38 protein-coding genes, 1 pseudogene and 1 riboswitch are annotated in these 44,225 nt (G+C 71.4%); of the genes and pseudogenes, 30 read left to right on the top strand and 9 right to left on the bottom strand.

Annotated features, from left to right (window positions below):
• A partial coding sequence (locus L0P92_RS15040; RefSeq protein WP_234763203.1) for a helix-turn-helix domain-containing protein occupies positions 1-364 on the bottom strand: 364 nt, incomplete at its 3' end.
• 225 nt (positions 365-589) lie between these two features.
• On the opposite strand from L0P92_RS15040, the gene L0P92_RS15045 reads away from it, so the two are divergent.
• The 5 genes from L0P92_RS15045 (at position 590) to L0P92_RS15065 (ending at position 7,808) form a co-directional block, all read left to right on the top strand.
• A complete protein-coding gene (locus tag L0P92_RS15045; protein WP_234763204.1) occupies positions 590-1,048 on the top strand; it encodes a peptidase inhibitor family I36 protein in 459 nt (152 codons plus the stop codon).
• 136 nt (positions 1,049-1,184) lie between these two features.
• The gene (locus tag L0P92_RS15050) at positions 1,185-3,317 is read left to right on the top strand and encodes a hypothetical protein (protein ID WP_234763205.1); all 2,133 of its coding nucleotides are present in this window, start codon (positions 1,185-1,187) and stop codon (positions 3,315-3,317) included.
• Positions 3,314-4,285: an AAA family ATPase gene (locus L0P92_RS15055; RefSeq protein WP_234763206.1), complete on the top strand. Its 972-nt coding sequence runs from the start codon at positions 3,314-3,316 to the stop codon at positions 4,283-4,285. Before L0P92_RS15050 ends, L0P92_RS15055 begins: the two co-directional genes overlap by 4 nt.
• Positions 4,285-5,454: a DUF58 domain-containing protein gene (locus L0P92_RS15060; RefSeq protein WP_234763207.1), complete on the top strand. Its 1,170-nt coding sequence runs from the start codon at positions 4,285-4,287 to the stop codon at positions 5,452-5,454. Before L0P92_RS15055 ends, L0P92_RS15060 begins: the two co-directional genes overlap by 1 nt.
• Positions 5,451-7,808, top strand: a complete 2,358-nt coding sequence (locus L0P92_RS15065) for a transglutaminase TgpA family protein (RefSeq protein ID WP_234763208.1) — start codon at positions 5,451-5,453, stop codon at positions 7,806-7,808. Before L0P92_RS15060 ends, L0P92_RS15065 begins: the two co-directional genes overlap by 4 nt.
• Before the next feature lie 10 nt (positions 7,809-7,818).
• Here L0P92_RS15065 and L0P92_RS15070 read toward each other — a convergent pair whose 3' ends face one another.
• Entirely contained in the window at positions 7,819-8,727 is a 909-nt protein-coding gene (locus L0P92_RS15070) for a LysR family transcriptional regulator (protein WP_234763209.1), read from the bottom strand.
• 72 nt (positions 8,728-8,799) lie between these two features.
• On the opposite strand from L0P92_RS15070, the gene L0P92_RS15075 reads away from it, so the two are divergent.
• From L0P92_RS15075 to L0P92_RS15100, 6 genes are all read left to right on the top strand, one after another.
• Complete coding sequence (locus tag L0P92_RS15075) at positions 8,800-9,198, top strand: RidA family protein (protein WP_234763210.1); 399 nt, start codon at positions 8,800-8,802, stop codon at positions 9,196-9,198.
• A gap of 61 nt (positions 9,199-9,259) precedes the next feature.
• Positions 9,260-9,445: riboswitch (cobalamin riboswitch) on the top strand.
• Between the two features lie 30 nt (positions 9,446-9,475).
• Complete coding sequence (locus tag L0P92_RS15080) at positions 9,476-10,177, top strand: energy-coupling factor ABC transporter permease (RefSeq protein WP_234763211.1); 702 nt, start codon at positions 9,476-9,478, stop codon at positions 10,175-10,177.
• On the top strand, positions 10,174-10,548 hold the full coding sequence (locus tag L0P92_RS15085; protein WP_234763212.1) for an energy-coupling factor ABC transporter substrate-binding protein: 375 nt from the start codon (positions 10,174-10,176) through the stop codon (positions 10,546-10,548). The genes L0P92_RS15080 and L0P92_RS15085 overlap by 4 nt, the downstream gene beginning before the upstream one ends.
• 6 nt (positions 10,549-10,554) lie before the next feature.
• Positions 10,555-11,304: a cobalt ECF transporter T component CbiQ gene (gene cbiQ / locus L0P92_RS15090; RefSeq protein WP_234763213.1), complete on the top strand. Its 750-nt coding sequence runs from the start codon at positions 10,555-10,557 to the stop codon at positions 11,302-11,304.
• Complete coding sequence (locus L0P92_RS15095; protein WP_234763214.1) at positions 11,301-12,155, top strand: energy-coupling factor ABC transporter ATP-binding protein; 855 nt, start codon at positions 11,301-11,303, stop codon at positions 12,153-12,155. The genes cbiQ and L0P92_RS15095 overlap by 4 nt, the downstream gene beginning before the upstream one ends.
• A gap of 113 nt (positions 12,156-12,268) precedes the next feature.
• Complete coding sequence (locus tag L0P92_RS15100) at positions 12,269-13,765, top strand: APC family permease (RefSeq protein ID WP_234763215.1); 1,497 nt, start codon at positions 12,269-12,271, stop codon at positions 13,763-13,765.
• Positions 13,766-13,793: 28 nt separating this feature from the next.
• Here L0P92_RS15100 and L0P92_RS15105 read toward each other — a convergent pair whose 3' ends face one another.
• The gene (locus L0P92_RS15105) at positions 13,794-14,822 is read right to left on the bottom strand and encodes a heme/hemin ABC transporter substrate-binding protein (protein WP_234763216.1); all 1,029 of its coding nucleotides are present in this window, start codon (positions 14,820-14,822) and stop codon (positions 13,794-13,796) included.
• A gap of 126 nt (positions 14,823-14,948) precedes the next feature.
• Between L0P92_RS15105 and L0P92_RS15110 the strand changes: the two genes are divergently transcribed.
• From L0P92_RS15110 to L0P92_RS45230, 4 genes are read left to right on the top strand one after another with little or no spacing between them, the layout of a single operon-like run.
• Positions 14,949-15,677, top strand: a complete 729-nt coding sequence (locus L0P92_RS15110; protein WP_234763217.1) for a hypothetical protein — start codon at positions 14,949-14,951, stop codon at positions 15,675-15,677.
• 37 nt (positions 15,678-15,714) lie between these two features.
• Positions 15,715-16,665 (top strand): HtaA domain-containing protein, encoded by a 951-nt coding sequence (locus L0P92_RS15115; RefSeq protein WP_234763218.1) that lies wholly within the window; start codon positions 15,715-15,717, stop codon positions 16,663-16,665.
• A gap of 59 nt (positions 16,666-16,724) precedes the next feature.
• The gene (locus L0P92_RS15120) at positions 16,725-17,252 is read left to right on the top strand and encodes a hypothetical protein (protein ID WP_234763219.1); all 528 of its coding nucleotides are present in this window, start codon (positions 16,725-16,727) and stop codon (positions 17,250-17,252) included.
• A gap of 22 nt (positions 17,253-17,274) precedes the next feature.
• Positions 17,275-19,800 carry an immunoglobulin domain-containing protein gene (locus tag L0P92_RS45230; RefSeq protein ID WP_273634038.1) on the top strand — a complete coding sequence of 842 codons (2,526 nt, stop codon included), beginning with the start codon at positions 17,275-17,277 and terminating at the stop codon, positions 19,798-19,800.
• Between the two features lie 13 nt (positions 19,801-19,813).
• Here L0P92_RS45230 and L0P92_RS15130 read toward each other — a convergent pair whose 3' ends face one another.
• From L0P92_RS15130 to L0P92_RS15145, 4 genes are all read right to left on the bottom strand, one after another.
• Positions 19,814-20,542 carry a class I SAM-dependent methyltransferase gene (locus tag L0P92_RS15130; protein ID WP_234763220.1) on the bottom strand — a complete coding sequence of 243 codons (729 nt, stop codon included), beginning with the start codon at positions 20,540-20,542 and terminating at the stop codon, positions 19,814-19,816.
• A gap of 153 nt (positions 20,543-20,695) precedes the next feature.
• Entirely contained in the window at positions 20,696-23,137 is a 2,442-nt protein-coding gene (locus L0P92_RS15135) for an ATP-binding SpoIIE family protein phosphatase (protein WP_234763221.1), read from the bottom strand.
• Between the two features lie 186 nt (positions 23,138-23,323).
• Positions 23,324-25,708, bottom strand: a complete 2,385-nt coding sequence (locus tag L0P92_RS15140) for an MFS transporter (RefSeq protein WP_234763222.1) — start codon at positions 25,706-25,708, stop codon at positions 23,324-23,326.
• A 146-nt stretch (positions 25,709-25,854) separates the two neighbouring features.
• Positions 25,855-26,298: an SRPBCC family protein gene (locus L0P92_RS15145; protein ID WP_234763223.1), complete on the bottom strand. Its 444-nt coding sequence runs from the start codon at positions 26,296-26,298 to the stop codon at positions 25,855-25,857.
• 192 nt (positions 26,299-26,490) lie between these two features.
• On the opposite strand from L0P92_RS15145, the gene L0P92_RS15150 reads away from it, so the two are divergent.
• The 3 genes from L0P92_RS15150 (at position 26,491) to L0P92_RS15160 (ending at position 29,878) form a co-directional block, all read left to right on the top strand.
• A complete protein-coding gene (locus L0P92_RS15150; RefSeq protein ID WP_234763224.1) occupies positions 26,491-27,540 on the top strand; it encodes an Rv2578c family radical SAM protein in 1,050 nt (349 codons plus the stop codon).
• A gap of 172 nt (positions 27,541-27,712) precedes the next feature.
• Positions 27,713-29,290 carry an alpha/beta hydrolase gene (locus L0P92_RS15155; RefSeq protein ID WP_234763225.1) on the top strand — a complete coding sequence of 526 codons (1,578 nt, stop codon included), beginning with the start codon at positions 27,713-27,715 and terminating at the stop codon, positions 29,288-29,290.
• Positions 29,291-29,344: 54 nt separating this feature from the next.
• Positions 29,345-29,878 (top strand): GNAT family N-acetyltransferase, encoded by a 534-nt coding sequence (locus L0P92_RS15160; RefSeq protein ID WP_234763226.1) that lies wholly within the window; start codon positions 29,345-29,347, stop codon positions 29,876-29,878.
• On the opposite strand, the gene L0P92_RS15165 is transcribed toward L0P92_RS15160, so the two are convergent.
• Positions 29,865-30,440 carry an adenylosuccinate lyase gene (locus tag L0P92_RS15165; protein ID WP_234763227.1) on the bottom strand — a complete coding sequence of 192 codons (576 nt, stop codon included), beginning with the start codon at positions 30,438-30,440 and terminating at the stop codon, positions 29,865-29,867. The two genes, L0P92_RS15160 and L0P92_RS15165, sit on opposite strands and share 14 nt — an antisense overlap.
• A 380-nt stretch (positions 30,441-30,820) precedes the next feature.
• Between L0P92_RS15165 and L0P92_RS15170 the strand changes: the two genes are divergently transcribed.
• The 3 genes from L0P92_RS15170 (at position 30,821) to L0P92_RS15180 (ending at position 34,012) form a co-directional block, all read left to right on the top strand.
• Positions 30,821-32,638, top strand: coding sequence for a 3-hydroxyacyl-CoA dehydrogenase family protein (locus L0P92_RS15170; protein WP_234763228.1), 1,818 nt, complete (start codon positions 30,821-30,823; stop codon positions 32,636-32,638).
• A 160-nt stretch (positions 32,639-32,798) separates the two neighbouring features.
• On the top strand, positions 32,799-33,611 hold the full coding sequence (locus L0P92_RS15175; protein ID WP_234763229.1) for a TetR family transcriptional regulator: 813 nt from the start codon (positions 32,799-32,801) through the stop codon (positions 33,609-33,611).
• A gap of 182 nt (positions 33,612-33,793) precedes the next feature.
• Positions 33,794-34,012 (top strand): hypothetical protein, encoded by a 219-nt coding sequence (locus L0P92_RS15180; RefSeq protein WP_062716548.1) that lies wholly within the window; start codon positions 33,794-33,796, stop codon positions 34,010-34,012.
• A 62-nt stretch (positions 34,013-34,074) separates the two neighbouring features.
• Here the strand turns inward: L0P92_RS15180 and L0P92_RS15185 are convergent, their stop codons facing one another.
• Positions 34,075-34,764: an NAD(P)/FAD-dependent oxidoreductase gene (locus L0P92_RS15185; protein ID WP_234763230.1), complete on the bottom strand. Its 690-nt coding sequence runs from the start codon at positions 34,762-34,764 to the stop codon at positions 34,075-34,077.
• Between the two features lie 35 nt (positions 34,765-34,799).
• On the opposite strand from L0P92_RS15185, the pseudogene L0P92_RS45235 reads away from it, so the two are divergent.
• The 9 genes and pseudogenes from L0P92_RS45235 to pssA form a co-directional block, all read left to right on the top strand.
• Positions 34,800-35,378: pseudogene (locus L0P92_RS45235) on the top strand (PucR family transcriptional regulator); the annotation flags it as partial.
• 156 nt (positions 35,379-35,534) lie between these two features.
• Complete coding sequence (locus L0P92_RS45240) at positions 35,535-35,741, top strand: helix-turn-helix domain-containing protein (protein WP_308289723.1); 207 nt, start codon at positions 35,535-35,537, stop codon at positions 35,739-35,741.
• A 443-nt stretch (positions 35,742-36,184) separates the two neighbouring features.
• A complete protein-coding gene (ccrA, locus tag L0P92_RS15195) occupies positions 36,185-37,528 on the top strand; it encodes a crotonyl-CoA carboxylase/reductase (protein ID WP_234763232.1) in 1,344 nt (447 codons plus the stop codon).
• Positions 37,529-37,559: 31 nt separating this feature from the next.
• A complete protein-coding gene (locus L0P92_RS15200; RefSeq protein WP_234763233.1) occupies positions 37,560-39,608 on the top strand; it encodes an ethylmalonyl-CoA mutase in 2,049 nt (682 codons plus the stop codon).
• Complete coding sequence (locus tag L0P92_RS15205; RefSeq protein ID WP_007385825.1) at positions 39,605-40,570, top strand: HpcH/HpaI aldolase/citrate lyase family protein; 966 nt, start codon at positions 39,605-39,607, stop codon at positions 40,568-40,570. The genes L0P92_RS15200 and L0P92_RS15205 overlap by 4 nt, the downstream gene beginning before the upstream one ends.
• A 5-nt stretch (positions 40,571-40,575) precedes the next feature.
• Positions 40,576-41,088: a MaoC family dehydratase gene (locus L0P92_RS15210; RefSeq protein WP_062716551.1), complete on the top strand. Its 513-nt coding sequence runs from the start codon at positions 40,576-40,578 to the stop codon at positions 41,086-41,088.
• Between the two features lie 2 nt (positions 41,089-41,090).
• Entirely contained in the window at positions 41,091-42,296 is a 1,206-nt protein-coding gene (locus L0P92_RS15215; RefSeq protein WP_234763234.1) for an acyl-CoA dehydrogenase family protein, read from the top strand.
• 170 nt (positions 42,297-42,466) lie between these two features.
• Positions 42,467-43,123 (top strand): phosphatidylserine decarboxylase, encoded by a 657-nt coding sequence (locus L0P92_RS15220; protein ID WP_234763235.1) that lies wholly within the window; start codon positions 42,467-42,469, stop codon positions 43,121-43,123.
• A 22-nt stretch (positions 43,124-43,145) separates the two neighbouring features.
• A complete protein-coding gene (gene pssA / locus L0P92_RS15225; RefSeq protein ID WP_186285154.1) occupies positions 43,146-43,964 on the top strand; it encodes a CDP-diacylglycerol--serine O-phosphatidyltransferase in 819 nt (272 codons plus the stop codon).
• Positions 43,965-44,225 lie beyond the last annotated feature (261 nt).

A 44,225-nucleotide genomic window follows, 5' to 3' on the forward strand; every position in this document is an offset into this window, starting at 1 on the left:
GGGCTGGAGCCTGGCCCGGAGCTGGGGCTGGTTCCGGAACGGCGTCTGCGTCCGCTTCCGCGTCCGGGTCCGGGTCCGGGTCGAGGTCCAGGTTCACGCCACGGTCAGGCTCCCGAGCGGCGTCCGCCAGTGCCCAGAGCCGGTGTAATCGGCGCAGTTCCTCCGGTGACGCCCCGCAGGCTGTGGCGAACCGGTGGGCCGACCCGTAGTCCTGCGGGACGTACGAGCCGGAGCAGTACCGGTGCAGGCTGGAGCTGCTGATGCGGGTCCGCCGGGCGAGTGCCCCGTAGCTGAGGCCCGCCCGTTCCTTGAGCGCCCGGAGACAGGCCGCGAACTCCTCGAACTCCACGGGCTGCGATCCCATTTCTCTTCCCCCTCGGCACCTCACGGTGTCGTGCCGCGCCATCGCTCTGTCCCACCGGCGTCCCAGCGGGCCGACTGAAATACAAGGTCACCACGTGTTTCGGCGTCCCAGCATCCCACCGGCCGGTGATCCGTTGCCAGGCGTTCCAGCGCGCTGCCAGCGTCGGCACCGCAACGCCACGCAGCACAACGCAGCACAACGCAACGCAACCAAGGAGAAACCGTCATGAGGACCAAAATCGCATCAGCGCTGGCAACCGTAGGGCTCGCCGCCGCGACGCTGACCGCGCTGCCGGGCGCCGCGCATGCGAATCCCGAGTGGTATTCGACGCCGGCCGCCGCACAGTCGACGCGGGTCCAGGCGGCCCCGGACGGCTTCCTCCACGTGTGGGAGCACGAGAAGAAGGGCGGCCTGCACTGCAAGTGGGAGGGAAACGAGTCCAACTGGGACGACTGCAACGGCATGCGCAACGAGGCGAGTTCCGTCTTCAACAACGGCAGGACGCATGACGTCTGGCTCTACTACCGCCCCAACCAAAAGGGCGCCCACTTCTGCCTCGACAAGGGCGAGTACCTGGAGAACATCGTCCACTACCGCTTCCCCGACAACGGAGGCGCGGAGGGCGGCGACGGCAAGTCCCTGAACGACAACATCGCCTCCCACAAGTGGGTCGCCAACTGCTGAGTCACCGCACCTGACCGCTCGGCCGCCGCTTCCCCTGAAACGGCGGCCGAGTGGCCTGTGTTGCCCCTGACACCTCTGCGTTCCGTCAACTAACCTTCGACCACGCAGAGTTGGCTATCGGCATGGGGGAGCAAGGATGCGGCCGACCGGCAATCACCTCACCGGCTATCTGGCGGTCTGCGCGGTCGGCGCGCTCATCGGCACCTCGCTCGCCGTCGGAGCGGGCGCGTCCGGCACCCGGCCCGAGCTCGCCGACGTCGGCGCCTGGCTGACGGGCGCGAAGGGCGAGATCGTGCACGCGCACGGGCTGACCGGCGAGGTGGACGGCAAGGCCGCGCTGCCGGCCGGGATGGCGGGGCACCCGGTCTCGGTCGCGCAGAACGGAAGGACCACGCTGGTGCTGGACGAGGGGACCGGCCAGGTCGTCCGGATCGACGCCGCGCAGCTGACCGCCGCGCAGTCGGCGGACCACGGCGCGGCGGGGCTTCAGCTGGTCTCCGGCGGCGCGTACGCGTATGTCGTCGACCCCGCGCGGGGCACCGTCCAGCGGATCGACCCGGCGAGGACGACGGCCGAGAGCCCGCCCGTGCCGTTGGAGGGGAAGCCGGGAGCCGCCGTGGTGGACGGGGAGGGCACGCTGTGGGTGCCGCTGCCGGAGTCCGGCACGGTGGTGCCGTTCGTCGAGGGCCTGAAGGGCACGGCCGTCAAGGTGGCCGACGCGGGCCACGATCTGACGCTGACCGTGGCCGACGGCCGCCCCGTCGTGACCGACGGGACCGCCGCCGCGACGAAGGTTCTGTCGGCCACGGGGGTGCGGGGCGCCTTCGACCTCGGCGACGCCTTCGCCGGGGCGGACCCGGCGGACGTCCTGGTGCCCGCGGGCACCGACGGCTCCGCGGTACCGGTGCTGGCCGCCGGCACCGGGGACCTGGTCGTGGTGGACGTCCACAGCAGACACACCATGCGCGTCCGCGTCCCCACGGAAGGCCATGCGCTGGGAGCACCCCAACTGCTCGGCGAGCGGGTCTACATACCCGACGAGTCCACCGGCAGGCTGCTGGTGTACGACACGGCGGCGTCCACGCCCACCGAACCGGTACCGATCAGCGAAGGCCCAGGTGAGCTCGAACTCTTCGTCCAAGACGGCCTGTTGTGGGTGAACGACCCGGACGGTGCCGCCGCCGCGGTGATCGACGCCGACGGCGAGGTCAGGCACATCCGCAAGTACGGGACGGAGGTCCCGTCGGCGCGCGAGCCCGGGGACGAGCCGGTCGAGGACGGCGTCCCGACGGGCGCGCCTGCCGGGCAGGTTCCGCCGCGTGCGGATGTCCCGGGCGCGGCGGCTCCGGGCTCGGGCACCCCCTCCGGGGGTGCCTCCAACGTCCCGTCGGGAGGAACGTCCGGGCCACCCGGACCGACACAGCCGGCACCCGAGCCCGGGGCACCGGGAGCACCGCAGGCGGAGTCCCGGTCGGGCGCCATCCGCATCACCTTCGCCGAGGCGCTGGGCGCGACACCGCAGCGCTATGTCCTCAAGGGCGCGGCACGGGACCAGACCGTCACCCCGGACACGGTCGGCCCCGACGGCCCGTTCGTCTTCGAAGTGAGCGGCGGGTCGTGCGAGAAGCAGTACAGCTTCACGGTCGTCGCGGAGTACGGCGGGGGCAGGCCGGACAAGGAGTCGGCGCGGTCGGCGCTGGCGAGGCCGTGCATCGCGCCGGGGGCGCCGCGGGAGCTCGCCTTCACTCCTGCTCCGGGCGGACACGGCGGCACGGTGACCTGGCAGCCGCCGCAGGACACCGAGGGCTCGGTGAGGTACACGATCAACGGGCCCGGGGGTATGGCGGAGACCAGGGGGCGCAGTCACTCGTACGAGAACCTGCCGAACGGCAGGATCAGCAGCGTGGCGGTGATGGCCACCAACGCCGCCGGATCGGGCGCGGCCGTGTCCGGGTGGATCGACCTGACCCCGCCCCCGCAGAAGATGAACATCGTGAACAACAAGCCGGACGGGGGCAGTGTCGGGATCCGTTCGGAACCCCACAGCACGAACGGCATACGGGTGGGCAGGATCCCTGCCGGCGAGAACCCCGAGGTCACGGTCCACTGCAAGACGAAGGGCGAAGCGATACCGCACGATTCCGAGACAACCGATGTCTGGGCCCGCCACACCTACTACGACCCCGACACCGACAAGAACATCACCGGGTACACGTCCGACCACTGGGTGAACTCCCGCTCCAACCCCGACGTCTGGGAATGTGAATGACCTCTCCCCCCACCGACGGCACGGCCCGCTTGGCCAAGTGCTTCCACGCCCTCGCCGACAACGTCGGGCGCGTCGTCAAAGGCAAGCGCGACACCATCGAACTCGCCCTCACCTGCCTCTTCTCCGAAGGCCACCTCCTCATAGAAGACGTCCCCGGCACCGGCAAGACCACCCTCGCCCGCTGCCTCGCCGCCTCCATCGAGGCCGACTTCGCGCGGGTGCAGTTCACGCCGGACCTGTTGCCCTCCGACATCACCGGCGTCACCGTCTACCGGCAGAACACCGGTGTGTTCGAGTTCCTCCCAGGCCCGGTCTTCGCCAACATCGTGCTGGGCGACGAGATCAACCGCGCCTCCCCCAAGACCCAGTCGGCGCTGCTGGAGGTGATGGAGGAGCGCCGGGTCACCGCGGACGGCACCACGCACCCGGTACCGCGCCCGTTCATGGTGCTGGCGACCCAGAACTCGGTGGACATGGGCGGCACTTACCCGCTGCCGGAAGCCCAGCTCGACCGCTTCCTGATGCGGATCACCGTCGGCTACCCCGATCACGCCTCCGAGGTCGCCGTCCTCAAGGGGGCGGGCACGGACGCCACCCCGGAGTCGCTGACCCCTGTCACCACCGCCAAGGAGATCGCGGAGTTCATCGGGGCCGCCGCCGAGGTGCAGGTGGCCGACGCGCTGTACGACTACGTGGTGCGGGTGGTCGCGGCGACCCGTGCCCTTCCCGACGTACGCCTCGGCGCCTCGCCGCGCGGCTCCGTGGCGCTGCTGCGCGCGGTGCGGGTGCGGGCGGCCTCGCAGTCCCGGCCGTACGCGTTCCCCGAGGATGTGAAGGCGCTGGCCGGGCCGGTCCTCGCGCACCGGCTGATCCTCACGCCGGAGGCCGAACTGAGCGGTCGCAGCGGCACGGACTTGATCGAAGAGGTGCTGGCCACGGTGGAGTTGAACAGCGGGGCGCGCCTCTGATGCTGTCGGGCACCGGGTGGGGCGCGCTGGCCGGGGGCGCCGCACTGACCATCTCCGGCTATGCGCTCGGGTACGGTGAGTTCGCGGCGCTCGGCGCGACCTGTCTGCTCGCGGTCGCGGTCGCCGTCCTGTGGGCGCTGCCCGCACCCCGGCTGGGCGCCGAACGGCGGATCGCGCCGGGCCGGGTGAGCCGGGGCGATCCCGCCGAGGGCGTGGTCGTCCTCACCAACACGGGGGGACGTACGCGGCGGGGTCTGCGGGCCGTCGACCGGTGCGGTGACCGGGACGTGCCCGTCGACGTGCCGGCGCTGCGGCCGGGCGCGGCCCACGAGCTGCGGTACCCGTTGCCGACCGCCCGCCGTGGCCGCGTCCCCATGGGCCCGCTGCGGCTGGAGCGCACCGACCCGCTCGGGCTCGCCCGCCGTATGCGGCCGTACGGCGCCGAGGACACGCTGCTCGTACGGCCCCGGATCTGCTCGCTGCCCGTGCTGCCGTCGGGGCAGGCGCACCATGTGGAGGGGCCGGCCTCCGACGCCGCGGACGACGGCTCGCTGACCTTCCACGCGCTGCGTGAGTACGTGCTCGGCGACGATCTGCGCCGCGTCCACTGGCGGTCGACGGCCCGCACCGGCACGCTGATGGTCCGCCAGATGGTCGACGTCTCGCTGCCGCACACCACGCTCGTCCTCGACGGCCGCCGCCGCGCCTATGCCTCGGAGGACGACTTCGAGCTGGCCGTGGACTGCGCGGCCTCCGTCGCGTACGCGGCCGCCCGCTCCCACTTCCCGGTGCACCTGGTGGGCGAGGCGGGGCCGCTGCTGCACACCGACGGCTCGGGCGACGACGGCGAGGCGCTGCTGGACGCGCTGGCGGTGGTGCGCCGCTCGGACCTGACGTCCGTGGCCGCCGCGTTCGAAGGACGCCTGGGCAGCGGTCAGGGGAACAACGGGACGCTGGTCGTCGTCACCGGCACAGGTGACGCCCGGGGGCTCGGCGCGGTCGACGGGGTACGGGGTCGCTTCGACCGGGTGACGGTGGTGCGCGCCGGCGCCGACGCGCGGAGCACGCGCAACGGATCCGGGTCCGGGCCCGGCTCCGACGTACCGCAGTTGCGGGTCTCCTCGCTGGACGAGCTGCTCGCCGGATGGCGCCGGGAGGCCGTGCGATGAGTGCCACGGCCCCGGTGGCCGTCCGGTCGTTCCAGGGCGACGTGTCCGAACGGAGCCCGGATCCGAGCCCGGACCCGCGGCCGCCCGCACGGACCGGTGGCGTCGCCGGGGACTCCGACCGGGCGCGACGGCTGTGGTCGCTGCTGCCCGTGGCCGCGCTGTCCGGCGCCTCGGGGTACGGGTTCGCCCGGGTCTTCCCGCCGTCCGAGCTGCTCCCGGTGCTCGCGGTGGCCGTGTTGTCCCCGGTCGCCCTGTCGGCGGTGCTGTCGGGCCTGCTCCGCCGTCGCCCGGTCCGCGCGGGACGCGTGGGCCGCCCCACCCTGCCGCTGTGGCCGGCCGCGCTGCTGACCGTGGTCGCCTGGGCCGTCGTCGTCAGCGCGACGCTCTTCCACGAGGTGAGCGACGGTCTGCCCGGCGCGGCCGCACTGCGCGCCGCGTGGTCGGCACTGCTCGACGCCCCGCACGCGCTGCTCTCCACCATCCTGCCCGCCCCCGGCGAGCCCGAGTTGCTGGTGCTGCCGCACGCCGTCGTCTGGGCGGCCACCGCCGTCGCCGCCGAACTCGCCCTGCGCACGCGCGCTCCGCTGCTCCCCGCCCTCCCCGCGGTCCTCGCCTTCGGCTTCCCGCTGGTGCTCGGCGCTGACGGCCCCGGATCCTCGTACCCGGCGGCGGGTGCGCTGGCCGGGGCCGCCGCGCTGCTGGTGCTGGTGCGTTCACGGGTCCGGCTTCCGCTGCGTGCCATGGCACTTCGGCTGCCGGCCGTGGCCGCGCTCGGCGGCGTCGCGGCGCTGCTGGGTCCGCTCCTTCCCGGTCTCGGCTCCCCCTACGACCTGCGGGAGACGGTCACGGCGCCGGCCGAACGGCCGCGGTCCGTCAGCCCGTTGGACCAGGTCTCGGCCTGGCTGCGCAACGGAGACGAGAAGGTCTTCACCGTACGGACCTCGGGCGCGACGCCCGGCAACTACCGGCTGGCCGTCCTCGACCGGTACGACGGGACGACCTGGAGCAGCGGCGCGGGGCTGACCCGTACCGGTGGCCGGGTACCGGAGGAGAAGGGCACCGATCCTGATGAGACGGGGCGGACCAAGACGCTCCAACAGCGGGTCACCGTGCAGTCGTTGCCCGGCATCTGGCTGCCCGCCGCCGACCGTCCCTCGTCCGTGACCGCGCCCGAGGGCACCGCCCTGTCCGTCGACGCGGACAGCGGGGTGCTCTCCACGGGTGCGGCCGTCCCGCGCGGCTTCACCTACAGCGCGACCTCCCGCCTTCCCGAGTACGACGCCGACCGGCTGCGGTACGCGGAGGCCGCCCACGATCCGGCCCGGGTGCGTCTGCCCGCCGTCGACGCGGCCGGGCAACCGATCCCCTCCGTACGGTCCTTCAGGAACATCGCCGTACGGGTCACCCGGGGCAGCACCCACCCGTACGAGCGGGCCGTACGCCTGGCCGACTGGCTGCGCGGGGCCTATCGGCTCGACCCCGGGGCGCTGCCCGGCCACACCTACCGGAGCCTGGAGTTCTTCCTGGCGGACGGCGGACGTGGCACGTCCGAGCAGTTCGCCGCCTCGTTCGCGGTGCTGGCGCGCACCCTGGGCCTGCCCACCCGGGTGGCCGTGGGCTTCCGGCCGGGTACGCGGACGGGTTCCGGCACCTGGCAGGTCCGGGGGCGGGACGTGCTGGCCTGGCCCGAGGTGAAGTTCGCCGGGGTCGGCTGGGTGCCGTTCCATCCGACGCCTGGTGAGGCCGCACAGGGCTCCGGCGCCGCGTCGGCCGCGCAGCCCGAGGAACGTCAGCAGGCGGGCGGGGAGAGCACGAAACCGACGCCGCCGTCGACGCCCCCGCGCACGCCGGCCGAGGCGGCCCCCGCCACCCGGGGTGCGTCCGGCACGGGCATGCCGCCGCTGTGGCTCACCGTCCCGCTCGCGCTGCTCCTGCTCGCCACGGCGTATGTGCTGTACGCGCTGTGGCTGCCGTACAGCAGGCGCAGCAGACGGCGCAACGGCCCGGACGCGCGGCACCGGGTCCTCGGGGCCTGGCAGCAGATCGTCGAACGCCTCACGGAGCTCGGCCTTCCCGCCACGGGAGCGCACACGGCGCAGGAGATCGCCGCGTTCGGCTCGGAGCACGTGGGCGGCACCGTGGGCCGGCGCCTGCCGGAACTGGCCACCCTGGTCAACGAGGTCGAGTACGCGGACCGCAGACCCGACAGCGCGGCCGCCGACGCCGCGTGGGCGGACTGCGACGCGCTGGAGAAAACAGTCCGGCAGCGCGTCCCGCACCGCGTCCGGCTGCTCCGCCTCCTTCGTTCCGCGGCCCCTCGTCGGCGTCGCGGAAGTTGGCCTCCCATACGGTGACCGGCATCGGCTAGACCCTGTCCGGCCGGTCCTGGCCGACCGCTGCCAGCAGGTGTGCGACCAGCGGGTTCGGGTCGTTCTCGCGCCAGGCGACGGCGACCCGTGTGCGCGCGTCGCCCGGCTCGATCCTGCGGAAGGCGACGCCTTTGAGGCGGATACGGCGGATGCTCGCCGGTGCCAGGGAGACGCCCAGGCCGGTCTCCACCAAGGCGCACACGGTCTGCCACTCCACGGCGTGCTGGGCTGTCCGCGGTGTGAAGCCGGCTTCGGCGCACAGGCCGGTAATCCGGTCGCGCAGTTGCGGGCCGACCTCGCGGGGCAGCAGCACGAAGGGTGAGTCCGCCAACTGCGCGAGCCGCACGGTCCGTTGCGCGGCCAGCGGATGGGCGGCGGGCAGCACGGCCACGAACGGCTCGCTGAGGACCGTGCGGAAGCCGAGCTCCGGCTGGTCGGCGGGAGGTTCGCGCAGGAGGCCGATGTCGATGGTCCGGTCGTGCAAGGCGGCGATCTGCGGCGCGGTGGTCATCTCGTGGATGTCCAGGCGCACGCCGGGGAACCGGTGCCGGAAGGTGCGCAGCAGGCCGGGCAGCACGGTCAGGGCCAGGGAGGCGGCGAAGCCGATGCGCAGAGTGCCGGTGCGTCCGCTGCCGACGGCGCGGGCCGCGGCCAGGCCGTCCGTGAGGTCGGTGAGGGCGCGCCGGGCGGCGGGCAGCAGTTCGCGGCCTGCCGGGGTGAGCGTGACGCGTCCTGGTGCGCGGTGGAACAGGGCGTGGCCGACCTTGTCCTCGAGGCGGCGGATCTGCTGGCTCAGCGGTGGCTGGGCGATGCCCAGCCGGGCGGCCGCGTGGCCGAAGTGGAGTTCCTCGGCGAGCACGACGAAGGCGTGCAGCTGTTGCAGGGGCAGTTCAGGACGGTCCATACGCCTAGGGATATCAGACCATGCCTCCTGTCGTATTAGACGTATCGACGCTGGTCACCTAGCGTGCGGCACATGACAGAGCGACGTGCGATCCTCAGCGGCTCGACCTTCGAGGAGCAGATCGGCTATGCCCGTGCCGTGGTCGACGGCGACTGGGTGCATGTGTCCGGGACGACCGGGTTCGACTACACCACGATGACGATCTCCGACGACGTGGTGGAACAGGCGGAGCAGTGCCTGCGCAACATCGGGGCCGCGCTGGCCGAGGCGGGGTGCACCTTCGCGGACGTGGTGCGGGTGCGGTATCTGCTGCCCGACCGGGAGGACTTCGAGCCCTGCTGGCCGGTCCTGCGCCGCCGCTTCGGCGATGTCCGGCCGGCCGCCACGATGCTCATGTGCGGTCTCGCCGACCCCCGTATGAAGATCGAGATAGAGGTGTACGCGCGACGGCCTGCCGCCGGTCGGGCCTAGGGCCTGTCCGCACGCCCCTTCCACGCCCCCGGGCGCGCTTGTCAGCCGCCCGGTCCGGGCACTACTGTCACCACGCCTTGGTGAACGGGAAACCCGGTGTGATGCCGGTGCGGCCCTCGCCACTGTGAATCGGGAAGTCCGGCTCCGGCCCTCACGGGCAGCCACTGGGTTCTTCGGGACCCGGGAAGGCGGAGCACGGGCGGTGGTACCCGTAAGCCAGGAGACCGGCCAGGGCGCGTCAACCATCCACGAGGTGCTGGAGAGGGTCTGCTGAGCCATGCACATAGCCGAGGGTTTCCTGCCTCCGGCGCACGCGGTCGCCTGGGGCGTCGCGTCCGCGCCCTTCGTCGTCCACGGCGTCCGTTCACTCACCCGTGAGGTCAAGGAGCACCCGGAGAGCACACTGCTCCTCGGTGCCTCCGGAGCCTTCACGTTCGTCCTGTCCGCGCTGAAGCTGCCCTCGGTGACGGGCAGTTGCTCGCATCCCACGGGCACCGGTCTGGGCGCCATCCTGTTCCGGCCGCCGATCATGGCGGTGCTGGGCACCATCACCCTGCTCTTCCAGGCGCTGCTGCTCGCGCACGGCGGTCTGACCACGCTCGGCGCCAACGTCTTCTCGATGGCGATCGTCGGCCCCTGGGCCGGGTACGCGATCTACAAGCTGCTGCGGCGGTACGACGTGCCGCTCATGGTCGCCGTCTTCTTCGGTGCCTTCCTCGCCGACCTGTCCACGTACTGCGTGACCAGCGTCCAGCTGGCGCTCGCCTTCCCCGACCCGAGCAGTGGATTCCTGGGCGCGCTCGGCAAGTTCGGTTCCATCTTCGCCGTCACCCAGATCCCTCTCGCGGTGAGCGAGGGACTGCTCACGGTCCTCGTGATGCGGCTGCTGGTGCAGTCCAGCAAGGGCGAACTGACCCGGCTGGGCGTGCTGCTGGCCAAGAAGCAGTCCCGGACCGAGAGCGAGGCGGTGGCCCGATGAGCAGGAACACGAAGATCAACCTGCTGCTGCTGGTCGTCGTGGCCGCCCTCGCCGTGCTGCCGCTGGCCCTCGGCCTCGGCGACCACAAGGAGCAGCCGTTCACGGGCTCCGACGGCGAGGCGGAGACCGCGATCACCGAGATCGAGCCGGACTACGAGCCGTGGTTCTCGCCGCTGTACGAACCGCCGTCCGGTGAGATCGAGTCGGCCCTGTTCTCCCTCCAGGCGGCACTCGGCGCCGGCGTCCTCGCCTACTACTTCGGGCTGCGCCGGGGCCGGCGGCAGGGCGAGGAGCGGGCGCTGGAGCGGCTCGGCGGCGCCAAGAGCGCGGCCGGCCGGGTCGCCGAGGAGTCCCCGGCCGAGAGGTCCTGACCTCTCGTGCTGCCCATCGACGCGGCGGCGCACAGCAGTCGCTGGCGCCGCCGTCACCCCGTGGACAAGGCCGTGCTCGGGTTCGGCCTCACCGTGCTCGCGATCTCGCTGCCGCCCTGGCCGGGTGCCGCACTGGTCCTGGTCACCGCTCTCGCCGTACTGCTGGGTCCGGCGGGCGTGCCGGGGCGGCGGCTGTGGCGGGCCTACCGTGTGCCGCTCGGCTTCTGTGTGACCGGCGCGCTCACCCTGCTCGTCCAGGTCGGCGGGCCGGACGGCTTCGTGTCCCTCGCCGAGGAGGGCCCGCTGCGGGCCGGGGAGTTGCTGCTGCGCACCTCGGCCGCCTCGCTGGGCGTGCTGCTGTTCGCCTTCACCACGCCGATGTCCGATCTGCTGCCCCGTCTGGTGAAGGCGGGGGTGCCCGCGCCCGTCGTCGACGTCGCCCTGGTGACGTACCGCATGAGCTTCCTGCTCCTGGACTCCGTGCGCCGTATCCGGGAGGCCCAGGCGGCGCGGCTCGGGCACACCGACAGGGCCGCGGAGTGGCGGTCACTGGCCGGGCTCGGCGCCACCGCCTTCGTGCGGGCCTTCGACCGGGCCACCCGGCTCCAGGCCGGGCTCGCCGGGCGCGGCTACGACGGCACGCTGCGCGTCCTGGTGCCCGAGGCCCGGGTCTCCGTCCGCTTCACGGCCGCCAGTTGCGGGCTCCTCGCAGCGCTGGCCGCCCTCACCCTCGTACTGGAAAGGGCCCTGCCATGAGCGCGCCCACCGCGCTGGTCGCCCTGCGGGGCGCCTCCTACGCCTACGAGGACGGCCCCGTCGTCCTCAGCGGCCTCGACTTCGACGTCCGTGAGGGGCGCGCGCTGGCGCTGCTCGGCCGCAACGGCAGCGGCAAGACCACGCTGATGCGGCTGCTCAGCGGTGGACTGCGCCCGGACGACGGCCGGTTGACCGTGGCGGGTACGCCGGTCACGTACGACCGCAAGGGCCTGACCCGGCTGCGCACGACCGTGCAGCTGGTGGTGCAGGATCCCGACGACCAGCTGTTCGCCGCGTCCGTCGCCCAGGATGTCTCCTTCGGCCCGCTGAACCTGGGTCTGCCCGACGCCGAGGTGCGGGCGCGGGTGGACGAGGCGCTCACCGCCCTGGACATCACCGCGCTGGCCGACCGGCCCACGCATCTGCTGTCGTACGGGCAGCGCAAGCGCACGGCCATCGCGGGCGCCGTCGCGATGCGGCCCCGTGTGCTGATCCTCGACGAACCGACCGCCGGGCTCGACCCGGACGGCCAGGAGCGTCTCCTCGCCACCCTCGACGGGCTCCGTGCGGGCGGCACCACGGTGGTGATGGCCACGCACGACGTCGACCTGGCCCTGCGCTGGGCGGACGACGCTGCGCTGCTGACCCCGTCCGGCGTACGCACCGGCGCGGCGGCCACGATGCTGGCCCGCACCGATCTCCTCCGGCAGGCCGGGCTGCGGCTGCCCTGGGGTGTCGCGGCGGCCCAGTTGCTGCGCGCGCACGGCCTGCTGGACGACACGGCACCCGGCCCGCGCGACGCGGAGGCACTGGCGGCCCTGGCCACGGCACCGAGCACGGCCGAGGGCTGATCCGTCCGGGCGTTGGGCACACGGGTGATACATCCCGCGAGCGCACGGCAAAGGCGGGGCGGGTTCCGCGGTCCGCTGTTTCATGAGGTCACGTGCGACCGAAGTGAGGCAGCATGGCCGACGCCGGCCCGGACACCCGCCCGCCCGAAGGGCTGAAGGCCAACGCGATCGGGTTCGTCGACGCCCTCGTCATCGGGCTCAACTCCACCTCGCCGGCGTACTCGCTGGCGGCGGCGATCGGCCCGTTGGTGGCGCTCGTCGGGGTCTACGCCCCCGGCGTCATGCTGGCCTCGTTCGTCCCGATGCTGCTGATCGCGTCGGCGTTCTACTACCTCAACCGGGTCGACCAGGACTGCGGGACGACGTTCTCGTGGGTGACCCGGGCGATGGGCCCGTGGGCGGGCTGGCTCGGCGGCTGGGCGATCACGATGACCGGGGTCCTGGTGGTCGGCTCGCTCGCGGACGTCGCGGTGACGTTCGCCCTGCTCGCGTTCGGTCTCGACGGCTGGGTCGACGAGGAGTGGGTGCGCGAGACGCTGACGGTGCTGCTCATCCTGGTGATGACGGCCGTGTGCGTGATCGGCACGGAGGTGTCGGCCAAGGTGCAGAACGCCCTGATCCTCGCTCAGGTCGCCTGTCTGCTGGCGTTCGCCGTGGTGGCGATCGACCGGGTCTACGCCGACACCGGTTCGCTCGGCTCCGTCGATCCGGCGTTCGGCTGGCTGGATCCCTTCGGAGCCGGTGGCGCCGAGCTGACGGCGGGTCTGCTGCTGGGCGTGTTCATCTACTGGGGCTGGGAGTCGGCGGTGAACCTCACCGAGGAGGTCGAGAACTCCGCCACCGCCCCCGGCAAGGCGGCCGTGTGGTCGACGGTCGTCCTGCTGGTGACCTATGTGTCGGTCGCCTACGCGGTCGTGGCCTACGCCGGACCGGCCTACCTGGCCGAGAACGCCGAGGAGGAGGAGTTCGTCTTCGCGCTGCTCGCCGACGAGGCGATGGGCGCCTGGGACTGGGTCGTCCTGCTGGCGGTCTCGACGTCCGGTCTGGCGTCGACGCAGACGACGATCATCCCCGCCTCGCGCACGGCGTTGTCCATGGCACGCCGGCACGCGCTGCCGGCGCACTTCGGGCACATCCACGCCCGGTTCCGCACCCCCGACGTGAGCACCTGGTGGGTCGCGGCCATCGCCATCGCCTGGTACGTCGTGGTGCGTCGGATCAGTGAGAACGCCCTGTTCGACTCGCTGGCCGCGCTGTCGCTGCTGATCTCGTTCTACTACGCGCTCACGGGCGTCGCCTGCGCGGTCTACCACCGCCGTCATCTCACCGAGAGCGCGCGCCACTTCCTGCTCATCGGCCTCGGCCCGCTGGTCGGCGCCGGGCTGCTGCTCTGGCTGCTGGTCGAGTCGATCGGCGACATGTCGGACCCGGCGAACTCCTACAGCGGCGTCTCCTGGTTCGGGCTCGGTCCCCCGCTGGTCATCGGCATCGGCATCACCCTCGCGGGCGTGGTCCTCATGGTCGTGTGGCGCCTGACGGCACCGGCCTTCTGGGCGGAGCGCCCGGCGGTGGCCGACCCCGCCCTCGTGCACGGCGACAAGGAGTCCTGACACCGTCGGTCGACTCGGGTATTCGTTCTCACGCTCGATGGAGGCGGTCCACCAGGATGTCGATCACCAGCGGCGTGCGCGGCCCGTACCCGAGCAGCACCCCGTCCTCCATGTCCACCACCCGACGGTCCATCCCGGCCGGGGTCTCGCCGATCCCGGGGATCTTCACGAGGCCGTCGACGCCGCCGACGGATTCCAGCCCCTTGGTCATCATCAGGATCACGTCCGGCTGCGCCCGCACCAGGGCCTCGCTGGTGATCGGCGTGAACGGCTTGTCCAGGCCGGCCTCCTTGCCCGCGTCCACGGCGCCCGCGGCCTCGACCAGCGAGTCGGCACCCGACCCCTTGCCGCCGATCAGATAGACGGCCGCGCTGCCGCGCAGGTACAGGAAGGCGACCTTGGGCCTGCTGTCCTCGGGCACGGCGGCGCGGGCGGCGGCGAGTTCGTCGGCCATGCGCCGGTTCAGGGCCTTCCCGGCCGCGGGGACGCCGAGGGCCTCGGCGACGCGGGTGGTGCGCGTGGTGACGTCGGCGAGTGCGGTGGCCGGGTCGAGGACGACGACGGGGACGCCGGCGTCGCGGATCTGGTCGATGGCCTCCGCGGGGCCGGTGTCGGTGTCGGCCAGCACGACCGTGGGCCGCAGCGAGAGCACGCTCTCGGCGCTCACGTCGTGCGCCTTGGTGACCTGCGGGAGCTTCTCCGCCTCCGCGAAGGTGGCGGTGATGTCCCGGCCGACCACGCGGTCACCGAGGCCCAGCGTGAACACGATCTCCGCGACACCGCCGTTGAGCGGCAGGATGCGCGAGGCGTCCTCGACCGTCACCTTCCGGCCGTCGGAGGAGTCGACGGTGACCGGCAACTCCGGGACGGGCGGGGCTCCTTCGAGCGGCACGAGGGTGTTCTTCGCGAGCTGCTTCTCGGCCGCCGCGGCCCGTGCGCTCGCGGAGGCCGGTGACGCGTCGGCGGCCGAGGAGCCATCACCCCCGCCGCCGCAGGCACCCGTCAGCAGCGCGAGCGCGAGACCTAGGGCGGCGAGGGGTCTGCGGGATGGACGCATGGGTTTCCTGTCCTCTCTCCTGACACATGATGGAGAGATAGTTTAGGTTAGCCTTACCTTAATTCGCATGGCTGGGGGTATTCCATGGCATGGGCAAGTGGCCTGCACCGAGAGGGAGTTGGACCATTGCTCGTCCTCGCGGGCGTTTCCGCCCTGCTGCTGTCGGCCGCCGTACCGGCCTCGGCGGCCAGCGGCACGGCGACCGGCCCCGAGGGCCAGAAACTCACCGTCTCCAAGTCCTCGGGACTGGCCGCGGACGGCGAGACCGTGACCGTGACCGGCTCCGGCTACAACACCGCCAAGGGCGTCTACGTCGCCTTCTGCGTGGACAACGGCGCCGGGAAGACCCCGACGCCCTGCGTGGGCGGAGTGGACATGTCCGGTGAATCCGGGGCGTCCGCCTGGATCTCCTCCAACCCGCCCTCGTACGGCGAGGGCTTGGCGAAGCCGTACGAAGGCAGCGGCCACAAGGGCTCGTTCAGCGTGCGGCTCAAGGTGCGCGCCAAGGACGCCAACACCGACTGCACCAGGTCCGGCGTGACCTGCGCCGTCATCACCCGCAACGACCACACACGGGGCGGCGACCAGAGCCAGACGGTGCGTGTCCCGGTGGCCTTCGGCGGCGGGGACGCGGTCGCGGGCGACGCCTCCGGGGCGACCCCGACCGCGACGGCCGGTGCGGGCACGACCGGTGGGGGCGGTGCTGCCGACACCGGCGACCAGGCGTCCGACGGCCCGCTCGCGAGCACCGGTTCCGTCGCCCTGACCGCCGGGGCAACGGCGGCGGGCCTGGTCGCGGCCGGCACCGGGACCTGGCTGTGGGCGCGCAGGCGCCGCACGGCGGACACAGGCTGACCGGCACCGCCCTCAGACTCCTGAAGGAGACCCGAAGATGACGAAGAGACCCGGCGCCGCCGCCGTGACAGGTGCCGCCACCGTGACCGGCGCCGCCCTGCTCGCGCTGCTGTGCCCGGCCGCGGGGTCGGCGGCCGCGCAGGACACGGAGGCGTTCGAACGCACGGTGTCCGACGGGCACGCGATCTGGACCACCGCGGTCGGCCACGACCTCTCGATCGACGCCACCGAACCCGCCGTACGAGGATCCGCCGACCGCACCTCGTTCCCGGCCACGGACGGCAGCACGGACCTCGAAACCGGCGCCGTGGACGTCGAGTTGGGAGGCGCCGCCCACCTCGTCCCGGCCGCCGGCCCGGCTCAGCCGCTGACGCTCGCCGGCCTGCGCCTACGCCTGGACGGCCACGACGGCACGCTCCACACCCGTACGGTCGTCGACGGCCGGGCCCGCGAGCTGGCACTGGCGGAGGTGACCGCCGGCGGCGACGGCCCTGTCGTACGTGCGGGCGGGGTGACCTGGACCGGGCTGCGGGCGTCACTCACGGACGAGGGCGCGAAGCTGCTGGCGCGGTGGAGCGGGGAAACCTTCGCGCGCGGCGACGACCTCGGCCTGCTCGACGTGACGGTCGGGACCTCGACGCCCCCCGAACCCACCGACTCCGGACCGTCCACCCCGCCACCGAGCCGCACCGACCCTGAGCCGCCGAAACGCCCCGCCCCCGCCGCGGTCGTGACCTCCGAAGAGCTGCCCCCGGGCGGCCAACAGACCGTCACCGGAACGGGATTCGAGCCCGGCGAGGTCGTCCTCGTCGCGATCGACGACGACACCCGCTACCAGGCGGTGGCCGACGGGACGGGCCGGATCTCGCGGACGTTCCCGGTCTACGACAGCGCCGTCGAGGGCGCGCACACGGTCGAGTTGTCCACGGTGACCGGCGGCCGCCAAACCGTAGCGACGTTCGGCGTCCGCGCCGACTCCCCCTCCTGACCTCACCCTCCGACCTCACCCGGTTTCCCACTCGAACCACTCCCAGAAAGGCACCCCCCATGAGATCTGTCCCCGCCGCCCGCGCGGCCCTCACCGTCGTCGCCGCCTCGGCCCTGACCCTGGGCCTTGCCACCTCGGCCTCCGCCGCCACCTCGACCCGCACGGTCACCGACGGCGGCACGACGTACAACCTGTCGCTCACCTCGCCCGGCACGGCCGCCGCCACGGGCCAGGTCATCACCGTCTCCGGCTCCGGCTACAACACCGGCCAGGGCATCTACGTCAGCCTGTGCGTGGTCGACGGGGCGCAGGGCGCGAACAAGCCCACCCCGTGTCTGGGCGGCCAGGACGAGGACGGCTCCACCGGCGCCTCGCACTGGGTCAACAACACCTTCGGCGGCATGTTCGCGGGCAGCTCCAAGTTCGGCACGGGCGGCAGCTTCAGCGTGCAGATCTACGTCAAGGCCGCCCTCGACGACGGCAGCGTCTGCGGGCAGGACGTCGAGTGCGCCGTCGTGACGCGCGCGGACCACTTCGACAGCGAGGACCGCAAGTACGACGTCCACGTCCCGATCACCTTCCAGTGACGGAGTGACGGGAGGAAACCCCATGCAGCACAGACGACCGGCGGCGCTCCTCGGCGCCGCCGCGCTCGTGGCCGCCTCCACGGCCCTCGGTACGGCCGCGCAGGCCTCCGACACACCGAAGACGGCCCTCGGCAAGGACGGCCAGAGACTCACCGTCTCCGCCTCCGCGGGCCTCGACCCGGCCGGCGAGGAGCTCCGCGTCACCGGCTCCGGCTACGACGCGACCAAGGCCGTCTACGTCGCCCTGTGCAAGGACAACGGCGACAACCGCGTCCCCACCCCGTGCCTCGGCGGCGCCGACCAGACCGGAACCGGCAGTTCCTCCCAGTGGATCGTCCCCGAGGGCGACGAATACGCCGGCGACCTGGCCGTGCCCTGGGGCCGCGGCGGCACCTTCGACGTCCGGATCGGCGTCAAGGCCAGGGACAACAGTCTCGACTGCACCAAGGTCACCTGCTCGGTCGTCACCCGCGTCGACCACCGCAACCCCGGCGACCGCTCCCAGGACGTCCGCATCCCCGTCGCCTTCGAGGGCCAGGACCCCGGCGACGGCGGGGACGGGGTCGACGTGCCGCCGGGCACGGTCGGCTATGTGAAGGGCGCCGAGTTCACCACCGCCGGCCGCCCGCTGGACCTGCTGCTCCACCCCGACTCCGGGAAGCTGTACGTCGGTTCGGACAACATCCCCGACACCGCGGACGTCGCCGAGCAGGGCCTCTACGCCCTCGACCCGAAGGACGGCAGGCTCCTCAGCCACACCCAGCAGGCTCCTGGCGCGGGCGGTGCGCTCGCCAACCGCGTCGTCCGCTGGATCGCCGCCCCCCTGTCCGGCGACGGCGTGGCCTTCCACTATCCGCTGCGCGGTCTGGGCACCGCGAAGGACGGGGACACGGCCGCGAAGGGCGCGTGGCTGGGCGGCGGCCCGGTCACCGGCGTCGGCCCCGGCACCGACGCCTCCACCACGCTGGTCGCCCAGGGCGCCGTGCTCTCCGAGGTCGAGACGGCCACCGGCACGGTGAGGAAGACCGCCACCCTGGAAGGCGGCGGCGTCCTCGGTGTGGACAGCGCACGCGGCACCGCCTGGTCGGCCGACTCCGCGGGCGGCAGGCTGTACCGCGTCGACACCGGTTCCCTCACCGTCACCGCCACCGTCGAACTCCCGGCGTCGGCCGTCTACTTCGTGGAGACGGACCCGGCGACCGGCAACGTGTGGGTGGGCAGTTCGTACGACGTGCTCGTCCTCGACCGGAACGGCAAGCTGTTGACCAAGCTGACCGGCAAGGACCGGGCCACGGCGATGGCCTTCGACAGGACCACGGGCGAGGCCTTCGTCCTGCGCGAGGACTGGGGCACCGCCGACGACGGCGCGGACAATGTCGGCGCCCTGGAGGTCTACGACAGCGCCACCGCCGAGCGGGCGGCCGAGCCCGTCGCGCTGCCCGGCAACCGCGCCGGCGCCTACGCGGGCGTCGCCGTGGCCCCCGGCGCCACCTCCGTCTACGTCACCGACCAGGCCGAGAGCAAGGTCGTCAAGCTCGACCGCCGGGTCTCGCCGAAGGTCGTCCAGTCCCCCACCGACCAGTCCGCCGCACCCGGCGACAAGGTCACCTTCGTCGCCGCCGCCGAGGGCTCCCCCGAGCCCACCGTGCGCTGGCAGGTCAGCCCCGACGACGGCCAGACCTGGACCGCGGTCGAGGGCGCGACGCGGAACACGTACGCCTTCACGGTGAAGGCGACGCAGGACGGCTACCGCTATCGCGCGGAGTTCACCAACTCGGCCGGTACGACCCGTACTTCACCGATCACCCTCACGGTCACGGACGCCGGGGACGGCGACGACGGCGGAGGTGAGGGCGGGGGCGACGACGGCCAGGACGCCGAGCCGTCCGGCAGCAGGACCGTCACCGGCCCGGGCGGCCAGAAACTCACCGTCACCCCGGTCAACCACCTCGCCACCGAGAACCAGACCCTGAAGGTCACCGGCTCCGGCTACGACACGAAGAAGGGCATCTACGTCGCCCTGTGCGTCGACAACGGCGACGGCGAACTGCCCACGCCCTGCATCGGCGGCGTCGACATGACCGGCGGCTCGCATTCCTCGGCGTGGATCTCCTCCGACCCGCCCGACTACGGCGAGGAACTGGCGATCCCGTACGGCACGGGCGGCACCTTCGAGGTCGAGCTGACCGTGGACGCCAAGGACGACTACACGGACTGCTTCAAGACCACCTGCGTCCTGGCCACCCGCAACGACCACACCCTCTCCGGCGACCGCTCCCAGGACGTCAAGGTCCCGGTCAGCTTCGTCGGCCAGGACCCGGTGGACACGGACGACGACGGCGACTCCGGTGGCACCGGCGGCGCGTCCGGCAACGGCGGCTCCGGCACGGGCACGACGGGCGGCGGCTCCGGCGACAGCGGTACGGCCTCCTCCTCGGGCGGCAGTCTCGCCTCCACCGGCGTCACGGTGCTGTCCGTAGCCGCCCTCGCGGCCATGCTGCTCGCCGTCGGCTGGGCGGCGTACCGCAAGGGGCGAACCGTCAACTGAACGGCATGGACGGCTAGTTGACCGACCGTCCCGCCACCACCCACTTCGACGGCAGTTCGATCCGCGTGCCGTCGGGCCCGTACTCCGTGGTGACCAGCGGCAGTTCGCCGCTCGCCAGCACGGTGAGCCCGGCGGCGCGCAGATACTCGGGCACCGACTCGTCGGCCACCTCGCCCGGGGCGATGCCGTGCCGGAAGATGGGGGCGAGCTTGGGCGGCGGCCCCGACGGGCTCTGGGCGAGGCCCATGAGGACGGGCTTGGCGGATTCGGAGAGTTCGACGAGGAAGGCCCGGCCGCGCTCGCCGACCAGCGTGGCGATGCCGTCCACCATCGACTGCCGGTCGTCGGGTTCGGCCTGGTGCAGGACGCCCCGCATATAGACGTTGGCGTCGCCGAGTTCGGCGTGCAGCGTCTCGGCCTCGGTCTTCTCCACGGCGTCGAACAGCCGGTACGTGGCCTGTCCCGCGGGGTCGGCGCGGCGGGCGTGGTCGAGGGCGGCGGCGGACAGGTCGGCGCCGACCAGGCGGGGGAAGCGTTCGGCGAGGAAACGGGTCTGGGTGCCGTTGCCGCAGCCCAGATCCACCATCGCGAGGGCGGGATCGGTGAGGTGCGCCTCGAAGAGGGCCAGATGGCGGCCCGCGGTGAGCGCCGGCTCAGCGTCCCAGAACACCGCCCCCTCGTCGTCCGGGGCTTCACGCCAGAAGCCCTCCCAGGCCTCCCGGTACCGACTCGTCACGCTCATGACCGACTCCCCAGGTTGCGATGCCGACCCGTCGTGAAGTGACGGGCGAGTACGGTTTATCGCGGCCTGGTTTCGGCCACAAGCGCGCGGCGCATACCTTCACTCCGCATTCGAGACTCATTACGCCGTCGTACGCCCTTTGGGGCCGTCGTGTCAGCGGCGCGGGAGCGTGAGTTCGAACCAGACGGCCTTGCCGGTGCTCGTGCGGCTCGTGCCCCACTCGCGGGCGAGGACGCTGACGACGCGCAGTCCGCGCCCGGACTCGTCGGCGGGTCCGGCGTTGAGCAGGGTCGGCAGGTCGTGGTCGTCGTCGTCCACCTCGCACAGCAGCGTGTCACCGCGGACCAGGCGCAGTTCGACGGGGCGGCTGCGGGAGTGCCCCAGGGCGTTGGTGACGAGTTCGCTGACCATCAGCTCGGCGCTGTCGGCGAGCCGGTCCAGGCCCCAGTCGTGCAGCTGTTCCCGGACGACGGCGCGGGCCCGGCCGACCTCCACCGGGTCGAGGGCGAGCCGCCACTCGGCGACGTCCTGCGGTGCGATGCCGTTGAGCCGTGCCATCAGCAGGGCCACGTCGTCCTTGCGGCCGCCGCGTGTGTTGAGGGACCGGATGATGGTGTCGCAGGCGTCGTCCATGGAAGCGGCCGGGTGGGCGGCGGACTCGCAGAGGGTCGCGAGGCCGACACCGATGTCCTCGCCGCGCACCTCGACCAGTCCGTCGGTGCACATCACGATCCGGTCGCCGGGCTCCACGCGCACGCGTACCGCCTCGAACGGCACTCCGCCGACGCCGATCGGCGCTCCGGTGGGCAGGTCGAGCAGCTCGCTGTGCCCGCCGTCGGCGCGGACCAGGACGGGCGGGATGTGGCCGGCGTTGGCGATGTGGAGTTCGCCGGCGATGGGGTCGTAGACGGCGTAGAGGCAGGTCGCGAGGTAGGTGTCGCCGAGGCGCTGGGCGAGGTCGTCGAGGTTGCGCAGCAGCCGGGCGGGCGGCAGGTCGAGGGCGGCCATGGTCTGCACGGCCGTACGCAACTGGCCCATCATGGCGGCCGAGTTGAGGCCGTGGCCCATGACGTCGCCGACGACGAGGGCGGTGCGGGCGCCGGGCAGTTTCACGGAGTCGAACCAGTCGCCGCCGACGCGGCCGAGGAGGGTGCCCGGCAGATAGCGGGTGTTGATGTCGCAGCCCGCCATGCGCGGCGGGATGTGCGGCAGCATGCTGTCCTGGAGGGTCTCGGCGACGCTCTCCTGGTAGGTGTACATGCGCGCGTTGTCGAGCACGAGGCCCGCGCGGGCGGCGAGTTCGGCGCCGGTGACCCGGTCCATGTCGTTGAAGACGGGCCGCTCGGGGTGGCGCAGCAGGATCATGAAGCCGAGGACGACGTCGCGGGCCTTGAGGGGCACGACCAGCATGGAGCGGCCCGTGATGAGCGGCCGGATGTCGCGCTTCTCGAACTGCGAGGCGATGGCATGGCCCATCTCCTCGCTGATGCGCGGCACGAGCACGGGGTCGCCGGTGGTCATGCACTGGAAGAACGGGGTGTGCGCGGGGAAGGGCATGGCCTCGCCGACCGGTACGACGTCGTCCCAGCGGCCGGGTTCGTCGGTGTGCTCGACGGCGACCCGGTGCCACATGGTGGTCGTGTCCGGTACGCCCTCGGGGAACCCCTCGCCCGCGACGACCTGTTCGCGCAGATAGGTGCCGGCGACGTCGGTGAAGCGGGGCACCACGGCCCTGCTGACCTCGATGATGGTTCGCGACAGGTCGAGGGAGGTGCCGATGCGGCCGCTGACCTCGTTGAGGAACTCCAGCCGTTCGCGTACGGCCGCGTATTCGAGGTCCTCTGCCGTGTCGGCGTCGTCCTGCGCTAACGGCAGGCCCTCTGCGGCGGCGCGGGCCGCCCGCTCCCGGCGGGCCCTGCGCTCCACGCGCCGGGGCACGCCCCAGTCGGGGGTGACGGGCACCCGGTCGTTCTGGCTGAACTCCAGGACGGGATAGCCGAGTTCGAGGATCTGGCCGACGATGCGGGCGCTCTCGTCGACGCTCATGCTGGGCAGGATCTCGGGGAGCCCGCGGGCGAGTTCCTCGGCGCCGGGGAAGTCGGTGTGCAGGGCGAACCCCGGGGCGACGCGCTCGTAGCCGGTGGGGTCGTCGTGGTCCTGGGCGTCCTGCTGGAGCCGTCCCACGTCGGCGCCGAGCACGAGCAGCCGCTCCGGCCCGGGTCCCACCAGCGGGTAGGCCCACCACAGCACGTCGACCCGGTCGCGATCGGGCACGGTGAGGCGGGCGCGGCCCGCCGCCGGGTAGTACAGCCGCCCGTCGAGGGACGATTCGAGATCGTGGCCGAGACCGTCGTAGGCCGCGTAGGCGCCGTACGGCGAGACGTCGTCGTCCTCGGGGAGCGCTCCGGAGACGGGCAGCAGGTCGACGGCCGGGTAGCCGATCGCCTCCTCCTTGGCGGCGCCGAACAGGCGGCGTGCGCCGGAGCTCCAGTGCGAGACGAGGCCCTCGCGGTCGACCACGACCACGGCCAGCGGGATGCGTCCGGACGCGGCTTGTTCCGCCACCGCGCCGTCCGTCTCGGTGCCACGGTTCATGGCCAAGGCCCTCTCTCCCCAAGGCTCCGCAAGATCTGCGCGCCCCCACCACCGTACGGCTCCGGGCCGAGGTGATGTGCCGCAACACGGGAATTGATGAGACGGGTTCACGTCGGCCGGCCCACCGGGTGAGGCGCCCGTCCGTGGCGCGTCCGCGCAGGACAGGCCCGGGTCCCGGTCGTGGGCTCAGTCCTCGTGCCCGAGCTGAAGATCACGTTCCGTACGGCCTCCTCCGGCGACCTGGAGCACGGTGGCGACCGGTGGGTAACCCGTGGCGATGACCGTGTACTCGCCGGTGGACAGGTCGACGAACCGGAAGGTGCCGTCCGGTCCGGTGGTGAGGGTGTCCATGACGTTGCCGGCCGCGTCGAGCAGGGTCACGCGCGCGTCCTCGACGGGGCGCCCGCCGCCCGCCCGCACAGTGCCGCGCAGCAGGGCGCCGCCGGCGAGTTCGATGTCCTGGCGGGTCTCCCGTGCGGCCTTGACGGTGACGGGGACGGCGGCCGGGCGGAACGCGGCCGCGCTCGCGGCGAGGGTGTACTCGCCGGCGACGAGTTCGGTGATGACATAGCCGCCCTCGCGTCCGCTGCGGGTGGTGGCGACGACCTCGCCGTGCACGTCGGTGAGCGTGACGGTGGCGTCCACGGCGGTGCCGTCCGGGGTGAGCACCCGGCCGGCGAGGCGTCCCGCGCCGCCGAGGACGATGTCCAGTTCGACGGGGCCGTCGCCGACGGTCACGGAGACGGCCTGCGGCTGGTGGCCGCCCGCCGCCGCGATCATGACGTACGACCCCGGGCCCGGCGTCACCAGCGCGTACCGCCCGTCCTCGCCGCTCGCGCCGCGCCCGACCTGCTGCCCGGTGACGTCGATGAGGGTGAGCGCCGCGTGGCGTACGTACGTCCCGTCGGGATGCTGCACGGTTCCCTGGACGGGGACTTCGGCGGCGTACCGCGAACGGGCCTGCGGGATCGTGGGGTTCACCGGCGCCTGGTCCGTCTCCGGGGCCGGGGCGTTGTGGGACACCAGCGGTTTCTCCTTGAGGAAGAAGGCGATGAGCAGACCGAGGACGAGCACCGGCACGAGATAGAGGAAGATCCTCGGCATGGCGTCGGCGTAGGCCTGGATGTAGTCGTCGCGCAGCGCGGCGGGCAGGGTGTGGACGAGCTGCGGGGTGATCGACTCGGGGTCGGGCAGCTCGGCGCCCGCGCGCGTGGGCAGCCGTTCGGCCAGGGCGTCGGCGAGCCGGTCCGCGAAGAGGGTGCCGAAGATCGCGGCGCCGACGCTGCCGCCGATCTGCCGGAAGTAGTTGTTGGCGCTGGTGGCGGTGCCGAGGTCGGTGGGGCGCACGGAGTTCTGCACGGCGAGGATCAGGACCGGCATCACCATGCCGATGCCGGCGCCGAGTACGGCCATCCAGAGGCTGTAGTGCAGTCGGGGCGTGTCGGCTTCGAGGCGGGACAGCAGCCACATGCCGACGGCGGAGAGCGCGCTGCCGAGCACGGTGTAGATCTTGTAGCGGCCGGTGAGGCTGATGAGTTGGCCGCAGACGATGGAGGCGCCGACGATGCCGCCCATCATCGGCAGCATCAGCAGGCCCGACTCGGTGGCCGTGGCGCCGTCGACCATCTGCAGGTAGGTCGGCAGATAGCTGGCGGCGCCGAACAGGGCGACGCCGATCACCAGGCCGACGAGACCGGTGACGTTGAAGACGGAGTCCCTGAACAGCCTGAGCGGGATGAGGGGTTCGGCGGCGTGGTGCTCGACGACGAGGAAGAGGACGGCGGCGAGGGCGGCTCCGGCGCCGAGGCCGAGGATGACACGGGAGTCCCAGGCGTACTCGGTGCCGCCCCAACTGGTCAGCAGGACCAGGCAGGTGGAGGCGGCGGCGAGCAGCAGGGCGCCGAGGACGTCGAGCCGGGCCTTGGCCTTCGGCTTGGGCAGCTTCAGTACGACGGCGACCACGGCCAGGGTGACGAGGCCGAAGGGGACGTTGATGTAGAAGCACCAGCGCCAGGAGAGATGGTCGGTGAAGTAGCCGCCCAACAGGGGGCCTGCGACCGAGGCGAGGCCGAAGGCGGCGCCGATCAGGCCCATGAAGCGGCCCCGTTCCCGGGCCGGCACGATGTCCGCGATGATCGCCTGGACGCCGATCATGAGCCCGCCGGCGCCGACGCCCTGGACGGCGCGGTAGGCGATCAGCTGGTCCATGGTCTCGGCACGGCCGGCGAGCGCGGAGCCGACGACGAAGACGACGATCGCGAACTGGAAGACGCCCTTGCGGCCGAGGAGATCGCCGAGCTTGCCGTAGACCGGCAGGCCGACGGTGGCGGTGAGCAGGTAGGCGGTGATCGCCCAGGACATCCTGTCCAGGCCGTGCAGCTCGCCGACGATCTTCGGCAGCGCGGTGGCGACGATCATCTGCTCCAGCGCGGCCAGCAGCAGCGCGAGCATCAGCGCGAAGAAGACCAGACGCACCCGGCGCGGGCCCAGTCGGGGCTCGGCGTCCTGGGGCGGGGCCGGTGGAGGAGGCGCGGTGACGGTTTCTTCCTGCACCAACGTCGTGCCGCCCACGGACCGCTCCCCTCGCCGTACCTGCTCACATTTCCCGCATTAGGCGACAACTACGAGCAAGCACGGCGAGTTACGGTGCCGTCCCGGACACGGCCGAGATCCACCCGAACCGGTGAGGAGGCCAAGGGCCCCCGCACACCGGGGACTTACTTCTCGACCTCGGTGGCGAGGTTGGCGAGCAGCGCGTCGTAGATACGGCCGAGGCCCTTGGGGGCGAAGGTCTTCTCGAAGAAGCCACCGATGCCGCCGGCGCCCTGCCAGACGGTGGTGACGACGACCCTGGACCTACCCTCGCCGGCCGGGGTGACCCGCCAGGTGGTGACCATGGAGGAGTTGCGGTCCTTCTCGACGAGCTCGCCGTCGGTGGGCTCGCTGACCTCCAGGAGGCAGTCGCGCACACGCTTGCTGGTGGCCTGGAGCTTCCAGTGGACGAGCGTGCCCTCGCCGTCGCCGCCCTCGCGCACCTCGTACTCGCTGAAGTGCTCGGGCAGGACCTTCTGCCGCGTGCCGCTGTAGTCGGCGAGGGCGTCGAACACCTTCTCCGCGTCCGCCGCGACGACCCGCTCCGTAGTGGCCTCGACCTGCGCCATTGACTTCCTCCAGGACCTGATTTCTCGGGGGTTGGAGCAAGCCAACCACCCCGCCGCCACCGCGCCCAAATCGGGGTCCCGATCCGCTCACGGAAGCGGTCGCACAGTGATCGAAAACGAAGCGGGGAGATAGGTCGCACGATCAAGGGAACATGTGTTCTATTCTGTGGTCAGTGCTACCGAGGAGGCACCATGCGCTGGGAGAACCTCACCCTGGAGTCCGACCACAGCCGGGCCGACTCCGCGCTGTTCGGCGCGGACGCCGTGGTCACCCGCACCTTCGACACGCCCGAGTTCGCCGGGATCACGTTCCACGAGATCCGGGCCCGCTCGATCATCAACCGGGTGCCGGGCGCCTCGCGCATGCCCTTCGAGTGGACGGTCAACCCCTATCGGGGCTGCTCGCACGCGTGCGTGTACTGCTTCGCCCGCAAGACCCACAGCTATCTGGACCTGGACACGGGTCTCGGCTTCGACTCGCAGATCGTGGTCAAGGTGAACGCGCCGGAGCTGCTGCGCCACCAGCTCGCCTCGCGGCGCTGGCAGGGCGACCACATAGCGATGGGCACGAACGTCGACTGCTACCAGCGGGCCGAGGGCCGCTACCGGCTGATGCCGGGCATCCTCGCCGCCCTGCGCGACCACGCCAACCCGTACTCGATCCTCACCAAGGGCACGCTGATCCTGCGCGACCTGGAGCTGCTGAAGCAGTCCGCCGAGGTGACCGACGTCGGCATCTCCGTCTCGGTCGGCTTCGTCGACCCGGAGCTGTGGCGCACCGTGGAGCCGGGCACGCCCGCGCCCGAGCGGCGCCTGGACGTCGTACGGACCCTGGCCGAGCACGGGCTCGGGTGCGGGGTGCTGATGGCGCCGGTGATCCCGTTCCTGAGCGACCAGCCGGCCCAACTGCGGGCCACCGTGCGGGCGATAGCCGCCTCCGGGGCGACCTCCGTCACCCCGCTGGTGCTGCATCTGCGGCCCGGGGCGCGCGAGTGGTTCATGGCCTGGCTCGGCCGCGAGCACCCGCATCTGGTGCGCCGTTACGAGCGGCTGTACGCGGACGGCGCCTACGCGCCGAAGTGGTACCAGCGCCGGGTCACCCGTCAGGTCCACGACCTGGCGCGGGAGTACGGCATCGGCCCCACGCGCGCGGGGATGCCGCGCCGGATCCGCGAACCCGAACCGGCACCGCGGCCCGCCGGGCACACGCGGTCCGAACCGACCCAGCTCTCCCTGCTCTGAGGGCGTGGCGGGCCCGGGGCGCATCGGAGGTCCGAGGATGCATTTGAGGGCATCTGCGATCCAATAGGGTCAAGTCTGAGCAGAAACAGTTCTTCCAGGCGCCCGTTCCGGGATGAATGCGGCCAGGACCGTGGCCTTCGCGGTCCGGAACGCTCCGTCCTGGGAGGACACCATGGGAAAACGCGCAGCCCTGCTGTGCGGCGCGGCCGTCGTCCTGGCCGGAAGCGTGACGGCCGCCCCCGCGGCGGCGAGCGCCCCGCCTCCCACGGAGACCGCTCGGGCCGCACCCCTGGCCTGGAAGAAGTGCGGCACCACCAAGTACCCGACGCTGCAGTGCGCGTCCCTCGACGTGCCGCTCGACCACGCCGCCCCGCACGGCCGGCGCATCACCCTCGCGCTGTCCCGTGTCCCGCACACCGCGAAGAAGTACCAGGGCCCGCTGCTGGTCAACCCGGGCGGCCCCGGCGGCAGCGGTCTCACGCTCGCCGGGTTCGTCGCCGCCGCACTGCCGAAGGAGGTGGCGGCGCAGTACGACATCATCGGCTTCGACCCGCGCGGAGTCGGCAGGAGCAAGCCCGCCCTCAACTGCGACCCCGGCCACTTCGCCCCCGTCCGCCCGGACTCCGTGCCCCGCACGCTTCGGATCGAGCGAGCCAACCTCCAGCGGGCCAAGGCCTTCGCGCGGGCCTGCGGTGAGAAGTACGCGGACGTGCTGTCGTACATCGACACGATCAGCGCGGTGCGGGACATGGACCGGATCCGCGCGGCACTCGGCGCACGGCGGATCAGCTACTTCGGCTACTCGTACGGCACCTACCTCGGCACCGTCTACGCCAAGCTCTTCCCGGAGCGGGTGCGGCGCGCGGCCCTGGACTCGGTCGTCGACCCCACCGGCGTCTGGTACGAGGCCAACCTCGCGCAGGACGTCGCCTTCGACGACCGGCACCGCGCGTTCCTGGCGTGGGTCGCCAAGCACGACAGGACGTACGGGCTCGGCACGGACCCCTCCAGGGTCGAGGCCAAGTGGTACGCGATGCGGACGGCCCTGGCCAATGCCCCGGCCGGCGGCAAGGTCGGCGCCTCCGAACTGGAGGACACCTACCTTCCCGGCGGCTACTTCAACGGCTACTGGCCCTATCTCGCCGAGGCGTTCGCGGCGTACGCGAACCGCAAGGACGCCGACCCGTTGATCGAGGCGTACGAGAAGTTCGGCGCCTCGGACGCGTCCGACGAGAACGGCTACAGCGTCTACGCCGCCGTGCAGTGCCGGGACGCCGCCTGGTCGCGGGACTGGCACCGGTGGCGGGCGGACAACTGGGCCGTGTACGCGAAGGCACCGTTCATGACCTGGAACAACGCCTGGTACAACGCGCCGTGCGCGTTCTGGCCGAAGGCCTCGCTCTCGTCGGTGAGTATCGCGAACAGCAAGGTGGCGCCGGTGCTGCTGTTCCAGTCGACCGGCGACGCGGCCACCCCGTACCAGGGCGCCGTCACCGTCCACCGGCAGCTGGCCCGCTCCAGCCTGGTGGTCGAGCGGGGCGGCGGCAACCACGGCATCACGCTGGGCGGGAACCCCTGCCTGGACAGGCACCTCGCGGCCTATCTGTCCGACGGCACGGTGCCGCGCGGCGCGGGCTCGGTCGACGCGGTGTGCGAAGCTCGGCCCGACCCGAAGCCGCTGACCTCCAAGGTGGCGGCGACCTCGGCCCGCGGCGCGGAACTGCACCAGCTGATCGGTTTCCGCCACTGAGACCCGAACGATAATTCGGAGGCTGTGCGGGCGTGCGGTGCCTAGGGTGCCGCCATGGACGACGAACGCCTCCTCATCCGTCCCATGACCCTCGCCGACTGCGACCGCGTGGCCGAGATCCGCGTGCGCGGCTGGCAGAGCGCCTACCAGGGGCTGATTCCGCGGTCGTACCTCGACGCGATGAGCATCGAGCGGGACGCCGAGCGCCACCGCGCCCGCTCGGCGCAAGGCGACGGCAGCGTCGTCGACCTGGTCGCGCAGAGGGACGGCGAGGTCGTGGGCTGGGCCTGTCACGGGCCGTACCGGGACGGTGAAGCCCGCACCGCCGACGCCGAGTTGTACGCCCTCTACGTGGACCCGCCGCGGTACGGCACCGGCATCGGTCACGCCCTGTTGCGGGAGGCCCTGTGGAACCGCACGGCCCTCGGCCACGAGCGCATGTACCTGTGGGTGCTCAAGGGCAACGGCCGTGCCCGCCGGCTCTACGAACGGGCGGGCTTCGAGGCCGACGGCACCGAGGAACCGTTCGAGGCGGACGGGGTCCCGGTTCCCGAAGTGCGGTATGTGCGCACGCTCAACGAGGCCTAGGGATCCGCGCCAGCGCCCGTACCGCCGCCTCCGCCAGCGCCGGGTGGGCCAGGGCCTCGTTCAGGACGCGTGTGGCGCGGGTGTCACCGAGGGTGCCGAGGCCCTCCACACAGGCGAGGGCCACGCGGCGGTAGGGGTCGTGGGGGCGCAGGCGGCGTTCCAGGGTGGTGATCAGGGCGGGGACGGCCTCGGGGGCGCGCAGTTGGACCAGGAGGCGGACCGGGAGCAGGGCGTAGGCGACGCGGAGTTCGTTGGTGGCAAGGGCGGCGGCGGCGCGGGCGGTGCGCGGGTCGCCGAGCCGGGCGAGGGCGTGGGCGGCGGAGACGCAGCGCTCGGGATCACGGTGGTTGAGCAGCAGGACGAGGGATTCGAAGGCCCGCCGGTCGCCCGCGAGGCCCAGCCGGAACGCGGCCAGCTCCCTGGCCCACAGCGGCTGTCCGGGCGCGGTGAGCACGCTCGCCAGTTCGTCGAGGTCCTCGGTCGCCACGAGATGCTCGTACGCGGCCGACGCCCCGGACTCCTGCCGTAAGCGCTCCGTGAGTGATCGCAACTCTTCGTCCATGAAGCCGAGCGTATGCAAGCGGCCCGCCTCACGGGACCTACATCACAAAGACGAGGTCTGGCGCGCTCGTTACCCACCGGTTAAGCTCATACGAGCGAGTCACCCACTCGCGGATCTACTTGCAGCGGCCTGGTGACGCAGTTGCTGCGAGTGCTGGTCGGTTCGGTACTTCTTGTACCTCAGTACGACTCGGCTCCGGGACAGGGCCGGTCGGATCCGCCGTTCCCCGGCGCGTGTGCACGCGTTCGGCGACGGCACCGGGCGTGTGCGCCAGTAGCCCGGCATCAACACCCGCACTCACTCCCTTGTCGCACCCGGTGCGCCTCCTCGGCGCACCCGGGCGCGATTCCAGTCGTCACCCTCATTCCTGGAGTCCCGCGATGGCCACTCCCCTGTCCGACACCTCGTCCGACACCCCTCTGTCCCAGCTCAAGACCGTCGCCGTCGTCGGCCTCGGCACCATGGGCACCGGCATCGCCGAGATCCTGGCCAAGGCCGGTCGCGAGGTCATCGGCATCGACATCAGCGAGGCCGCGGCCGCCAAGGCCGTCGCCGCGCTGGAGAACTCGACCGCCCGTGCCGTGGAGCGCGGCCGGCTGACCGAGGAGGAGCGCGCGGAGTCCCTCGCCCGCGTCCGCACCTTCACCGAGCTGCGGGCCGCTGCCGACGCGGACCTGGTCATCGAGGTGGCGCCGGAGTCGTACGAGATCAAGCAGCAGATCTTCCGCGAGCTGGACGGGATCGTGCGTCCCGAGACCATCCTGGCGACCGGCACCAACGCCCTCTCGGTCACGCGGCTGGCCGCCGACTCGGCCCGCCCCGAGCGCGTGCTCGGCCTGCACTTCTTCAACCCGGCGCCCGCGATGCGGCTGGTCGAGGTCGTCTCGTCCGTGCTGACCGCGCCCGCCGCCGTCACCGCGGTCACCAACCTCGCCCTGGACCTCGGCAAGGAGCCCGTCGCGGTCGGCGACCGGCCCGGTTTCGTCGCCGACGGGCTGCTGTTCGGCTACCTCAACCAGGCGGCCGCGATGTACGAGGCGAAGTACGCCTCCCGCGAGGACATCGACGCCGCGATGCGGCTCGGCTGCGGACTGCCGATGGGCCCGCTCGCCCTGCTCGACCTGATCGGCATCGACACCGCGCGCCGGGTCCTGGAGGCCATGTACGCCGAGTCCCGCGACCGGCTGCACGCCCCCGCGCCGATCCTCAAGCAGCTCAGCGAGGCGGGACTGACGGGACGTAAGTCGGGCCGTGGCTTCTACACGTACGAGGCGCCGGGCAGCGCCACCGTCGTGCGGGACGCGCTGACGCCGCTGGACGGCGCCGCCCTCACCCCCGGCCGTACCGTCCGCTCGGTCGGTGTCGCCGGTTCCGGCACCATGGCGTCCGGGATCGCGGAGGTCTTCGCCAAGGCCGGGTACGAGGTCGTCCTCGCCGCCCGCAGCGAGGAGAAGGCGCAGGCCGCGAAGGCCCGCATCGGCAAGTCGCTTTCACGCTCTGTCGACAAGGGCCGGATGACCGCCGAGGCCGCAGCGCGGACCCTGGACCTGATCACCGCGGCGGGTTCGTACGACGCGTTCGCCGACGTCGACCTGGCCGTCGAGGCCATCGCCGAGGACCTGGAGATCAAGCAGCAGCTGTTCGCGACGCTGGACAAGGTCTGCAAGCCGGGCGCGGTGCTGGCCACCACCACCTCGTCGCTGCCCGTCGTCGCCTGCGCCCGTGCCACCTCGCGTCCGCAGGACGTGATCGGCATGCACTTCTTCAACCCGGCGCCGGCGATGAAGCTGGTCGAGGTCGTCCGTACGGTGCTCACCGCCGACGACGTGCACGCCACGGTCCGCGAGGTCTGCGGCCGGATCAGGAAGCACGCCGTGGACTGCGGTGACCGTGCCGGATTCATCGTGAACGCCCTGCTGTTCCCGTACCTGAACAACGCGATCAAGATGGTGCAGGAGCACTACGCGACGCTCGACGACATCGACGCCGCGATGAAGCTGGGCGGCGGCTACCCCATGGGGCCGTTCGAGCTGCTGGACGTCGTCGGCCTCGATGTCTCCCTGGCGATCGAGAAGGTCCTGCACCGTGAGTTCCGCGACCCGGGTCTCGCTCCGGCGCCGCTCCTGGAGCACCTGGTGGCCGCGGGCTGCCTCGGCCGCAAGACGGGCCGCGGTTTCCGCGAATATGCCCGGCGCTGAGCGGCCCGGGGACTGGTTCAGAAGCGGGCAGGAGTGGGGCGGGCTGCTGGACCCCGGCAGCCCGCTTCCGGCCTCCCGGCACGGCTCGGCCCCGCCCGCCGAGGGCGGGGGAAACCCCGTGCATGCGCATCAAGCTGCGCACATGCAGTACGTTCGGGTCATGTCCCAGCCCGCCAAGTCCTCACGTACACCAGCCACGCCCGACGCGCCGGAAAGTGCCGCCGGCAGTCGCGCGGCCGCCCAACGGCTCAAGATGCGCCGCGAACTGGCGGCGGCGGCGATGGAGCTGTTCGCGACCAAGGGGTACGAGGCGACCACCGTCGACGAGATCGCGGCCGCGGCCGGCGTCGCCCGCCGTACCTTCTTCCGCCACTTCCGTTCCAAGGAAGAGGCGATCTTCCCGGACCACGACGACACCCTGATCCGCGCCGAGGCGGTGCTCAACGCCGCCCCGGCCCATGAGCACCCGCTCGACACGGTGTGCCGTGGCATCAAGGAGGTCATGCGGATGTACGCGGCCCGGCCGGAGATCTCGGTCGCCCGCTACAAGCTGACGCGCGAGGTGCCAACCCTGCGCGAGGCGGAGATCGCGTCGGTGGCCCGCTACGAACGCCTCTTCACCCGGTACCTCCTCGGCCACTTCGACGAGCACGCCCACGACGACGACGCCAACGACGACCCGCTGCTGGCGGAGGTCGCCGCGTCCGCCGTGGTCACCGCCCACAACCACGTCCTGCGGCGCTGGCTGCGGGCCGGCGGCCAGGGCGACGTGGAGGCGCAGCTCGACCATGCCTTCGCGATCGTGCGGAGGACGTTCGGGACGGGTATCGGTGCGGGCCGGGACACCGCGCCGCGCTCGGCGCCTGCCTCGGTGGCCTCGCAGGGCGAGGTGCTGGTGACGGTGGCGCGCACGGACGCGCCGCTCGACGAGGTGATGCGGACGATCGAGCAGGCGCTGAAGGAGCGGGCCTAGGGCCGCTCAGGACGTGGGCCGGAGGGGAGAGCGGGGCGCGGGCCGAGTGCGTCGCCCGCGCTCCTACGCCGGAACCTCAGAGGTAGCTCAGGAAAACGGCCCGGCGGGAACTATCGCGCGGGCACGTCCGTCCTCCCTGTCGAAGCACGATCTTCATGGTTGCGCGACGGAAGTGAGTTGCCATGCAGGCGAACGACCCGACCAAGCTCGAAGCCACCCTGGCCGACGGGCGGCGCATGACCCTGTCCCTCCCCGCGACCGACGCCAAGTGGGCCGCCGACGGCATAAAGGGCCTTCGCGCCGTCCCGCCCACCCACACGGGCCGCGGCGAGGAGCCCCCCGCCCTCCCCGAGGAGCCGGCACTTCCCCTGCAAGTGGCGCTGCTGGGCCTGGGCGCCTAGAGCCTGTCCGGGGCAGGCGGGCTCGGGGACACGGGACCACCCGGGGTGCGGAGTCCCGCCGCTCACTGGCCGCGGCGGCTTCGCACCGACCGGCCCGGGGCGAACCTCGCTGACAGCCCCGGGTCCGCCTGTCCCGTCAGCAGCCCCGCCACCAGCCGCCCCGTCGCGGGGGCCAGCATCAGGCCCAGCATGTTGTGGCCGGTGGCGAGCAGGACGCGGGGACGGCCCGGGAGCGGGCCGATCAGGGGCAGGCCGTCCGGGGTCATCGGACGCGGCCCCATCCACTCCTGCTCCCGCCGCTCCCAGTCGGCCCCCGGCAGATACGGCCGCGCGGCCGCCACCAGAGCCTCCACACGGCCCTGCCGGAAGCGGTCCGGGTCCCGGTCGAACTCCATCGTCCCGGCGACCCGCACCCCCTTGCCCGACGGCGCCAGCACCGCCTTCGCCGCGCCCAGGTGGACCAGTCGCCTCGGCACTGACTCGACGGGCACCGAGAAGCTGTAGCCCTTCCCGGCGGCCACCTCGATCCGCTGCCCGAGCGAGGCGCTGAGCTGCCGGGACCAGACGCCAGCGGCGATCACCACCGCGTCCGCCCGGTAGGTCCCGGCAGTCGTACGGACCTCCACCCGCCCGGCGCCGTCCCGCACCGCCGTCACCCGCGCGCCCTCCACCAGCTCGGCCCCGTCCCGCCGCAGCCGTCCGGCCAGCGTGTCCACGAACTGCCCCGGATCCACGGCCCACTGACGCTCCACCAGGAACCCGGCCCGGGCGGCGGGCCCGAGCGCGCCGGATGCGCGGGGTGCTGTCCGGGATGAGCCTGCCGATCACCGTGGGTGCCGAGGCGGTGGGCACGGTGTGCCTGACCGGGGATCCGGAGGAGGTGCGGTGTTTCGGCCTGGTCGTGCGGCGGCAGACCGAGATCCTCCTGGAGGAGGCCGCCCTGCTGCGCTCCCGGCTGCTGCACGAGCGGGCGGTGGACGACTGCGTACGGGACATCGCGCTGTACGACCCCGAGGTCGTCGACGCCGAAACCGTCGAGGCGCGGATGGCCGAGCTCGGGGCCGATCCGCGCATCCCGCGCACGGCGGTGGTGCTGGACGTCCGGGCGGGCGGGGTGTCACGGATGTCGCTGCTGCGGACGGTACGGGAGGTCTTCGGCTCCGTTCAGGACGTGACCGGGGAACTCGCGGCCGGCCGGTACGCCGTCCTGCACGCCTCGGTCGGCCGCCCCGAACGGCTCGTCGAGCGGTGCTCAGCGCTGGTGGAACGCCTCGGCGAGCGGCACGGGGCCGATGCCCGGTGCGGGATCGGTGAGCCCGGTCGGGGCGTCGCCGGGACGCACGCCTCGTACCGGGACGCGGCGCTGGCACTGCGTGCCGGTCCCCGGCTGGAGCCGGACGGGCGGGTCTTCGCCGTGGCCGACCTGCGCGTACCCCAGCTCGTGGCCTCGGTCGTACGGCACGAACGCGACCGGTACGCGGCCGCGGTCCTCACCGGCCTGCGTGAGCGGGCGGACTGGCCCGTGCTGCGAGAGACGCTGATCGCCTGGGCGGAGGGCGGCTTCCAGCTGGTGCGGACGGCGGAGCGGCTCGCCGTCCACCGGAACACGCTGCTGTACCGGCTGGCGAAGATCGAGGAGCTGAGCGGACGCGGGTTGCGGGAGCCGCGTACCGCGATGGCCATGTACCTGGCATGCCTGGCCGATGCCCTCCGGGTGACCGACCACTGACCGACCACTGACCGACCACTGACCGGCCACTGACCGGCCAATGCTCGACCAATGCTCGACCAGTGACCGATCACTGCCCGATAGCGCCCGATTAGCACCTACTCGTCGGTAACTTTGATCGATCATCGCTCATCTGTTACGTAAAGATTTCATCTGAGGGCAAGTTCTGGCACTGCGTGCCTTGCCACGTGACACGCCGTGCCATACGTTGAAGGAGTCCGGGCGGCCGGCGTGCAGAGACCTTTCGTACGTCGGCTGTCCCCGCAAACCCTTCCCGGGGTCTGCGCGCCCGGCGCCTGCGTCACAGGCAACCTCCCGCGCCACAAAGCGCTGCCGAACAGCACCATCCGCCGAACCGACGGCAATCACCCAAAAACCCTCAGCAGCACCGACGTAACCCTCAGCACCCCTCCCTCAGGGTGCACACCGCCGGAGGCAACACCGTGACCACTCAGGACATCCTGGACGCGATCCAGTCGCCGGAATCGACGCCGGCCGACTTCGCCGCTCTCCCGCTCCCCGAGTCGTACCGCGCGATCACCGTGCACAAGGACGAGACGGACATGTTCGCGGGCCTGGAAACCCGTGACAAGGACCCGCGCAAGTCGATCCACCTGGACGACGTTCCGGTGCCGGAGCTCGGCCCGGGCGAGGCCCTGGTGGCCGTCATGGCCTCCTCGGTCAACTACAACTCGGTCTGGACCTCGATCTTCGAGCCCCTGCCGACCTTCGGCTTCCTGGAGCGCTACGGCAAGCTCAGCGAGCTCACCAAGCGCCACGACCTGCCGTACCACATCATCGGCTCCGACCTCGCGGGCGTCGTCCTGCGCACCGGCCCGGGCGTCAACTCCTGGAAGCCCGGTGACGAGGTCGTCGCGCACTGTCTGTCCGTCGAGCTGGAGTCCTCGGACGGCCACAACGACACCATGCTCGACCCCGAGCAGCGCATCTGGGGCTTCGAGACCAACTTCGGCGGCCTCGCCGAGATCGCACTCGTCAAGTCCAACCAGCTGATGCCGAAGCCCCAGCACCTCAGCTGGGAGGAGGCCGCCGCTCCGGGGCTCGTGAACTCGACCGCGTACCGCCAGCTGGTCTCCCGCAACGGCGCCGGGATGAAGCAGGGCGACAACGTCCTGATCTGGGGCGCGAGCGGCGGACTCGGCTCGTACGCCACACAGTTCGCGCTGGCCGGCGGCGCCAACCCGATCTGTGTCGTGTCCAGCCCCCAGAAGGCGGACATCTGCCGGGCGATGGGCGCCGAGGCGATCATCGACCGCAACGCCGAGGGCTACAAGTTCTGGAAGGACGAGAACACCCAGGACCCGAAGGAGTGGAAGCGCTTCGGCAAGCGCATCCGTGAGCTCACCGGCGGCGAGGACGTCGACATCGTCTTCGAGCACCCCGGCCGCGAGACCTTCGGCGCCTCGGTCTACGTCACGCGCAAGGGCGGCACCATCGTCACCTGCGCCTCCACCTCGGGCTACAACCACGAGTACGACAACCGCTACCTGTGGATGTCCCTGAAGCGGATCATCGGCTCGCACTTCGCCAACTACCGCGAGGCCTGGGAGGCCAACCGGCTCATCGCGAAGGGCAAGATCCACCCCACCCTGTCGAAGGTCTACTCCCTGGAGGAGACCGGCCAGGCGGCGTTCGACGTGCACCGCAACCTCCACCAGGGCAAGGTCGGCGTCCTGTGCCTCGCCCCCGAGGAAGGTCTCGGCGTGCGCGACGAGGAGATGCGCGCCAAGCACATCGACGCCATCAACCGCTTCCGCAACATCTGATCCGCGACATCTGAGACACCCGAGGTCATAGATGACTGAGCGTCAGCCCGCCGAAGGCGCGCGGGAGAAGGACCGGCCGTGGCTCATGCGCACGTATGCCGGGCACTCCACGGCCGAGGCGTCCAACGAGCTGTACCGGCGCAACCTCGCCAAGGGGCAGACCGGCCTGTCGGTCGCGTTCGACCTGCCCACGCAGACCGGCTACGACTCCGACCACATCCTCGCCCGTGGCGAGGTCGGCCGGGTCGGCGTGCCCGTCGCGCACCTCGGTGACATGCGCCGGCTGTTCCAGGACATCCCCCTGGAGCAGATGAACACCTCGATGACGATCAACGCCACCGCCATGTGGCTGCTGGCGCTCTACCAGGTCGTCGCCGAGGAGCAGGGCGCGGACATCACCAAGCTCCAGGGCACGACCCAGAACGACATCGTCAAGGAGTACCTGTCGCGGGGGACCCATGTCTTCCCGCCGGGGCCCTCACTCCGGCTGACGACGGACATGATCGCGTACACGGTCTCCCACATCCCGAAGTGGAACCCGATCAACATCTGCAGCTACCACCTGCAGGAGGCGGGCGCCACGCCGGTCCAGGAGATCGCGTACGCGATGTCCACCGCGATAGCGGTTCTCGATGCCGTGCGCGACTCAGGACAGGTCCCCGCCGAGAAGTTCGGGGACGTCGTGGCCCGTATCTCCTTCTTCGTGAACGCGGGCGTCCGCTTCATCGAGGAGATGTGCAAGATGCGGGCGTTCGGGCGGATCTGGGACCAGGTCACGCGCGAGCGGTACGGCATCGAGAACCCCAAGCAGCGCCGCTTCCGGTACGGCGTCCAGGTCAACTCCCTCGGTCTGACCGAGGCTCAGCCGGAGAACAACGTCCAGCGGATCGTGCTGGAGATGCTGGCCGTGACGCTGTCGAAGGACGCACGCGCGCGTGCCGTGCAGCTGCCCGCCTGGAACGAGGCCCTCGGCCTCCCCCGGCCCTGGGACCAGCAGTGGTCGCTGCGGATCCAGCAGGTGCTGGCGTACGAGAGCGATCTGCTGGAGTACGAGGACATCTTCGAGGGCTCGAAGGTGATCGAGGCGAAGGTGGACGCGCTGGTCGAGGCCTCGCTCGCGGAGATCGACCGCATCCAGGGGATGGGCGGCGCGATGGCCGCAGTCGAGTCCGGCTACCTCAAGTCGCAGCTGGTCGCCTCGCACGCCGAGCGCCGGGGCCGGATCGAGTCCGGCCAGGAGAAGATCATCGGTGTCAACGCCTTCGAGGGCACCGAACCCAACCCGCTGACCGCCGACCTGGACACCGCGATCCAGACGGTGGACCCGGCCGTCGAGGCCCGGGTGATCGCGGGGCTCCAGCACTGGCGCGACACCCGCTACCAGCCGCCCTTCAACCACCCGCGCCCGTGTAAGGCGCTGGAGAAGCTGAAGGAGGCCGCCAAGGGGACCGGCAACCTCATGGAGGCCACCCTGGAGTGCGCCCGCGCCGGCGTCACGACCGGCGAGTGGGCGGGGGCGCTGCGCGAGGTGTTCGGCGAGTTCCGGGCGCCGACCGGTGTGTCGTCCGCGCCGGTGGCGATCCCCGCCGAAGAGGGCTCCGCCCTTGCCCAGGTCCGCCGCAAGGTCGACCTGACCGCCAAGGACATGGGCGTCGGCAAGCTGCGCTTCCTGGTCGGCAAGCCGGGCCTGGACGGGCACTCCAACGGGGCCGAGCAGATCGCGGTGCGCGCGCGTGACGCCGGCTTCGAGGTGGTCTACCAGGGCATCCGGCTGACGCCCGAGCAGATCGTGGACGCGGCCCTCGCCGAGGACGTGCACGCGGTCGGCCTGTCGATCCTGTCCGGATCGCACGCCCAGCTGGTGCCGGACGTGCTGGAACGGCTCCGTGTGGCCGGTGCCACAGATATACCGGTGATCGCCGGTGGCATCATCCCGAATGGTGACGCCGAGCAGCTCAGGGCCGCCGGAGTGGCCGCCGTCTTCACCCCGAAGGACTTCGACATCACCGGAATCATCGGCCGCATCGTCGACGAGATCCGGAAAGCGAACAAGCTCGACCCCCTGGAGGTCCCCGCATGACCACGCCCGTCAACCGACTCCGCCCGCGGCGCTCCTGCCTGGCCGTGCCGGGCTCGAACCCCCGCTTCCTGGAGAAGGCGCAGGGCCTCCCGGCCGACCAGGTCTTCCTCGACCTGGAGGACGCCTGCGCCCCGCTCGCCAAGCCCGAGGCGCGGCACACCATCGTCAAGTTCCTCAACGAGGGCGACTGGACCGGCAAGACGAGGGTCGTGCGCGTCAACGACTGGACGACCGAGTGGACGTACCGCGACGTCGTCACGGTCGTCGAGGGCGCAGGCCAGAACCTCGACTGCATCATGCTGCCGAAGGTGCAGACGGCCGAGCAGATCGTGGCGCTGGACCTCCTCCTCACTCAGATCGAGAAGACGATGGGCTTCGAGGTCGGCAAGATCGGCATCGAGGCGCAGATCGAGAACGCGCAGGGCCTGAACAACGTCAACGAGATCGCGACGGCGTCCCAGCGCGTCGAGACGATCATCTTCGGCCCGGCCGACTTCATGGCGTCCATCAACATGAAGTCGCTGGTCGTCGGCGAGCAGCCGCCCGGCTACCCGGCGGACGCCTACCACTACATCCTGATGAAGATCCTGATGGCCGCCCGCGCCAACAACCTCCAGGCGATCGACGGCCCCTACCTGCAGATCCGCAACATCGACGGCTACCGCGAGGTCGCCCAGCGCGCCGCCGCGCTCGGCTTCGACGGCAAGTGGGTGCTGCACCCGGGCCAGGTCGAGGCGTCCAACGAGATCTTCTCGCCCTCGCAGGAGGACTACGACCACGCCGAGCTGATCCTGGACGCGTACGACTACTACACGTCCGAGGCGGGCGGCAAGAAGGGCTCCGCGATGCTCGGCGACGAGATGATCGACGAGGCCAGCCGCAAGATGGCGCTGGTCATCTCCGGCAAGGGACGTGCGGCCGGCATGCAGCGCACGTCGAAGTTCGAGATCCCGGAGGCCTGAGCACCATGCAGTTCGGACGCACCTACGAGGAGTTCGAGGTCGGGGCGACGTACAAGCACTGGCCTGGGAAGACGGTCACGGAGTACGACGACCACCTGTTCTGTCTCCTCACTATGAACCACCACCCGCTCCACATGGACACGAACTATGCGGAGAAGACGACGGACTTCGGCAAGAACGTCGTCGTCGGGAACTACATCTACTCGCTGCTGCTCGGCATGAGCGTGCCGGACATCTCCGGCAAGGCCATCGCCAACCTGGAGATCGAGTCGCTCAAGCACGTGGCGCCGACCTTCCACGGCGACACGATCTACGGCCAGACGACGGTGCTCGACAAGTGGCCGTCGAAGTCGAAGAACGACCGCGGCATCGTCTACGTCGAGACCAAGGGCTACAAGCAGGACGGCACGCTGGTGTGCGTGTTCCGCCGCAAGGTCATGGTGCCGACCGAGACGTACATCAAGGAGCGCGGCGGCGAGCAGCCCGGCCGCCCCGAACTGAAGCAGCAGGAGAAGTAGCCATGGCGCGCCTCGCCCAGACCGCCGGTCTGACGGACATTCAGCAGGAGATCCTCTCCACCGTCCGCGACTTCGTGGACAAGGAGATCATCCCGGTCGCGACCGAGCTGGAGCACCGCGACGAGTACCCGCAAGCGATCGTCGACGGCCTCAAGGAACTGGGCCTCTTCGGCCTGATGATCCCCGAGGAGTACGGCGGCCTGGGCGAGTCGCTTCTCACCTACGCCCTGTGCGTCGAGGAGATCGCCCGCGGCTGGATGTCGGTCTCCGGCATCATCAACACGCACTTCATCGTGGCGTACATGCTCAAGCAGCACGGCACGCAGGAGCAGAAGGACCACTTCCTGCCGCGCATGGCCGCCGGCGACATCCGTGGCGCCTTCTCGATGTCGGAGCCGGGCCTGGGCTCCGATGTGTCGGCGATCACCTCGAAGGCGGTGAAGGACGGCGAGGAGTACGTCCTGAACGGCCAGAAGATGTGGCTGACGAACGGCGGAACGTCGTCTCTGGTCGCCGTACTGGTCCGAAGTGACGAAGGACACGCCGAGGGCACGGCGCCCCACAAGTCGATGACGACCTTCCTCGTCGAGAAGGAGCCCGGCTTCGGAGAGGTCCGCCCGGGCCTCACCATCCCCGGCAAGATCGACAAGATGGGCTACAAGGGCGTCGACACGACCGAGCTCATCATGGACGGCCTGCGAATTCCGGCCAATCGGGTGCTCGGCGGCGTCACCGGCCGAGGTTTTTACCAAATGATGGACGGCGTCGAGGTCGGGCGCGTCAATGTGGCGGCGCGTGGCTGCGGCGTCGCTCAGCGTGCGTTCGAGCTCGGTGTCCAGTACGCCCAGCAGCGGCACACTTTCGGCAAGCCGATCGCCCAGCACCAGGCCATCCAGTTCAAGCTGGCCGAGATGGCTACCAAGGTCGAGGCGGCGCATGCCATGATGGTGAACGCGGCACGCAAAAAGGACTCCGGGGAACGAAACGACCTTGAGGCTGGGATGGCGAAGTACCTCGCCTCCGAGTACTGCAAGGAGGTCGTGGAGGATGCCTTCCGGATCCACGGCGGCTACGGCTTCTCCAAGGAGTACGAGATCGAGCGCCTCTACCGTGAGGCTCCGATGCTGCTTATCGGTGAAGGTACCGCCGAGATCCAGAAAATGATCATCGGTCGCAGGTTGCTCGAAGAGTATCGCTTCCAGGGCTAGATGTCCGGGTTCGGGGTGTTTTCTTCGAGAAGAAGATCACACCCCGTCAATACTCTTCAGCCGCCGACTCGGCTTCCTGGCTTGCCCAGTTGCGGCCCGCGACCGGTACGATCCCCGGAAAGCCGCCGTCCCCCGTCGAAGCGCGGCATCATCCGCTACGAAGGTCATCCATGCCCCACAGCCAAACCTCTGCACCAAGCGACAGCCGGGCCGGCGTACGCCTCGCACGCGGAGCGTCGCCGTGGCTTCTCCCGACCGTCGCCACCGCAGCCCTCAGCCTGGCCCGCGCACGCCGCTCCGGCGTCGCCAAGGCCGTGGCCGTGCCCGCCACCGCGCTCGCGGCGGGCATGCTGTGGTTCTTCCGCGACCCCGAGCGCGAGATCGCCCCGGGCCGGGTCATCTCGCCCGCCGACGGTGTGGTGCAGAGCATCATGCCGTGGAAGGACGGCCGCACCCGCGTCGCGATCTTCATGAGCCCGCTCAACGTCCACGTCAACCGCGCGCCGCTCTCCGGCACGGTCACGTCCGTCGAGCACATCCCCGGCGGGTTCGTTCCGGCGTTCAACAAGGAGAGCGAGAACAACGAGCGCGTAGTCTGGCATTTCGACACCGAACTCGGCGACATCGAGATGATCCAGATCGCCGGCGCGGTGGCCCGTCGCATCGTCCCCTACATCCCGCAGGGCACGAAGGTCGAGCAGGGCGACCGTATCGGTCTGATCCGCTTCGGCTCACGTGTCGACATCTACCTGCCCGAGGGCGTGGAGGTCGCGGTCGAGGTCGGGCAGAAGACCGTGGCTGGGGTGACTCGCATTGACCGTGATTGATCCTGAGACACAGTCGGGCTGGGTGCCCGAGGCCGACGAGGTCGACGAAGAGGAGGAGATGCCTCTTTCTCTGCGCCTGTCGATAGCGGACACCCTGACGCTCGGCAACGCGACGTGCGGCTTCATGGCGGTGTACTTCACCACCACCGGCATCCTGATCCCGCACCTCACCGGTAGCCAGGAGACCGGTATGGCCCGCCACAGCGCGGCCACCGCGGTCATCCTGATGCTGTGTGCGGCGGTCTTCGACCTGTTCGACGGCCTGGTGGCGCGCAAGCTGCGCTCCTCCCCCATGGGCGCGGAGCTGGACAACCTCTCCGACCTGATCAGCTTCGGGCTGGCCCCGGCGTACTTCGTGCTGGTCTACGGCATGGTCGCCGACGACGCGCACCAGCGGGTGGCTGCGGTCGGCGCGATCGTCGTTCTGCTGGCGGTGGTGCTGAGACTCGCGCGGTTCTCGTGCGTCACCGTCCCGAACGGCATGTTCCAGGGCATGCCCTCGCCGTTCGGGGCGCTGACGGTGGTCTCGATCGTGCTGCTGGAGCTGCCCTTCGTGGCGACGCTCCTGGCGATCCTCGGGACCGCGTGGCTGATGGTGAGCCGGGTCGAGTACCCGAAGCCGCGTGGGCGGCTCGCGGTGGCGATGCTGTCCTGGATCGTCGTGTCGATGGGGCTGCTGGCCGCGTGGGCCTTCGACGCTCCGAGCGGGCAGCTTCTGCTGCAGACCGGTTGTGCTCTTCAGCTGGTGACGGGTGCGGTGATTCCGCTGTTCGCCACGGCTCGTCGGGTGAACAACTTCCGCGACAACCGGCGGGAGGCGCGGGCGGCCCAGCTGCCGTAGCGCTCCGCTGGGTGGGGCCCCGGACCGGGTTGGTTCGGGGCCTTCCGCATGCCCGGCTCCGGCGCCCCCACCCGTCCCATCCCCAGGGGCTCCGCCCCTTCGACCCCGGGGGTCGTTCTTCGGGTGCGGGCCGGTGGGGGTTGGTCGCGCAGTTCCCCGCGCCCCTTTCTGGGGCTCCGCCCCACAACCCCCACAGTCTCATATAAAAAAAACCCATCCCCCCACACCAGTTAAAAAAACACGGATTGCCGCATAGGCGGG

This window comes from Streptomyces muensis, from assembly GCF_021474425.1.
Classification (GTDB): Bacteria; Actinomycetota; Actinomycetes; order Streptomycetales; family Streptomycetaceae; genus Streptomyces; species Streptomyces muensis.

Excerpts from the sequence above, each read along its gene's own strand:
- L0P92_RS15045 (WP_234763204.1), top strand. The coding sequence starts at position 590 with ATGAGGACCAAAATCGCATCAGCGCTGGCAACCGTAGGGCTCGCCGCC.
- L0P92_RS15050 (WP_234763205.1), top strand. The coding sequence starts at position 1,185 with ATGCGGCCGACCGGCAATCACCTCACCGGCTATCTGGCGGTCTGCGCG.
- L0P92_RS15055 (WP_234763206.1), top strand. The coding sequence starts at position 3,314 with ATGACCTCTCCCCCCACCGACGGCACGGCCCGCTTGGCCAAGTGCTTC.
- L0P92_RS15060 (WP_234763207.1), top strand. The coding sequence starts at position 4,285 with ATGCTGTCGGGCACCGGGTGGGGCGCGCTGGCCGGGGGCGCCGCACTG.
- L0P92_RS15065 (WP_234763208.1), top strand. The coding sequence starts at position 5,451 with ATGAGTGCCACGGCCCCGGTGGCCGTCCGGTCGTTCCAGGGCGACGTG.
- L0P92_RS15070 (WP_234763209.1), bottom strand. The coding sequence starts at position 8,727 with ATGGACCGTCCTGAACTGCCCCTGCAACAGCTGCACGCCTTCGTCGTG.
- L0P92_RS15075 (WP_234763210.1), top strand. The coding sequence starts at position 8,800 with ATGACAGAGCGACGTGCGATCCTCAGCGGCTCGACCTTCGAGGAGCAG.
- L0P92_RS15080 (WP_234763211.1), top strand. The coding sequence starts at position 9,476 with ATGCACATAGCCGAGGGTTTCCTGCCTCCGGCGCACGCGGTCGCCTGG.
- L0P92_RS15085 (WP_234763212.1), top strand. The coding sequence starts at position 10,174 with ATGAGCAGGAACACGAAGATCAACCTGCTGCTGCTGGTCGTCGTGGCC.
- L0P92_RS15095 (WP_234763214.1), top strand. The coding sequence starts at position 11,301 with ATGAGCGCGCCCACCGCGCTGGTCGCCCTGCGGGGCGCCTCCTACGCC.
- L0P92_RS15100 (WP_234763215.1), top strand. The coding sequence starts at position 12,269 with ATGGCCGACGCCGGCCCGGACACCCGCCCGCCCGAAGGGCTGAAGGCC.
- L0P92_RS15105 (WP_234763216.1), bottom strand. The coding sequence starts at position 14,822 with ATGCGTCCATCCCGCAGACCCCTCGCCGCCCTAGGTCTCGCGCTCGCG.
- L0P92_RS15115 (WP_234763218.1), top strand. The coding sequence starts at position 15,715 with ATGACGAAGAGACCCGGCGCCGCCGCCGTGACAGGTGCCGCCACCGTG.
- L0P92_RS15120 (WP_234763219.1), top strand. The coding sequence starts at position 16,725 with ATGAGATCTGTCCCCGCCGCCCGCGCGGCCCTCACCGTCGTCGCCGCC.
- L0P92_RS45230 (WP_273634038.1), top strand. The coding sequence starts at position 17,275 with ATGCAGCACAGACGACCGGCGGCGCTCCTCGGCGCCGCCGCGCTCGTG.
- L0P92_RS15130 (WP_234763220.1), bottom strand. The coding sequence starts at position 20,542 with ATGAGCGTGACGAGTCGGTACCGGGAGGCCTGGGAGGGCTTCTGGCGT.
- L0P92_RS15135 (WP_234763221.1), bottom strand. The coding sequence starts at position 23,137 with ATGAACCGTGGCACCGAGACGGACGGCGCGGTGGCGGAACAAGCCGCG.
- L0P92_RS15145 (WP_234763223.1), bottom strand. The coding sequence starts at position 26,298 with ATGGCGCAGGTCGAGGCCACTACGGAGCGGGTCGTCGCGGCGGACGCG.
- L0P92_RS15150 (WP_234763224.1), top strand. The coding sequence starts at position 26,491 with ATGCGCTGGGAGAACCTCACCCTGGAGTCCGACCACAGCCGGGCCGAC.
- L0P92_RS15155 (WP_234763225.1), top strand. The coding sequence starts at position 27,713 with ATGGGAAAACGCGCAGCCCTGCTGTGCGGCGCGGCCGTCGTCCTGGCC.
- L0P92_RS15160 (WP_234763226.1), top strand. The coding sequence starts at position 29,345 with ATGGACGACGAACGCCTCCTCATCCGTCCCATGACCCTCGCCGACTGC.
- L0P92_RS15165 (WP_234763227.1), bottom strand. The coding sequence starts at position 30,440 with ATGGACGAAGAGTTGCGATCACTCACGGAGCGCTTACGGCAGGAGTCC.
- L0P92_RS15170 (WP_234763228.1), top strand. The coding sequence starts at position 30,821 with ATGGCCACTCCCCTGTCCGACACCTCGTCCGACACCCCTCTGTCCCAG.
- L0P92_RS15175 (WP_234763229.1), top strand. The coding sequence starts at position 32,799 with ATGTCCCAGCCCGCCAAGTCCTCACGTACACCAGCCACGCCCGACGCG.
- L0P92_RS15180 (WP_062716548.1), top strand. The coding sequence starts at position 33,794 with ATGCAGGCGAACGACCCGACCAAGCTCGAAGCCACCCTGGCCGACGGG.
- L0P92_RS15200 (WP_234763233.1), top strand. The coding sequence starts at position 37,560 with ATGACTGAGCGTCAGCCCGCCGAAGGCGCGCGGGAGAAGGACCGGCCG.
- L0P92_RS15205 (WP_007385825.1), top strand. The coding sequence starts at position 39,605 with ATGACCACGCCCGTCAACCGACTCCGCCCGCGGCGCTCCTGCCTGGCC.
- L0P92_RS15210 (WP_062716551.1), top strand. The coding sequence starts at position 40,576 with ATGCAGTTCGGACGCACCTACGAGGAGTTCGAGGTCGGGGCGACGTAC.
- L0P92_RS15215 (WP_234763234.1), top strand. The coding sequence starts at position 41,091 with ATGGCGCGCCTCGCCCAGACCGCCGGTCTGACGGACATTCAGCAGGAG.
- L0P92_RS15220 (WP_234763235.1), top strand. The coding sequence starts at position 42,467 with ATGCCCCACAGCCAAACCTCTGCACCAAGCGACAGCCGGGCCGGCGTA.